This window comes from Rickettsiales endosymbiont of Stachyamoeba lipophora, from assembly GCF_003932735.1.
In the GTDB taxonomy this organism is placed as follows: Bacteria; Pseudomonadota; Alphaproteobacteria; order Rickettsiales; family 33-17; genus RICK01.
The window spans coordinates 1,313,528-1,371,198 of record NZ_CP033611.1 but is presented as its reverse complement, the minus strand read 5'-3'; the positions used below and the strand labels follow the sequence as shown (position 1 = coordinate 1,371,198).

At 32.6% G+C, this 57,671-nt stretch carries 46 protein-coding genes and 2 pseudogenes (2 of these 48 running past the window's edge); 16 read left to right on the top strand and 32 right to left on the bottom strand.

What is annotated here, in order from left to right:
• The 3 genes in view from EF513_RS06285 to rpmF are tightly spaced (at most 18 nt apart) and all read right to left on the bottom strand, a layout consistent with a single transcriptional unit that may run on beyond the window.
• Positions 1-659, bottom strand: partial view of a beta-ketoacyl-ACP synthase III gene (locus EF513_RS06285; RefSeq protein ID WP_125216550.1) — the 5' portion only. Its footprint begins 310 nt before the window's first position; 659 of the gene's 969 nt are visible here — the first part of the coding sequence; its start codon is at positions 657-659; its stop codon lies off the left edge, out of view.
• An 18-nt stretch (positions 660-677) separates the two neighbouring features.
• Positions 678-1,730, bottom strand: coding sequence for a phosphate acyltransferase PlsX (gene plsX, locus EF513_RS06280; RefSeq protein ID WP_125216549.1), 1,053 nt, complete (start codon positions 1,728-1,730; stop codon positions 678-680).
• A gap of 17 nt (positions 1,731-1,747) precedes the next feature.
• Positions 1,748-1,966: a 50S ribosomal protein L32 gene (rpmF, locus tag EF513_RS06275; RefSeq protein WP_125216548.1), complete on the bottom strand. Its 219-nt coding sequence runs from the start codon at positions 1,964-1,966 to the stop codon at positions 1,748-1,750.
• A gap of 158 nt (positions 1,967-2,124) precedes the next feature.
• On the opposite strand from rpmF, the gene bamE reads away from it, so the two are divergent.
• From bamE to fmt, 6 genes are all read left to right on the top strand, one after another.
• A complete protein-coding gene (gene bamE / locus EF513_RS06270; RefSeq protein ID WP_125216547.1) occupies positions 2,125-2,580 on the top strand; it encodes an outer membrane protein assembly factor BamE domain-containing protein in 456 nt (151 codons plus the stop codon).
• A 191-nt stretch (positions 2,581-2,771) separates the two neighbouring features.
• Positions 2,772-3,110, top strand: a complete 339-nt coding sequence (locus EF513_RS06265) for a TrbC/VirB2 family type IV secretion system protein (protein WP_125216546.1) — start codon at positions 2,772-2,774, stop codon at positions 3,108-3,110.
• 65 nt (positions 3,111-3,175) lie between these two features.
• Positions 3,176-5,236 (top strand): VirB4 family type IV secretion/conjugal transfer ATPase, encoded by a 2,061-nt coding sequence (locus EF513_RS06260; RefSeq protein ID WP_125216545.1) that lies wholly within the window; start codon positions 3,176-3,178, stop codon positions 5,234-5,236.
• A 10-nt stretch (positions 5,237-5,246) separates the two neighbouring features.
• Positions 5,247-7,697 (top strand): hypothetical protein, encoded by a 2,451-nt coding sequence (locus tag EF513_RS06255; RefSeq protein ID WP_125216544.1) that lies wholly within the window; start codon positions 5,247-5,249, stop codon positions 7,695-7,697.
• A 90-nt stretch (positions 7,698-7,787) separates the two neighbouring features.
• The gene (gene def, locus EF513_RS06250) at positions 7,788-8,294 is read left to right on the top strand and encodes a peptide deformylase (protein ID WP_125216543.1); all 507 of its coding nucleotides are present in this window, start codon (positions 7,788-7,790) and stop codon (positions 8,292-8,294) included.
• A gap of 8 nt (positions 8,295-8,302) precedes the next feature.
• Positions 8,303-9,241, top strand: coding sequence for a methionyl-tRNA formyltransferase (gene fmt, locus EF513_RS06245; protein WP_125216542.1), 939 nt, complete (start codon positions 8,303-8,305; stop codon positions 9,239-9,241).
• Between the two features lie 80 nt (positions 9,242-9,321).
• Here fmt and EF513_RS06240 read toward each other — a convergent pair whose 3' ends face one another.
• The 5 genes from EF513_RS06240 to EF513_RS06220 all read right to left on the bottom strand — a co-directional run bounded on the left by EF513_RS06240 (position 9,322) and on the right by EF513_RS06220 (position 15,360).
• The gene (locus EF513_RS06240; RefSeq protein WP_125216541.1) at positions 9,322-9,528 is read right to left on the bottom strand and encodes a DUF378 domain-containing protein; all 207 of its coding nucleotides are present in this window, start codon (positions 9,526-9,528) and stop codon (positions 9,322-9,324) included.
• 123 nt (positions 9,529-9,651) lie between these two features.
• Positions 9,652-10,809, bottom strand: coding sequence for a leucine-rich repeat domain-containing protein (locus EF513_RS06235; protein ID WP_125216540.1), 1,158 nt, complete (start codon positions 10,807-10,809; stop codon positions 9,652-9,654).
• A 400-nt stretch (positions 10,810-11,209) separates the two neighbouring features.
• Entirely contained in the window at positions 11,210-12,271 is a 1,062-nt protein-coding gene (locus tag EF513_RS06230; RefSeq protein ID WP_125216539.1) for a type 1 periplasmic-binding domain-containing protein, read from the bottom strand.
• 273 nt (positions 12,272-12,544) lie between these two features.
• On the bottom strand, positions 12,545-13,504 hold the full coding sequence (locus EF513_RS06225) for a ribonucleotide-diphosphate reductase subunit beta (RefSeq protein WP_125216538.1): 960 nt from the start codon (positions 13,502-13,504) through the stop codon (positions 12,545-12,547).
• 41 nt (positions 13,505-13,545) lie between these two features.
• The gene (locus EF513_RS06220; RefSeq protein ID WP_125216537.1) at positions 13,546-15,360 is read right to left on the bottom strand and encodes a ribonucleoside-diphosphate reductase subunit alpha; all 1,815 of its coding nucleotides are present in this window, start codon (positions 15,358-15,360) and stop codon (positions 13,546-13,548) included.
• Between the two features lie 331 nt (positions 15,361-15,691).
• Here EF513_RS06220 and EF513_RS06215 point away from each other — a divergent pair, with 331 nt between their 5' ends.
• Both EF513_RS06215 and EF513_RS06210 read left to right on the top strand, forming a co-directional pair.
• On the top strand, positions 15,692-18,373 hold the full coding sequence (locus EF513_RS06215) for a hypothetical protein (protein WP_125216536.1): 2,682 nt from the start codon (positions 15,692-15,694) through the stop codon (positions 18,371-18,373).
• A 161-nt stretch (positions 18,374-18,534) separates the two neighbouring features.
• A complete protein-coding gene (locus EF513_RS06210) occupies positions 18,535-19,191 on the top strand; it encodes a superoxide dismutase (RefSeq protein ID WP_125216535.1) in 657 nt (218 codons plus the stop codon).
• Positions 19,192-19,585: 394 nt separating this feature from the next.
• Here EF513_RS06210 and EF513_RS06205 read toward each other — a convergent pair whose 3' ends face one another.
• Positions 19,586-20,203: a ribonuclease HII gene (locus tag EF513_RS06205; RefSeq protein WP_125216534.1), complete on the bottom strand. Its 618-nt coding sequence runs from the start codon at positions 20,201-20,203 to the stop codon at positions 19,586-19,588.
• Between the two features lie 71 nt (positions 20,204-20,274).
• On the opposite strand from EF513_RS06205, the gene EF513_RS06200 reads away from it, so the two are divergent.
• From EF513_RS06200 to EF513_RS06190, 3 genes are all read left to right on the top strand, one after another.
• Positions 20,275-21,051: a hypothetical protein gene (locus EF513_RS06200; RefSeq protein ID WP_125216533.1), complete on the top strand. Its 777-nt coding sequence runs from the start codon at positions 20,275-20,277 to the stop codon at positions 21,049-21,051.
• 45 nt (positions 21,052-21,096) lie between these two features.
• Entirely contained in the window at positions 21,097-22,056 is a 960-nt protein-coding gene (locus EF513_RS06195; protein ID WP_125216532.1) for an OmpA family protein, read from the top strand.
• A gap of 527 nt (positions 22,057-22,583) precedes the next feature.
• Positions 22,584-26,297 (top strand): pentapeptide repeat-containing protein, encoded by a 3,714-nt coding sequence (locus EF513_RS06190; RefSeq protein ID WP_125216531.1) that lies wholly within the window; start codon positions 22,584-22,586, stop codon positions 26,295-26,297.
• A gap of 27 nt (positions 26,298-26,324) precedes the next feature.
• On the opposite strand, the gene EF513_RS08080 is transcribed toward EF513_RS06190, so the two are convergent.
• From EF513_RS08080 to EF513_RS06160, 6 genes are all read right to left on the bottom strand, one after another.
• The gene (locus EF513_RS08080) at positions 26,325-26,546 is read right to left on the bottom strand and encodes a hypothetical protein (RefSeq protein ID WP_125216530.1); all 222 of its coding nucleotides are present in this window, start codon (positions 26,544-26,546) and stop codon (positions 26,325-26,327) included.
• Positions 26,510-26,674, bottom strand: coding sequence for an aminoglycoside phosphotransferase family protein (locus EF513_RS08200; protein WP_125216529.1), 165 nt, complete (start codon positions 26,672-26,674; stop codon positions 26,510-26,512). Before EF513_RS08200 ends, EF513_RS08080 begins: the two co-directional genes overlap by 37 nt.
• A complete protein-coding gene (locus tag EF513_RS06175) occupies positions 26,668-27,177 on the bottom strand; it encodes an aminoglycoside phosphotransferase family protein (protein WP_125216528.1) in 510 nt (169 codons plus the stop codon). The genes EF513_RS08200 and EF513_RS06175 overlap by 7 nt, the downstream gene beginning before the upstream one ends.
• Positions 27,178-27,363: 186 nt before the next feature.
• Positions 27,364-28,593: an MFS transporter gene (locus EF513_RS06170; protein ID WP_125216527.1), complete on the bottom strand. Its 1,230-nt coding sequence runs from the start codon at positions 28,591-28,593 to the stop codon at positions 27,364-27,366.
• Positions 28,594-29,157: 564 nt separating this feature from the next.
• Positions 29,158-29,982, bottom strand: a complete 825-nt coding sequence (gene rsmA / locus EF513_RS06165; protein ID WP_125216526.1) for a 16S rRNA (adenine(1518)-N(6)/adenine(1519)-N(6))-dimethyltransferase RsmA — start codon at positions 29,980-29,982, stop codon at positions 29,158-29,160.
• Positions 29,983-30,291: 309 nt separating this feature from the next.
• Positions 30,292-30,669 carry a helix-turn-helix domain-containing protein gene (locus EF513_RS06160; RefSeq protein WP_125216525.1) on the bottom strand — a complete coding sequence of 126 codons (378 nt, stop codon included), beginning with the start codon at positions 30,667-30,669 and terminating at the stop codon, positions 30,292-30,294.
• Positions 30,670-30,924: 255 nt separating this feature from the next.
• On the opposite strand from EF513_RS06160, the gene EF513_RS06155 reads away from it, so the two are divergent.
• Positions 30,925-31,191, top strand: coding sequence for a BolA family protein (locus tag EF513_RS06155; RefSeq protein ID WP_125216524.1), 267 nt, complete (start codon positions 30,925-30,927; stop codon positions 31,189-31,191).
• 11 nt (positions 31,192-31,202) lie between these two features.
• On the opposite strand, the gene EF513_RS06150 is transcribed toward EF513_RS06155, so the two are convergent.
• Positions 31,203-31,523 carry a DMT family transporter gene (locus EF513_RS06150; RefSeq protein WP_125216523.1) on the bottom strand — a complete coding sequence of 107 codons (321 nt, stop codon included), beginning with the start codon at positions 31,521-31,523 and terminating at the stop codon, positions 31,203-31,205.
• Positions 31,524-31,836: 313 nt separating this feature from the next.
• Here EF513_RS06150 and EF513_RS06145 point away from each other — a divergent pair, with 313 nt between their 5' ends.
• On the top strand, positions 31,837-33,663 hold the full coding sequence (locus tag EF513_RS06145) for an ABC transporter ATP-binding protein (protein ID WP_125216522.1): 1,827 nt from the start codon (positions 31,837-31,839) through the stop codon (positions 33,661-33,663).
• Between the two features lie 401 nt (positions 33,664-34,064).
• Here EF513_RS06145 and EF513_RS08075 read toward each other — a convergent pair whose 3' ends face one another.
• The 5 genes and pseudogenes from EF513_RS08075 to EF513_RS06125 all read right to left on the bottom strand — a co-directional run bounded on the left by EF513_RS08075 (position 34,065) and on the right by EF513_RS06125 (position 36,273).
• Positions 34,065-34,301 (bottom strand): hypothetical protein, encoded by a 237-nt coding sequence (locus EF513_RS08075; RefSeq protein ID WP_241208579.1) that lies wholly within the window; start codon positions 34,299-34,301, stop codon positions 34,065-34,067.
• A gap of 9 nt (positions 34,302-34,310) precedes the next feature.
• Positions 34,311-34,532, bottom strand: a pseudogene (locus EF513_RS08195) (hypothetical protein); the annotation flags it as partial.
• A gap of 35 nt (positions 34,533-34,567) precedes the next feature.
• Positions 34,568-34,798, bottom strand: coding sequence for an ankyrin repeat domain-containing protein (locus tag EF513_RS08070; RefSeq protein WP_277592635.1), 231 nt, complete (start codon positions 34,796-34,798; stop codon positions 34,568-34,570).
• A 372-nt stretch (positions 34,799-35,170) separates the two neighbouring features.
• On the bottom strand, positions 35,171-35,845 hold the full coding sequence (queC, locus tag EF513_RS06130; RefSeq protein WP_125216520.1) for a 7-cyano-7-deazaguanine synthase QueC: 675 nt from the start codon (positions 35,843-35,845) through the stop codon (positions 35,171-35,173).
• 125 nt (positions 35,846-35,970) lie between these two features.
• Positions 35,971-36,273, bottom strand: coding sequence for a hypothetical protein (locus EF513_RS06125; RefSeq protein WP_125216497.1), 303 nt, complete (start codon positions 36,271-36,273; stop codon positions 35,971-35,973).
• Positions 36,274-36,515: 242 nt separating this feature from the next.
• On the opposite strand from EF513_RS06125, the gene EF513_RS06120 reads away from it, so the two are divergent.
• A complete protein-coding gene (locus tag EF513_RS06120; RefSeq protein ID WP_125216519.1) occupies positions 36,516-37,157 on the top strand; it encodes a hypothetical protein in 642 nt (213 codons plus the stop codon).
• A 46-nt stretch (positions 37,158-37,203) separates the two neighbouring features.
• Here EF513_RS06120 and EF513_RS06115 read toward each other — a convergent pair whose 3' ends face one another.
• The 3 genes from EF513_RS06115 to EF513_RS06105 form a co-directional block, all read right to left on the bottom strand.
• Entirely contained in the window at positions 37,204-38,184 is a 981-nt protein-coding gene (locus EF513_RS06115; RefSeq protein ID WP_125216518.1) for a response regulator, read from the bottom strand.
• Positions 38,185-38,367: 183 nt separating this feature from the next.
• A complete protein-coding gene (locus EF513_RS06110) occupies positions 38,368-39,354 on the bottom strand; it encodes a sensor histidine kinase (RefSeq protein WP_164503851.1) in 987 nt (328 codons plus the stop codon).
• A 265-nt stretch (positions 39,355-39,619) separates the two neighbouring features.
• Positions 39,620-40,360, bottom strand: coding sequence for an iron-containing redox enzyme family protein (locus tag EF513_RS06105; RefSeq protein ID WP_164503850.1), 741 nt, complete (start codon positions 40,358-40,360; stop codon positions 39,620-39,622).
• 812 nt (positions 40,361-41,172) lie between these two features.
• On the opposite strand from EF513_RS06105, the gene EF513_RS06100 reads away from it, so the two are divergent.
• The gene (locus EF513_RS06100) at positions 41,173-41,958 is read left to right on the top strand and encodes an FAD-dependent oxidoreductase (RefSeq protein WP_125216515.1); all 786 of its coding nucleotides are present in this window, start codon (positions 41,173-41,175) and stop codon (positions 41,956-41,958) included.
• Here the strand turns inward: EF513_RS06100 and EF513_RS06095 are convergent.
• The 8 genes and pseudogenes from EF513_RS06095 to EF513_RS08190 form a co-directional block, all read right to left on the bottom strand.
• Positions 41,907-42,428: a recombinase family protein gene (locus tag EF513_RS06095; protein ID WP_241208597.1), complete on the bottom strand. Its 522-nt coding sequence runs from the start codon at positions 42,426-42,428 to the stop codon at positions 41,907-41,909. The two genes, EF513_RS06100 and EF513_RS06095, sit on opposite strands and share 52 nt — an antisense overlap.
• Positions 42,429-42,503: 75 nt before the next feature.
• Complete coding sequence (locus tag EF513_RS06090; RefSeq protein WP_125216513.1) at positions 42,504-44,264, bottom strand: F-box protein; 1,761 nt, start codon at positions 44,262-44,264, stop codon at positions 42,504-42,506.
• Between the two features lie 171 nt (positions 44,265-44,435).
• Entirely contained in the window at positions 44,436-46,253 is a 1,818-nt protein-coding gene (locus tag EF513_RS06085; RefSeq protein WP_125216512.1) for a leucine-rich repeat domain-containing protein, read from the bottom strand.
• A 176-nt stretch (positions 46,254-46,429) separates the two neighbouring features.
• Positions 46,430-51,163, bottom strand: coding sequence for an ankyrin repeat domain-containing protein (locus tag EF513_RS06080; RefSeq protein ID WP_125216511.1), 4,734 nt, complete (start codon positions 51,161-51,163; stop codon positions 46,430-46,432).
• Positions 51,164-51,793: 630 nt separating this feature from the next.
• Positions 51,794-53,605 carry an F-box protein gene (locus tag EF513_RS06075; protein WP_125216510.1) on the bottom strand — a complete coding sequence of 604 codons (1,812 nt, stop codon included), beginning with the start codon at positions 53,603-53,605 and terminating at the stop codon, positions 51,794-51,796.
• Positions 53,606-53,778: 173 nt separating this feature from the next.
• Entirely contained in the window at positions 53,779-55,248 is a 1,470-nt protein-coding gene (locus EF513_RS06070) for a hypothetical protein (protein WP_125216509.1), read from the bottom strand.
• Positions 55,249-55,724: 476 nt separating this feature from the next.
• Positions 55,725-55,970, bottom strand: coding sequence for a transposase (locus EF513_RS06065; RefSeq protein ID WP_125216508.1), 246 nt, complete (start codon positions 55,968-55,970; stop codon positions 55,725-55,727).
• A 48-nt stretch (positions 55,971-56,018) separates the two neighbouring features.
• Positions 56,019-56,099 (bottom strand): annotated as a pseudogene (locus EF513_RS08190) (IS5-like element IS711 family transposase); the annotation flags it as partial.
• A gap of 448 nt (positions 56,100-56,547) precedes the next feature.
• On the opposite strand from EF513_RS08190, the gene EF513_RS06055 reads away from it, so the two are divergent.
• Positions 56,548-57,671: the 5' portion of a Rossmann-fold NAD(P)-binding domain-containing protein gene (locus EF513_RS06055; RefSeq protein WP_125216507.1), read on the top strand. It continues 52 nt past the right edge of the window; only the first 1,124 of its 1,176 coding nucleotides appear in the window; it begins with the start codon at positions 56,548-56,550; the stop codon falls past the right edge of the window.

The following is a 57,671-nucleotide window of genomic DNA, read 5'->3' as shown; positions in this document are numbered from 1 at the left end:
TGCTTATAAACCTCAACACCTTTCATCGTAAGGTAGCTCGCTTGGTTGGTAGTACCAGGACCATTGTCGGAACAAAGAATATTAAGATAATCACCATTAGAAAATAAATTTACTTTCTTTATTCCCTGCTCTCGGTTATTAGAAGCTTCTAATAAAAAGCACCCAGCTCCATCTCCAAATAATACACAAGTGGTTCTATCATTCCAATTCACCACTCTAGACATAGTTTCAGCACCGATTACTAAAGCATTTTTCACCCGCCCGGTAGCAATATAATTATTTGCCGTCTCTAAAGCATATAAAAATCCTGCGCATACCGCTTGCACATCAAAAGCAAAGGCATTAACTGCTTTTAATTTAGATTGCACAATAACAGCAGTTGAAGGAAAAGTATAATCAGGAGTAGTTGTTGCAACTATAATTAAGTCAATGGCACTTGGATCCAAATTAGCTTTATTTAAAGCTTCTTGGGCCGCCATAGTAGCTAAATCTGACGTCGCTTGATCTTCATTAACAAAATATCTTTGTTTGATTCCAGTACGCGAGCTAATCCATTCATCGCTAGTATTAACTCTTTCTGTTAATTTATTATTACTAACAAGATTTGGCGGTAGGTAGCTACCAGTTGCTTTGACTATAGCAATATATTCAGAGTTCATCGTTTAATATTCCAATTATTAATCGATTAAAATTGAATCAGTAAAATTTTCTTCGATTAAGTTTGATATTTTTGAATTTATATTATTTTGTGCCAGATTATAAGCGGTCTTTATTGCAGTACACATCCCAACATAATCGGATGAACCGTGGCTTTTTACTACAATTCCATCCAAGCCTATAAGCATAGCTCCATTATAGTATCTGTGATCTAAGGAAGCAAAAGTCTTCTTTATACTTTTTTTAGCAAATAAATAACCAAGCTTAGAAATTATAGAACTACTAAAACTTCTTTTCATAAATTCTCGGCATAAATAAGCAGTTCCTTCAGCAGTTTTAAGGGAAATATTCCCTGAAAAACCATCAGTAACTACCACATCTACAATACTTTTAAAAATGTCGTCACCCTCTACAAAACCATAGAAGTTAATAACATCCTCACCTAATTCTTTAAGTAGCTTTGAAGCTTGCTTAACCGCATCACTCCCCTTAATGTCCTCTGATCCTACATTAAGTAATCCCACTTTTGGATTAGGAATATTATATACCACTGAAGCAAAAGCAGAGCCCATAATACCAAATTGCATAAGATTATTGGCAGCGCATTCTATATTTGCTCCCATATCCAACATTACACAAGATTTATTAACGGTAGGAACAATACCGCAAATTGCCGGACGATCAATTCCCACCAAGGTTCTTAACACAATTTTAGACATTGCCATCAATGCCCCGGTGTTTCCCGCTGAAACTATCGCATCAACTTGACCAGATTTAACTGCATCAATTGCCAGTCTCATGCTTGACTTTTTTCCATTTCTTAAAGCAAAAGAGGGAGTTTCATTAGAACCAACCACTTCAGTAGTATGAAAAATTTCACAATTTTTTGCAAGGAATGGGCAAATATTTAATTCTTTACTAATCTTTTCTTGATCACCAAAGAAAATAAATTTGGCATTTGGAGCATGTTCTTTGATAAATTCATTAGCACCTCCTATGATCGCCTTAGGATCATTGTCACCACCCATGGCATCTAATGCAATGGTAATTTGTCTTGAAGTACTAATGTTCATTTATCAAATACTTAAAATTATGCGTTCTCTTCTTGCTCTTCTGTATCTTCCTGAGCTTTAGCTTTGAAAGTAACAGCCTGCTTACCATTATAATAACCGGTTTCAGTTATATGATGAGGAAGATGCATTTCCCCGGTAAGTCTGTTTTCAATAATATTAATTGCAGCAATTTTTGAGTTTTGAGCACGCCTCATATTTCTTTTTGAAGGCGAGGTTTTCTTTTTTGGTACAGCCATTTTTTCAACCTATACGTTTAATCCAGATATAATTTATTAATATAAACTAATTAATCACACGACTAAATTATATATACTAAAAGATTAATTTGTGCAAGTTTTAGCTTGAATATTTATTTTATGCAAATTATTTTTGCTAAATCATTGGGGAATTTATTATGAACAAACTATATTTAATTATATTAACAACCATTTTATCTTCATGTTTAACTAGGGAAGTTAGTAAAGGGCATACTGAAATTCTTGATAATGAGGTGGTTGATATGCTCAAACAACGTTTGAATGACAAAGAATTAAGCAAAGAAGATATAGTGTCAGCTTTAGGCTCACCTGAGGTAGTTACCACCATGCAACAAGAACAATGGTTCTATTTAAGTACTCAAAATAAAGCTAAATCTTTTTTAACTCCTAAAATTGTTGAATCTCATGCCGTTATTATAACTTTTAAAGATAATAAAGCTGTTGATATAGAAAAAATTAGTAACCAAGAAATACATAACATCAGCTACGCTACCGGAAAAACTCCTACCAAAGGAGACGATGATAATGTATTAAAAGAAATATTCGGAAATCTTGGTAGGTTCAATGTTAATAGAAATACAGCTCGAAAGTAAATTGTTTGTTAAAATAACAACGTTTTAACAACAGTCTTGTCTAAATCATTACCTAAAAACCTTCCAGAGTTGTAATTTTAATGTTATTTTAAAAAAATAAATATTTTAACACTAGACAATTTATAACGACAGATTAAACTATACTTATATGGTAATGAAACCAAAAAAGTTATAAAAAAGAGGTATTTAACATGTTATCACGTAACAATTCAGCATTTAAAGCGTTAGCGCTTATCGTTATGATGTTTTGGTCAACGATTGCAGTTCCTAATATTGCATTCTCTGCAGGCGACGCAAAAGAGGGTGGCGAAATAGGAAAGGCTTTATGTAACGTAGTGGATTTGTTGACAGGTAAGGCTGGTAAGGCAATTGCCACCATTGCAATTATCTTCTTAGCTTTCGGATTATTTGTAGGTAAAGTATCATGGGGCGTGGCGGTAGCTACCGGTATTGGTATTTCTGCAATATTTGGGGCAGAAACTATTATCACTATGATTACCGGTGTTGATGGCGTTGGCTGTAAGAGTTAATTTTTACCAATAATTTTAGGGCAGTAATCATTAAGCAAGCTGCCTTAAAATTTTAAAAGCAAATTATGAGTAATTTTGTAAACCGTTTTTTTAATAAAATATCTGCTAAAAAAACTGAATTTTTTCAACTTGCTCAACCATCATCAGACTTAATTCCCTTTGTTACTCATATTGATGACCATAATGTTTTATTAAAAAATGGTCATGTGATTCAATCCTTAAAAATTGTTGGCTTTTCAAATGATATTGTAGATAACTCAGCGCATGATATTAGAAATTTTATCCGCCAAGCATTCAACAAGCACATAACTGATCCACGTATAGCCATTTGGATAAACACGATTAGAACTAGAAGAAATTTAGATCCAGGCGGTAGATACAACAATCCATTTTGCCAAGATCTACATCAAGAATGGAATAAAAAAAACTATTGGCATGATAAATATATTAACGAAGTTTATATAACCTTAGTCTACAGTGGAACTGATTTTAAGATAAAAAATCTAAGTGACTTACTAAGCAGCTCAAGTTTTTATTTTCTATCTAAAAAGCATTTTAGAGAAATAGCAAATATCAAACAAAAACTAAACCAAATTGCCAACCATTTATGTGAAGAGTTAAAAGTATTTGGGGTTACCAAGCTTGGTATATATCAAAACAACGAAGGGGTACTATCAGAAACATTAGAATTTCTAACTAAAATAATTAATTTAGAAGATAAAAAACGTTTACTACCAATAGTAGATTTATGCGAATATCTCAATGATTATAAAATTGCTTTTGGTAATAATACTTTTGAAATTATCTCTGATAAAAACAAGCATTTTGGCGCCATTATTACCTTCAAAGAATATCATGAAATTAAGTCTGATATTATTAGCAAATTCATGACTTTACCAATTGAAATGGTAATTACTCAAACTATCAGCTTTATCGATAAAAATATTGCTGAAAAAGATTTTAAATATCAAAATTACATTTTAGGAGTGAGCTTAGATCTAGACCTCAAAGAACGGCTTGGCATTGATGGTTTGTTGAGCAATAATTTCACCTTAACTGATTTTGGTCATTCTCAAACTAGCATTATGGTTTCGGGCGATACCCCTAATCAATTAAATCAACATGTAAATAGAATTCTTAAAATTATAGATGACATTGGTTTCGTGGCTTTTAGAGAAGATCTTAATATGGAAGATATATTTTGGTCACAATTACCCGGAAATTTTGAATTTATTAGACGTAAAACCCCTATAAGCTCTAAACAATTTAGCGGCTTTGCTGTGCTGAATAACACCACTTCGGGGAATAAAGAAAATATTTGGGGTAAGGCAGTTACCCTATTCAGAACCGCAGTTGCCACCCCGTATTTCTTTAACTTTCATCATGAGACAAAGGGCAATACGGTAATTATAGGTAGCAATGATGTTAATAAAACATTGCTATTTAACTTTCTTTTAAGCATCAGTAATAAATATCTCCCGCAGACTTTAATTATAAGTTCTAACAATCGAAGTTTAATGGCTGCTAGCTGCCTAGGAGCAAAAGTTTATCCCTTCTCTCAAGAATTAGAACAACTTTTATTTACCACCCCATACAATTTAATTGATATTAGTAACGATTTAAATGTTGCCAACTTACATGAAGTATTAATGGGTATTTTATATAATTTTGCTAAATCTAATACTAAGAAAAAACCTCTTATTATTGCTTTTGACGACTTTAGCAATATCCCGTTCCATCAAGAATTCATAGATTATATAGAGCAATTATCAAATGCTATTTATAAATCTAACGGCATCTTTCTTATTGCGACTAATGCCGCTTCACAAAGCAATTTAAAAGTTTTTAAAGAGTTTACAACTAAACTAGTTACTAACCAAAAACTATCAAAAGAGCAAGCACTACAGTTAGGAATTAAAAATAGTGATATTAAATATATCCAAAAATTATCCCAACTACTTAAAGAATTTATGATTATAAAACCTAATGAATCGGTTATAGCAGAATTAAACCTAGCAGGATTAGATTCTATTATTAAAATCTTGGAAAGTGATGAAAAAGCATATAAACTATATAGTAATCATAAAGATCAAAAAGATTGGTTAGCCCTCATTTATAATAGTTAGTTAGATCAAAATGAAAAGATTTTTAAATTATATAATTTTATTATTTTTATTAAACTCAACTGCAAATGCACTACCTACGCCCTGTAATATTGCAGGAGAAGTACTGGAAGCCGCTAGAAGTGCAACCGATGATGCATTCGGCTGGCTTACTAAAGTAGAGATTAACACTCAAGCTTCTAGTAATTCTACCTTTTTTGATCCACGCATCGCTCTCAGATTTAAATATAGCGGGCTTGCCAATGATATGATTAACTTTTTTGCTAGGCTATTCGGTTTAAAACAGCTTGACGAAGAAGTAATAATTGACTTTAAAGGAACTGGAGAATGTCAATTTCGTGGGTTATCTAGATATTGCGCTCGTATTACCCCTCCTATTAAAGATAAGTATGGTGATCATTTTGCTACAACAATTGGCGGCAAAACTCTTCAACTACCGAAAATATGTATTTTTGAAGATCCGCTTGATTTAGCTGATTTTGATCCCAAATTCCAACCTTTCCACGAATGGACTGATCTTGAAGAATTTAGCAAGGTAGCAAATGCAGGAGCCACCTTGGCAACCGCCGGGGTAATTACCGTTAATCCAGGATTAGTTATAAGCGGTGCTGTTATTGCTGCCGCAGGAACTCTAGGAAGATATACCAATGTGTGTGTGTTAAGAACAGTTGGCTGTACATCTATACCTCTATCCCCCTCACCACCTTCCTATACTAAAACATTTAGCAAACCTATCCTATCTACTCCTTTATTATATCCGGTATGTGAAGCTAGCCAGCTTCCTACCGCAGAAAATTTTTGTGTACAAACCTCTATTAACTCTACTTATACTAAACCACTTGCGTTTGTAATTACTGATGATGTATCTTTCACTTATGATAAATGCTCTCGTAATGATGATACTAAGCCTTGTGTCATATTTAGAAACTTTCAGGATGCTTCTGGCGAACCAGAGGGAGTAACAGCTAATCCTAAAAATTATATTCCTATTTGCTCCAGCTCTTCCACATCACCTTGCTTTGAACCAAAAAATGATGCACGAATTAGTACTAATCAAGATGGAAACTTTGTTTTTTATAACAAAATAAACCGTGGGGACAAAACTTTTATGGTCCCTTATGCTATTAATGCGTCTTCTCCATCTTTAATCGTGGATCATACGTACCTACACTATCCTATTCAAGAAAGAGATACAAATTTCAAACCAGAAAAGTTTGATAGAATGCTTGCTTGCGGTACTGGCGAAACTCCAGATAAGCACGGTTGTGTTCTTTTTAACCTTAAAGGCCAATATGTTAAACAAGCAAAAGACTGTAAACATTTAGGCTCAAAAGCTAGCAGCGAACCATGCCTTACTTTACCATATTTCATAGAAAGTTCCTACCCTACACCCTCATTTGAAATAGAATATGTCAAATCAAATACCACCAATAGCTATACACCCTTTAGTGTTACTGATCTTAAGTATGATGTGCAGCTTGGTACCCCTTACTTTACTAGATACACAAGCTTCTCAGGTGGAGCAACCAATAACAGCTTGAGCCTTACCTTGCCGAACGGGAAAAGCACTGTTAATTACAATTTACGTTTTAACTCTACTATATCTCCGGCTGATAACAACATGTGCATTAGCTGGAATGCCGAAGGCATTGATAATGCTCCATTAGGTTGTGTACCACGCCCACCTATGCCTCAACTTACCGCAGAATTATGTAATGGCAAAAATGGTTGTGGTATTGCTACTAATAACGTACCTTTAATAAAAGCTAAGTTATGCCTAAATAATAACTGTCATGAAATCTCTGGCATGGTACCGGAAGGAATTGATATTTATAATAATTCCTTTATCCCTTCCAATTTTGATAAACAATATATACTTTTTGGTACGAAACTCAAGGCTACAGTATATAGTTCGTATGACAATAGAGAGGTTAATGATGCTGGTGATCTACAAGCTAATCTACAGTTACAAAATTCATCACGGCAAGTTGAACTTTATAAAATAAATGATCCTTTTAACTTTAATAATATCTCAGGTCAATATACAGATAGAGATTTTAAACATCATAAAACTTTACAACTAAAAATTGGCTTAGAATATAAGCGATTTGCTTACCAATCTGGTGCAGATTTAGTATGCGTAGAACCGGCGGATGGTGAATTTGATTTTTTAAAATCTAATTTCTTAGTTACAAACTATATTATCTATATTCATGGCTATCCAACACCCAAACCAGGCATCAGGCCACAGGATATAATATACAAAGCAGAAGATGATATTAGCGCTACTAATATAGATATTATCAATCATCCAGCTGCTAAAGCTTGTACATTTAATGAAAATCCTAAAATATTAGACCCTAGAAAATGCTCAATAGTAAAACCTCATCCGTTGCAATTACCTATTGATCAAAAAGATAGCTTATGTTTTACCATACCCAATAGAGATCAACCTGGCAATTAAGCAGATTGAAAATAAAATATTTGCGTTCTGGTAACATTAAATTATAAGTTTATATCCAATTTAATGAATAATACTTAGGAATCTTTAATTATGGCAATTTTACCTATTGTTACAATACCCGATCCAAGACTTAAGCAAAAAGCTGAAATTATTACTGAAATTACAGATGAAATTAAACAACTTGCCCAAGACATGATTGAAACTATGTATCATGGACGTGGGATGGGCCTTGCTGGAAACCAGGTTGGAGTACTTAAAAGAATTATTATAGTTGATATAAGCGAAGAGGAAGGCAAACCCAACCCGATTGTTATGATTAATCCAGCAATTATAAAATTTTCAGAAGATAAAGTAGATGCAAATGAAGGATGCCTATCCATTCCAGGGCATTATCCCTCTATTATCAGACATCAAAGTGTTACTACCACTTATTTAGATTTAGACGGAAACAAACAAACTATAGAAACTACTGAATATATAGCCAGGTGTATCCAGCATGAAATTGATCATTTAAATGGTATTGTCTCCGTAGATTACATTTCTCCTTTAAAACGAAATATGATTATTGAAAAAGTACGCAAAAAAAATTTAAAATAATAATAATTATGAAAATTATATTTATGGGCTCTCCGCTTTTTGCCCTGCCTTCCTTAAAAGCATTAATCGAATCAAATGATCATGAAATAATTGCAGTATATACTCAGCCGCCTAAGCCTCAAAAAAGAGGAATGATTGTTACTAAAACTCCAGTCCACGAATTGGCTGAAAAGTATAATATACCAGTCTTTACCCCTAAAAATTTTAAGTCTATTGCTGATATTGAAACTTTTTATAATTTGAAAGCCGACATTGCAGTGGTAGCAGCTTATGGTCTGATTCTTCCAAAAGCTATTTTAGAAGCTTTTAAGTTTGGGTGTATTAATATTCACGCCTCATTGCTACCTAGATGGCGTGGCGCCTCACCTATTCAGTATAGCATTCTTAAAGGAGATAGCGAATCCGGCATTACTATTATGCAAATGGCAGAAGGGTTAGATACTGGAGATATGTTACTAAAAGGTAGCGTACAAGTGACAGATACTACTTCCTTTGAAACACTACATAATGAATTATCTACCATCGCCCCCCCTTTACTACTTAAGGCCTTATCTGGTTTAAAAGATCAAACCATAGTACCGATTAAACAAGATGATGCCCTAACAATTTATGCGCCTAAAATTAAGCCTGAAGATTATATATTAGATTGTAATCAACCTACAAAACTGGTTTTAAGACAAATCAATGCCTTAAGCTATCATGGCTGTTTATATAATATAGGCGATTTAACTATAAAGATTTTTGCAGCAGAGGTCAGTTATACCCAGACCGCTAGTAATTATAACCCTGGAGAAGTAATAGATTTAAACTTTAATATTGCCTGCCAGGAAGGCTTTATTCAACCTCAAATGCTACAACTACCAGGTAAAAATAAAATTGATATAAAGCAATTTTTAAATGGTTATCAAAATAAAATTAAAGATTTATTACAACACCAATGGGAATAGCCACTAAATGTATACAAACTCATATTTAATAATATAATTACCTTCATACAATCTAATGATACACCAAATGATATGTAAAATTATTTTTTTTCAGCAGCATATTTAGCTAATGTTACCGCTCCATTATACACTCCTGATAATCCTACCACGCTATAAACAAGCTTAGAAGTAGCACTTCCTACACCAAATATGTAAGAGACTAGATTGAAATCCATGGTACCAATCAATCCCCAGTTTATAGCTCCAATAATCACTAGCCAAAAAGCTATCAAATTAATACATTTCATTTACTTTCTCCTTTATATTAAACTATTAAGCTACTGTTATATATAATAAACTTAAAGTAGGGAAATCACAGAAAAATTACTAAGTGAAATTTATATAAATATCCTTCATTAAAAATGAATAGCTTATTTACTTAAAGGAGAAACAGATTGTTCTTTATATTTATTACTCACACTGCTAGCGTGCGGACCTTCAGGAGGTAAGTATAATTGCTTTTTTAACTTTATTACTTCATCAATATCTTGCCTGGCATGCTGTTTAGCTTTCTCAAATGCTGTTAATAATTCTGGATTAACTTCCTCTGATACTCCAAAATATACATTAACATCTGTAGCTTCTACTTTACCACAAGCAGCACCGAGTATGGCGGCTTCTGTAACCCCTAGTTTATTACCATATAATATTAAAGAAACTAATTTCGGTAGTTTGGGCAAACTATAAACTATCGCTTCCACCCCTTGTTTACCTAAATTAATATTTTTAAAAAAAAGTGTTTGTAAATGAGGACATTTCTCTGGTAATTCAGCCATTATACTTATAACCCCGCTATCACCAATAGGATTTGCTGATAAATCTAATTCTTCAAGGCTTGCTGATAAACACTTAATTATCCTTTGAGCAGTCTCAGCATTCAGCTGGGTATTTTCTAAAATTAATTGATTAAGCTGAAAACAGCTTAACAAAAATGATCCTAAATTTTCTATAGTCTCTTCTTCTATAAGGTTGCCTGATAAATCTAATAAAAATAAGCTTTTAGGTAATTTGTCAGTAAGAGCTCTAATTCCTACTCCCCCTATATTATTATTTCGTAATATTAAATAGGCTATATCTGTTCCAGCTAAACTGTTAGCTATATCGATTGCTACATCGGAATCAATGCCATTCCCTGATAAATCAAGATATCTAATAGATTTTGGTAAAGCTTTTGCTATTAAAACCATACCTTCTGAGCTAATGTCTTTAGCAGTAAGAATTAACCATTTTAATTCGCTCATCTTATCTAATATTGCTGCTAAAACTTTAGCATGCTCTGTTAATAGAAAATAATCATGATTAATTTTCCCAAAGTTAAGGGATACTATTTTAGCTAATATTTCTTGATTTTGTTCCTTAGCTAATTCATCTAACAGTAAAGCTGCATCATTGCTTCCATTATCGCCACTAACTTGGACTTTAATTATATGAGTAGGATGGTTTATTTTATATTGCTCTTGCTTAGCCATATAATCATGCAATTGAACAATATTGCTAAGTGTAAAGACTTTAAGTGTAGAAGGCTCCATAATTTATTCACCTAATTTAAAATTACTTAGCAACATTTAAGCAAAATAATATTATTAAATATAAAATTTATCTTTAACGTTACAATGTGAAAATGATAATAATATTCCATCATTCAAAATATCTTTATTAGCTAAGATTTTTGACACCAGAAGAATATCAATAGAGAATCTAAGTTATTTCTGAATATTATGAAGGTTTCTGAAATGAACCACTTATGAAAACTCAGCAATGACTGAGGTTAGAAGAAACTAGAGCAAGTATCGCAAAATACTGATATCTATTTGAAGAGCAAAAATTAGGTGAAATTGCTACCCATTATGATACTTGCTTAAGTCTTTTGTATTGTTTGTTCAAGTGATGGCATATAATCTCACTGATAATAAATATCAACGCAAAAGATTATTCAAATTGATTGATCAGTTTTTCAAACTCTATCCGACGTCTAAGGATATTGTCATGAGCGCTATCAATAATAAATTTAGATCCTTCTTGAGTTAAACCTAAAATTTCAAGTAACAAATCATAAGCTATAATACTAATATTTTCTGGCATAATATTATATTTATCATAATATTTCACCTTTAAATCATCCATATCTTTTAATACAGGTACATAAATATCTGCTAAAAATGGATTGGCGCGATCTAGCTTTTCACCATCCACCATAAATGGAATGAAAATATCAAACTTAGTAAAATCTACTTGATGCTCTCTTAAATTTTCAATAATCTCTTCAACTTTTAACTCTTGCGGCTCAAGAACTATCAAAGTAGAGTTATTTTCTCCTAAAGCTTTTAGTGAATCTGCCATAGCAATAGTTGCATAATTTCTGCCTTCAATAGTATTATTATGCAGTTCAAGCTTAACCAGCACCAGTTCTGGATATTTTGCTTTTACTTTATTAAAATAATTAATTAGATCTAAATTTACTTGGGTACGAGCCCCTACAATAAAGAATTTGCTTTTTCCTTTAATAGCTTCTTCTTCCATTACTTTCTCTAGCAAATAAAATGGACTGATACCGGTTACATAAATATTATTATTTTTGGCAAGTGTAGCATCATTAGAAAAGCTATATATCTTGAAGTTCTTATTAATTTTATCGCTTAAAAATGCAGTTTGATGAGAAAAAATTGGCCCTAAAATAGCTAAAGGCTTAATAGCTTCAATTTTATTTGCTAGATTAGGATCATTATAATCTAAAAATTTAAATCCTATATTTTTCTCTTTTAGCTGTTCTTTATGATTTTCATACACTAACTCTACTGCTGCCATAATATTTTTAGAAATAGCAGATTTTTTATCACTTAACGGTAGAATAATTAGAATTTTTTGTTCATGACTCAATGGAACTTCAGAGACTTCCGGCACGCGCCCCAGATTTCTACCAGTAGTACAACTAGTTAATAATATAAGATTGATGACACTTAAAATTATCCAAAATTTTTTAATATAACGCATATTAGGCTTCTTATATAATAATTAATTTTTTTACTTATGACTTAGTAATAACAAATTATATTCTTTTTGCGGCTTGGCAATTAATAAAATTATCTTTAAACCAATTTATATCTTAACATACAATATAAAAATATAAATCTCCAATTTTCAAGCCTACCAGCAAATAATACTAACTCTTTGATATTCTAGAAATAAAAAATGGAAGCTTGTTGCACCTCAAGCTTCCATTGTTACAATTGTTAAATAGTTGTTAATTAATAAGCCAACAGCTTATTAATTAAAAGCATCTTCCCAACTGCCAGTAGTGGCAGATTTGGTGTACTCAGTAACCCTACTTTCAAAGAAGTTAGCAAACTCAACCCCGTTTAAAATTTCATCAAGCCATGGCAATGGATTCTTCTCAACCATATATATTTCTCGTAAGCCTAGTTGAGAAAGCCTTCTATCTGCAATAAATCTAATATACTGCTTAACTTCTTTAGCAGTAAGGCCAGTAATATCACCTACTTCAAACGCAAGATCAATGAAGGCATCCTCAAAATGAACAATAGTAGCACAAGCTTCATACAAATTACTTCTTAATTCCTCTGTCCACACTTCAGGATATTCACGAATAAAAGTTCTAAATAACCTAATGATCGAATTAGTATGCAGTGTTTCATCTCTAACTGACCAAGTAATAATCTGTCCCATGCCTTTCATTTTATTAAATCTTTGGAAATTTAATAAAATTGCAAACGATGCAAAAAGCTGTAAACCTTCAGTAAAAGCACCAAATACCGCAAGAGTTGTAGCAATATCTTTTTTAGATTCCACCCCAAAACGTTGCATATAGTCATACTTGTCTTTCATTTCCTTATATTTCATAAAGGCCTGATATTCCACCTCTGGCATGCCAATAGTATCAAGCAAATGAGAATAGGCCGCTATATGAATAGTTTCCATATTAGAAAAAGCAGCAAGCATCATTTGTACTTCAGTCGGTTGAAACACCCGGGAATAATTTTTCATGTAACAATTATTCACTTCAATATCCGCTTGAGTAAAAAAACGGAAAATCTGGGTAAGCAAATATTTTTCACCTGGTGTTAAATTATATTGCCAATCTTTAACGTCATCTGCAAGTGGCACTTCTTCTGGCAACCAATGAATCTTTTGTTGAGTATGCCATGCTTCATATGCCCATGGATATTCAAATGGTTTATAAATTGGCTTTGCTTCAAGTAATGGCATAATTTATCCCTCGCTATTTATCATTTTTATTAGCTTCCCTATTATTGGCAAGCTAAGCACTCTTCATAATTATTTGAGTTAGCCTCAGTATTTGCCTGTTCACTTGACTCTAGCTGCTGCTTGATATCAATCACATCAACTTTATGTGATACTTTATCAGCACGCTGGATTGAAGTAGAACGCAGATAATACATACTTTTTACTTTCTTTTTCCAAGCCGCAAAATGAACCTGATGCAAATCTTTTTTAGCCACATCACCCTTAAAGAATAAGTTTAACGATTGAGCCTGACAGACATAAGGAGTACGATCAGCCGCATGCTCTATAACCCAACGTTGATCTAGTTCAAAAGCAGTTTTAAACACATCTTTTTCATCTTGAGTTAAGAAGTCTAGATGTTGTACTGAACCTTCATGAGTAGAAATTGAAGACCAGCTATCTTCGTTATTTTCATCTTTTTCTTCTAAGAGTTTCGCAAGATGTTTATTACGTACAGTAAATGTACCACTAAGGGTTTTTTGGCTAAAGCTATTAGCTGCATATGGCTCAATACCAGGTGATGCATTCCCAGCTATAATTGAGATTGAAGCTGTTGGAGCAATTGCCATTTTATTAGTAAACCGCTCCATTATTCCACATTCAGCTGCATCTGGGCAAGGTCCACGCTCTAAAGCTAGGTCCTTTGATACTTGATCAACTTGCTCTTTAATAAGTTTAAACATTTTAGTATTCCACACCTTGGCTATTACCGATTCAAATGGAATCAGCTTAGACTGTAAGAATGAATGGAAGCCCATTACTCCAAGACCCACTGAGCGTTCACGCATTGCTGAATATTTAGCACGAGCCATAGACTCAGGTGCATTTTGAATAAAATCCTCAAGCACGTTATCTAAAAAGCGCATGATATCAGGAATAAAATCTTTATTGTCACACCATTCCTCATAATACTCAAGATTAAGAGAAGATAGGCAACATACTGCTGTACGGTCATTTCCAAGATGATCAACACCGGTTGGCAGAGTAATTTCACTACAAAGATTGGACGTTTTTACATTAAGCCCTAGCTTTTTATGATGTTCTGGTACTGCATCATTTACAGTATCGATAAATAACACATACGGCTCACCAGTTTCAATTCTGGTTGTTAGGATATCCGCCCATAAATCACGAGCCTTAACCGTAGAAACTACTTGGTTATTATGAGGACTAATTAAATCCCACATACCGTCATTTTCAACTTGAGCCATAAAATCATCAGTAATCACTACCCCATGATGAATATTTAAGGCTTTACGATTTGGATCACCTCCGGTTGGTCTACGCAGATTAATAAATTCTTTAATTTCAGGATGATTGATTGGTAAATATACAGCTGAACTTCCTCTTCTTAAGCTACCTTGTGAAATAGCAAGAGTCATAGAATCCTGTACTTTTAAGAATGGTACTACTCCAGAAGTTTGGCCATTACCAGAGACTTTCTCACCTATTGAGCGAATGTTACCCCAATAACTTCCTATCCCCCCCCCACGGGCTGCAAGCCATACATTTTCAGTCCATAAATCTACAATACCTTTTAGAGAATCTTGAGCTTCATTGAGATAACAAGAAATTGGCAATCCACGCTTGGTACCACCATTGCTAAGCACAGGAGTTGCAGGCATAAACCAGAGCTTGCCCATGTAACCGTATAGTCTTGTAGCATGCTCTTGATTATCAGCAAAATGAATCGCAACTCTAGCAAACAAATCTTGATAAGTTTCGTCTTTTATTAAATACCGATCGGTTAAAACTGCCTTACCAAAATCCGTCAATCTAGCGTCATTTAAATTATCAATTTGAATATTATAACTCATAAACCATCCCAAAAAAGCTATTTTATTAACAATTGTGAACCAAATCACTGATAAACATATCAATTGCGTATTTATTAATTATGATAAAACGAAAATAGTTTATGTCCATATAAAAAAGTATATATTGTATGCAATTTTTTTCTTGCCACTATATATAGTATATATTCGCTAATTATTCAGTTTCTAAATTATTTTTTTTTATTTTAAATTAACCATAAGATGGTGAAAAATCACCCTATACGTATTAAAAGCAACAATTATATTTACTTTTTATTAACATTGAGGCAAAATCATCAAAATTAAGATCATTTTTACAAGCAAGAGTAATTATATGTCAAGCGCTGGTTCTTCAAATCAACATCTAGAAATTCAACTTAGTAATATTTTAAAAGATATAGATGAAGCTATTAAAAAATCTAGATTAATGCCTAATCAGATAGATGCCCAATTTAAAACCACCTTAGCTAACGTAATAACCATCAAAAATATAGAAAATTTATTTAAATTAGATGACCCTGAATACAATACTCAAACTTATACAAAGATTAAAGATAACATATATCAAGCTTATACTAATAAAATTGAACAAGAATTACAAAAAAATCGCAGAAAAGACGAAATTATTAAGAAGCTACAATCAGCCCAAAATGGAATTAACAATAACGATATAGCAAGTAATATTAATAAAATACTTCAAATTATACGTAACAAACAGGCAATTCTAGGTCAACTTAGCCAACAAAATAACGTTGTAATTAATATAGCTAAAGGAGCAACTGTAGGTGCTAAACCCGCCCCTCAACCTGAAGAAGAAGTTGATGTTATTACCTCATTAAAAAAAGAAGCCCAGCATGCAATTAAACAATATAATAAAAAAGTACTACTGACCAAAATAGATCCTCAACATTTTAAAGCACAACTTAAGCAAAAAATTAAAAACAGCGATGACATCAATTTCTATTTTAATGTTGATATTATAAACAGAGCTACTGTAATTGACGGAATAAATGCAGAAAATTTATTGGATGAATTTGCAAATAGAGTAACAAATTTTTATTACGAAATGCCCCAGAGCAATACTTACTGGCATACTTTATTATTACAGCACCCTACCCTACAAGGAACCGGAGAAGATACAGAAGAAACTATTGCGCAAGTTGTAAGTATTTTAAATAAACTACGTGATGAAATCAGCCTACCTACTAGATTCTCAACGGACTTATATGATAAGCAAGGTAATACCAATTTATACAGGCTAGAACAAGAATTCATTCATTTTGCTCCTGAGTTTTGGATTATGCATCGTCAAGGAATTATCTTTTTTATTTCTGCCAATCTTGAGCCTAAGTTACAAACACACGCATACGAAGGAGATTTTTTAACATTAATAGCTTTCCACCATGAACAAGGTAAAGTAGCTCATAATGATTTCTTATTAGATACTTTAGAGTCCGAGTGTGACAAAGCAAAAGAAGCGATCAAAAATAACCTTAAAAAGCAAAATAAACTAACAGAACAAGCATCCCAAATGGTTGATAACTTGCTTAACTTTGAAAATATTAAGCATCAACTTGAAAGATTTATATCATTATTACCATTCCTACATAAATCAAAAGTTGAAAAAATTCTAGGAAAACAAATTAGCGACCAGACGTATGAAAAACTTAAGTATGATGGCTTTGATAATTTAGAACGCCTTAGAATCAATGCTTTTACAGAAGCACAGGACATTGCTAATATATTTAAAATAGTAGCACCAAAGGAAATTTTTAATGCAACAATTTATACTACTCAAGCCTTACGCGAATTGAGTTATAGTGCATTATCTCCAGAAGAAGTATTGCACAATTTTCAACAAAAATTTGTTCTTTGGTCACAACAACATAACGCTATTGTTGAACAAGAAAGAGCCTCACAAGCTGGCGTCCCACAACCTGGTGACGGTAATGCAAACCGACCACAACAAGAAGCACAACAAAGAAAAGCTGAACAGAAGAGAAATGAAACTGTAACGGAAGTGAAAAATAATAGACCGGCGCCAATATTAGAGGCACTAAGACCCTTGCAAGAAGAAAAATTTAGAGCTCATAAAGCAGCACAACAAAGAGAAGCTGCTGAACAGAAGAGAAATGAACCTGTAGTGGAAGTGGAAAATAATAGACCGGCGCCAATATTAGAGGCACTAAGACCCTTGCAAGAAGAAAAGTTTAGAGCTCATCAAGAAGCACAACAAAGAGAAGCTGAACAGAAGAGAAATAAACCTGTAGTGGAAGTGGAAAATAATAGACCGGCGCCAATATTAGAGGCACTAAGACCCTTGCAAGAAAAAAAATTTAGAGCTCATCAAGAAACACAACAAAGAAAAGCTGAACAGAAGAGAAATGAAACTGTAACGGAAGTGAAAAATAATAGACCGGCGCCAATATTAGAGGCAATAAGACCCTTGCAAGAAGAAAAATTTAGAGCTCATAAAGCAGCACAACAAAGAGAAGCTGCTGAACAGGCAAGGCCCAGAGCTCAACAGCAAGAAGCACAACCAACAGAAGCTGAACAGAAGAGAAATGAACTTGTAGTGGCAGTAGCAATCCCAGCTCAAATCCAGCAAGATGCAATTAAAATAGGTCCAGATAAGATTGAAGCGCAAGCAAATCTTAAACAAATACAAGCAGATAAAGAGCTAGCAAGAGACCTACAACAGCAAGAAGCACAACAAAGAGAAGCTGCAAGAAAGCGCGAAATACGGAGAAAGGTTATAAATACTACCGTTAAAATCTTAGGTGTAATTTTAATAGTAACCATGGGTTTATTTACAGCCGGGCACTTACCAACGCTTAGAAATATCAGAGTATTAAAAGCAACCTCCGATTCAATTGGCAAAGCAGTATCTTACATTATACCAACCTCTGGCTTAGCAGCGCTTAATAAAGGCTTAAATCAAGCAACTCAAACCGGCAAAGGCTTTACAAGCCTAGTGAACAGCAAGTTATTTAAAAGCAACTCAAGAAACTTGTAATATCCAATATTACCTTAATGTTCACCAAAAAATCCTTTAACTAGGAGGCCCTGGTGGACATAAACAATGTAAGCTAGTATCTTACTAAACTTTATCATTGACTTTTTAGCGTAAAAGCCTCACAAATTTAATCAAATTATAGCAATTTATGTGAGGTCTTAATGCTAAACGCTAAACTAAGCAATGATAAAGCAAATCAATCATCTTATCCTTTTAATTTACCTAATCTTCCTTATGACGCTACTGCACTTGAACCGCATTTAAGCAGTAATACTTTTAGCTTTCATCATGGCAAACATCATCAAGCTTATGTAACTAATTTAAATAATTTACTTAAAGAACATGAATTTGCTAAACTTGACCTTGAAAAGGTAATTGCAAGTTCAGCTGGTAAAAACGAGTATGTAGGTATTTTTAATAATGCTGCCCAAGTATGGAACCATAGTTTTTACTGGCACTCTATGAAACAAAATGGCGGCGGCCAACCTAGTGGTACCTTGCTTGGTAGAATTAACACAGATTTTGGCAGCTTTGATAATTTTGCTCAAGAGTTTAAACAAGCTGGAGCCACCCAATTTGGCAGTGGCTGGGCTTGGCTGGTATTAGATCTAAATGACAATAAACTAAAAGTAACTAAAACTGCTAATGCAGATTTACCTATAACTAAAAATCAAGTAGCTATCATCACTGCTGACGTATGGGAACATGCTTATTATCTAGATTATCAAAACCGTAGACCGGACTATTTAGCAGTATTTTTAGAAAAACTAGTTAACTGGGACTTTGCTCAAGCTAATTTCGATAAAGCAATTAGCTAAACATCAAAGCTTCCACTTAAGCTATTTAATGTATTAAAACCTACCTTTCATTTTAAGGTAGGTTTTGCTTTGTTATAATATATGCAATAATAATACTTACTAATAGGAGACTTATAGATACAGCAAACTATAAAGCTTGGGTTTTCTAATAGTGTTAGTTATTACCATAATGCTTATACCATATCTCATTTGCTTACACCTCAATTCCTCTTCTATAGATAATAATTTGATATAAATCTTTAGATATGACAACAGAAGACCAATCATTTTAATAAAGTTGCCCAAAGCTTTTTGCAAAATATTATTCATATAGAATATCGCTCATCTTACCATTGCTTAAGTTTACAGGGAGTCTTCTTAACCATATGCTTAGGTTAAGGCTGGTTTATAATACCTATGTCAGCTCTAATACTTGCTGGGTTATAATAAGCATTGACTTAACTGGTTCAAAACTTTTGCGATGATGGGGTGTAATGCCATAAATGTTAATTGCCTCAATATGCGCTTTAGTGCCATAACCCATATTATTACTCCAACCATAATGCGGATAAACCTCGCTTAATGTTTGCATAATTCTATCACGAGTTACTTTTGCAACAATGGAAGCTGCAGCAATCTCATAATAGGTCCCATCCCCTTTAATGATAGATTGAGCGTATTTAAGTTCGTTCGGTACAAAATTTCCATCGATTATAATTTGATAATCAGCATGTTTTACTTGCTCTAGCAGTTTATTAGCTGCTAAGTAAAAAGCCTTTTTAGTCGCATTATAAATATTGATCTGATCAATTTCTGCAGCTTCTACTATTCCTAGGCCGATTATCGCCTGTTCACTAATAATCGAAAATAATTGTTCTCGCTTCTTAGCAGTTAGTTTTTTAGAATCATTGATTAAATCCATATTCTCAAAAGATTTAAACTTCACAGCAGCTGCTACAACCGGCCCTGCTAACGGCCCTCTCCCTGCTTCATCTATACCTATAGTCATTAAAGAAAGATTAAATAGCTTCATTAGTTAATTTTTTAATATTTATTTAATGTTGTTTTGTGTTATACTTAATAATAAAATTTTAGGAATATATAATGCAAAAACTATTTAGCAGAATTGGTATTATTATTTTGTGCATTTTAGTTGGATTTGGTTGTACTCAAAATTTACAAAAAGTCCAAACATTTGAAAAGTTTGATGATGATTTTCATGGCATTCTGGCAAAACAATATGCCGAAATGGCTAACATTCGCGCCGAAGGATATAATTGGAAATATGCGGAAAAATTTGCCCAAAAAGCAGTAGATGCTCAACATAAACTATTAGTGCTACCTGAAGATCCCAAAGATTGGAAAGCAAACAATATCAATTTAACCGAAGCTAACATATTAAGACAAGCAATCATCAGTCAAATTACTCATGAAAATATTAAAAATCAAGCGCAAGCTTTAGCTGAATTAATTTATACTTATGATTATTATTTGTTCCATAATTATAATAGCACTGACATTGATAGTATGATTACCAGTAAAAATAATTTATACAGCAAAATACGTGCTTTCCAGCTTATAAGAATAGCTTCCTATAAAATAGGTAAAACTATTGAGATTCGATTTGATAAGAAAGCTAAGCTAGCTCATAAACAAATTGCCTTGGTTAGCCATAAATATGACATAGCTAAAAAAAAATTTCGTAATGTAATACTAAGAAGTTATAGCAAAGTAGAAAGCCCACATCCAGATAAGCAAATAAAACACTTAAAAAATCAATTGAATAAGCTAGGAATCAACAGTAAAAACATTATAGTAATTAACTTTTTTGATCATAACTATAAAAAACATGCAGTAAAAGTTGACTTCGTCATAAATTGACTTTAAGGTTACCTTAACAAATAACTTAATTTATTAATATCAATCGTGTTCAAAAATTTATCAATAAATAGTTATATAAGCAAATTAGCGGTACTTCTATTCACTTTATGTAGTTGTACTTCTCTTGAAACATTGAAATCTTCTACTCCTCAAGGCGATAATTTTCAAAAAAAACTATTTGAATATTATAAAGACTTTGCCGACAATGAAGCTAAAAATTGTGATTGGCTTGATTCACAGCATTTTATTGATAAAGCTATGCTAATAGTTTATGGGCATAACGTACTTCCTGAACATCCAGATGATTGGAAGATACCTCAAGAAAACAAACTTGAAACTTTAGCTTACTATAATGAACTCAAACCATTGATTGATAATAAATACTTACGTAGCACTTTTCCAGAAAATTTAGCTAAGGCTCAATTTAACTATGATTGCTGGTTAGAAGAATTAGAAGAGAACTGGCAATATGAAGCAATAAAACACTGTAAAACCAACTTTGAGAATGAACTAATGTTACTCAAAGATAAATTAACAGCACATAATAACCAAATCAAACAATCAACACCAAAAAAAACAGAAGAACTGAAAGAGCAAAAACAAGTAGAACCAAAAGCTAAAGAGCCATTTAATGCCCAAGAAAAAATGGCTAAAAATGCTCAGGAATTCTTTCAATTTCGAATCTTTTTTGAGTTTAATAGCAGCAAATTAACCGCAGGAGCAAAACAAGTTTTAAATAAAATTGCTGATAAAATTAATAAAATGCCTCAACAACCAGAAGAAATCACTCTTAATGGTTATACTGACCACTCAGGAAAAGAGGAATACAATCTTAATCTGTCTAAAAAAAGAGCGACTGCTGTAAAAAATTATTTAACTACCAAGGGCCTTGATCCTAAAAAGATTGTTATATATGCTTTCGGTGAAGCTGATATCGCCTTTAATACAGCAGATAATACCAGGGAACCTGGTAGCAGAAGAGTTGAAATAGCGATAATTGATTAGCTTTATGCGCTATCATATTAACTAAAGTCTATTGAGAGATAAGTATTTTTATACAAATGCTGAGAAGCCAAGATTTTACTTGGTCTAGATCCGTAGTAAGCTTAAACCCACTTTCAACAACTATTTCCTCCATTTGCAGCTAGATTAGTTAAATATTTTTTATCAATAAATAAACTTCTTTCATAACTGAAAGAAGTTTATTGTTGGCTGCAATCTAGTTTTTTATAACCAACTGATATAGCAAGCTTTATTATCCTTACCTAATTGTTTAAAATTAATTAAACTTTACTTAAATAACATTCTATCCTTGTATAGCGATTGCCTATTTATTTACAAAATTCTTCTTTAAAAAAAACATAAAGAATTTAATATAGATTTATTATTCTTATAAAAGTTGTATTCTGTAACTTGATTAACAAATGGCTATATTTTATCAGGAATGTTATTGAATCCCATCATTTAAGGTTAGTTCGAGCGACTGACCTATACTCTTATCAACTAATAAAAAAACATTTTAAATTAAACATATGCAACCACAGATTACCCCCCCTATTATTCCTATAACTAATACATCCAAGCCCTCAATTAACCATATTATTGATCTATATTTTCAATCCACCGCCAATGGTAAAGTTAACCAAGCTACAACCAACCTGAAGAGCTTCATTGAAGAGCAATTAAATTTAACTCAACAAGTTTCTTTTTATGAGGAAAGTGCTCCTGATAATGCAATAGTAGCAAAGCTAACCACTAAAACTTTAAGCAACATCAACAACAAGATAGCGAAGTCTCTACATATCCAGCAGCAATCATTATTACAGCTTAAAAAGCAAATTCAAACTGCTTATAAATCAATAACTGAATTGTCGTTTATTACTGAACAACAAACTACCGAAGAGCTCATTGATTATTTACCTAAAATGCTCAATAAAGAGGCGAATAATATCACCGACCACGAGCAAAAATTATTAAGCCTTTTAGAACGTGAGCAATCACTCATAACTCGAATCAAACATAATAATAACACTTTTAAAGAAGTTACCGGCTTTAAAGCACACGCTATCAATTATGGTAAAAATGATATTGAAATTACTAATTATGATTTTAGCAAACATAATTTAAACAAACATAATTTATCTGGGTTAACTTTAATTGGATGTACATTTGGACCAATAGATAATACCAATTTTCAAGAAAGTGTTTTTAACGGATGTAATTTCAATGGAAGCTTTGATCAATGCGATTTAAAAGGCTCTAAGTTTATCAACTCGTTATCTAAAATTCAGCTAAATGATTGCAAATTTGCTCTAGCTGCTCCTCATATATATACGCCGCCTGAACAGTGGATTGCTGCTGAAGAACGCATTCCAATATTCGAACTTATAAAATTATTAATTAAAGATCCTACGGCAATGAATACTTCAGCAGAATATAATGATATTCTGCGTAGTTATTTTGTCATTATTTGCGAGAAACTTCTATTCAGCTTGACCGGTAGTATATCACCAGAAGTAAAAAAGTATTTTAAGATTCAATTTCCAGCTTTAAATAAAACCAATTTTTTAGATGAGTGGAAAAAATATTTAGATCCAATTTATGAATTAAATGTTAATGAAGATTTACAAGTTTTCGATTTACCCACAGCTTATTCACTCGAATTAAGAGAGATATATTACCAAATAAGAGCCAAATATTTCTATGAATATCTTGAATATGTAGCCCAACAAGTACAAGCTAACGGATTATATAAATTAAAGGAAAATTATAATACATTACTCACCCAAAAAGTAAAAAACATTGAACAACTAACTCAAGCATACAAAACTAAACTTAAAGAACACCAAGAATTTGAACAAAATTTACAAATACATTTAAGCGCCAAACCAGAAACCAAAAGCGAGGCTTACAAAAACAGCCTTCAAGAGAACCTGAGACTTGCCAAACAATCTATAAAAGTATTAGGCCAAGAATTAATGTACACCAAGCGTAGCTTGACCACTTTAACTAATAACTTCAAAGCAGAGATAGAAGAAAAGCGTCCTCAAAGCTTTAAAAGCTTTGTGCTAAAGCAAATGTTTAATGGGGTACAGGTAGCTAAATTATTACAAGAAAAAGGGATTAATCTAGACAATATGATGATAGACCTTGCCGGTATGGCTACAATCTCACCTCATAATTTAGAAAACCCACATTATAAGTTAGATTTTGGAGATTTTTCAGATTGCGATTTTAGAAACTTTTTAGGAGAAGAAGAAGAAGATTTGCTTGGTATTAAGTTCCACCGTTCGATACTTAGCCATGCTAATTTTAGTAGTGTCGGAAATTATTTTACCGCCATAAAACGCAAATTAAATTGGGGCTTTACACCCACGCACTTCAGTTTATGTGATATTAAACACTCTAATCTAAATCATGCTCAGTTTTTTGGTTCTAAGATATTCGGTAACGAAATACAGAACTCAAGCCTTTTAGATGCTGATTTTTCAGAATGCCAATTTATTGCAACTAACATTGAAGCATGCAATCTAGAACATACTAATTTTGCTAAATCAAAACATTTTGCTACAATTTTTGAAAAAAGTAAGCTACTTGCCACAAATTTTAAAAAAGCCCAATTTATTGAAACGCTCTTTAATCGCTCACAACTAACTGCAGTAAATTTTACCGAAGCAACTAGCATCTTATCTCAATTTAGCAATTTAAGGTTAACGGAGTGTGATTTTGAACATTATCAAAGTTTTAAAGATAGTTATGACAAATGCAAATCAATACACTCAAACTTTCAAAACTGTAACTTTAATTATTCTTCATTATCTAGCTTTATTTCAAAAAATGATGATTTTACTAAAGCTGAACTGAATCTTGAAAAGATAGTTTTTACTCAATTTATGGATATAAAGTGTAATGAGGCAAAACTTGCAGCCCAAAAACTACAAAAAACGATAATAAGAAATGGGCGTATCAAAGGCTTAAAGTTAGATTTTAAAGAAATAATCGATTATTTTGTATTTATTCCAGCAATAGAAGAAATTGAGAATGAAAATATAAGAAGTATTGAAGTCAGTACCCAAACTAAGCTCGGACACTTTATCTGTTCTAACATCGTATTCAAAAGCCTTAAAATTTCTCAAGCCGAACATCAGCATAAAATGCTTGCTAAATTAAACCGCCAAATATACGACCAAGTTTCTTCTAATCATCGTAAAATTATTAAACTTAAATATCCGGAAATGTATTTTGTATATGTAATACTTAAAAGGTTTACTGGCTTTTTAGATAATATCGAGCATCGCTTGCATCGCAGCTTTGTATTATCTTGGTTGTTCGCTTCGAGAGTTCATATTTTAGTATTGAATACTCCTGAACAACGGCAGTTTATTAATTTAGGAAGATTTAGCCTCTTGAGGGAAGTTAAAAATACGCCTCCAGCTACTTGTTCTATATTAGGAATAAAATTAAACACCTCTCTTAAAGATCTACCTGAGCATATTTGCGAAAAGTTAACTAACTTATTATATCATTTTGAGTTAACCAACTTTCTGATAATGGTTGTTACTTTATTTGCCACTTGCACTATTGCTGATTATTTTATTTTAAAGCTACCAGTTTTGATATTCTCTAAGGCCAGCTCTTTCTTTACCATTACAAATTTTGCTACTACTTATCTTAGTGCCATCACCACACCTTTTATTTTCATAGCAAAAAATGTATTAGGGTTACCTTTAATTTTAGAAACTGCTAAATTAACCTTAGTGTGTTCTATAACTGTTGTACTGAGCGCCATTATTTTACATAAACTAAGCCATTATAAAATCATTACGCCCAAAACTCTACCTAAACAAAAAAACCACCAACAAATTAAGCTACTAGAACAAGCAAACGAAAAACTACAAAGAGATAAAGAAGCAATAAGCGATCAAAAGATTGAAATAGAGTCAAGAAAAGCTATTTTAATAGCTGAATACCAAAATATAAAAAGCGATCAAACCCAAAGCATGCAATTTGTAGGATTAGAAAATGCTGAACTAGACAATACATACCAACTTCCCAAGTCTATTTTAGCTATAATTAATAGGTATAATAATAAAAAAGATTATTTAACAGAACCGGGAGACGCTCCAGAGCACATTTCAGAAGGAAACAATCCTCTCTATGCTAACCTTTTAAAAAAGGCCACGCAAGAATCATCATCCTTAAGAAATTTAATATCTAGAGCACAAGAAATTTCAATACCACGCTAATAATAAGCTTAAGATTGTTATTAATTCTTAAGCCATTATCTCCACTAACTTAAGATATGGCTTAGGGTCTTGCTCATCCTCAATCATCCAGCAAACTGCAAGTAATGCCTGTACATAGCTCCAGTCTTTAATGCGGCTTGCTTCTAAGTTTAGATTTCTAGCAAAAAGGTTGGTTCTGGTTTCAATGATATTTTTGGCATCTTTATGCCTGATTAACTCCTGGAGAGGGTTGCGAATAAAAGCTCCCATTTCATATTCCAACTCTCCAATTCTCCTTTTAGATCAATTGCTAAATATTTACCTTTTTTGCCTTTTAAGATATTATGATGATGCAGATCCCCATGGTGTAAAAATTGGCTGCGGGGATTACTTAACAATTGTTGGCTTTTAGCATCTGTGCTTTAGTAAGATATTCGGTTGGAATATTATATTCGTGATCTAACACCTTTAGCCATGTTGCCACAGTAGGATATTTAGATAAATTTAATTGAGAATAATGGCGAGGATAGTTATTTATTTGCTTAATAATTGAGGAAGCATGTCCCACGGCTTGCGTATCTCGATCTGGAAATAATTCTGACAATGTTGTTCCAGGAATTACGCGTTCTATAAGCAACGCGCCCATCTCTAAATTCTTACTAATAAGGCGTACAAAAATATTGCCCTGATACAATTCCAACATTTCTGCTTCTAAACTTAAAGCTTGCTTATCACCACTTAATTTTAAAATAATGGGCAGGCTATTTTGATATCCACTTAATATATAATTATAAGTTAAATCGGATAAGACATTTAAATTACTTAAATTCCATGATTCAACTAATTGTTGAACAATGAGCGGTATATTATCTAGCCACTTCCTCTCCTGCTCTTTCCACATACATTAATATTAAGTTTAAAATTACTTTAAAAATCTTACATCTAAACCATTTCTAGCGATAATTTTATTGTTAACGGTTTGCATTTCTCAAATAGCTTTCAAGTAGCATCTTGGTACCCACCTTCATTTTTCCTAAAAATTCCTTTCCCTTCTGAGTTATGCAAGTAACTTATAATATAACCATCATTAAACTGACTTAAATTTCTTTTTGAAAAGCAATCCAATCATCAAACATGATAGAAAGCTGATTAACATTACATAAAAGCTAGGCGAGATGTGATTTTGAGTTGTTTCAATTAGCCAAGTGGCAATAATGGGCGATGTGCTACCAAAAATACTAATACCAAGGGCAAAACTTAATGAAACAGCTCTACTTCTAACCGCCGAATTAGTTAGCTTGCAGGCAACCTGGTGAATTCCTCCTCCAAAAGCTGCTGCCAAAACAGTAATCAGTATTTGAAATAAAAATAAATGATGCTGGGTTAGCAAAGTAAAAAGTGGCACAGCACTTAAACAAGCTAAACCACTTGCTCCAAACATCATCAACAATATAGCTCTAATATTATTACTAAAATAGCGATTAAATAATAGCCCTAAGGAAGTTAACGCTATGATATAGCTAAATACTGCAACCAAAGTCACTTTAATTGAATAAGTACTACCAAGATGTAAATATTTATTACTATAAAAATTGGTAAACGTAATAGGCATCCATACTAGTATCCCTATTAATCCGGCAAAAATTGTTATACTTAAAAAACTTATTTTATCCCTAAAAACTTCTTTAAATTTTTCCTCTTGCTTTGTCTGTGTAAATGATATGCTTTCCCTTAGAATTTTTCGTAAGTAATAACTGACAATTCCAAGAATAAAACCTATTACAAAAGCTATTCTCCATAACCATTCAATTTCTTGATAAGCAATAATAATATAGCAAATTCCTAATGCCAGGATACTGCCTATCTGGCAAGAAGCACATAACAGACAACTTAGCAAAAAACGATGCCTAGGATAATTTTCTATTAGCAATATACCTGCATTACTATACTCACCTCCCATGGCGATACCTTGAATACATCTAACGATTATCAGAATTATAGGGGCAATTATGCCAATTTGATGATAGGTAGGTAAAAGTGCTATAATTAAGGTAGGTAATGAAATAATTAATATGGACTTCGTGATTGCTATCTTCCTGCCTAGCTTGTCACCTATTATACCAAAAATAATAGCTCCCACTGGTCTTGCAAAATATCCTAATGCAAACATCCCTAAACCCATTAAATGGGAAATAAATTCATTCTCTGCAGGAAAAAATTTTGGTCCAAGCACTGAAGATAAATGGGCAAACAGCATGAAATCATAAAATTCAAGAATGTTTCCTAGCAAAATAGCAAAAATTGGGGACAGAGACATATTAAACAACCATTAAGAAGTTACAAATTAAAACCATAATCTTAGCATTTTAGCATGTCAATTTAAAAGCACTTAATATAATAACTAATTATAGGAATAAATAGTAATATTATAGCTATCTATTTTGGTTTATAGTGCACAATTTTTATAAACAGGAACGGGTTCTATTTTTACTAAACGAAACTAGTTCAACAATTTTAGCATAGCTCTCTAATGACCAACTAAAAAAATTTTACTAGATTGGATCTTTAGCCTAAAGATATCTTCAAAACTTTTAAGCAACAAAATTGACTTATGTAATAGAGGGCTTTATTTCAAAGAACCCATTAACCTTTATAATTCAAAAGATCTAAAAAACTTCCCCAGTAAAGCACACAACCTTATTCTAAAAACAAAAAACAACAAAAATCATTATAATAAATTTACTTTAGCGCAAACACTTCAAAATGCTAATAGCCAATAATTAATACTTAAAAGTATACGCTTTAAGTATTTTTATAATGCATTCTAGCTAGCTCATTTAGATTTTTAGTGTATTATTCGCTATCTAATCAAACAAAGTACTTATTTCTTCACAAAGCTCATCAATGTTACAATTTGCTCCAGGCTTAACTCTTCAGCTCTTGCTTGCCCGGTAATACCAATTGATTGATAATCATGCTCATTAATTCCAATGTTTTCAAAAAACTTACGAAGCTGTTTTCTGCGATTATTAAAAAGTTGTTGGACAAAACTTTCGAAAAGTTTTAGCTCACCATCAAATAAAGGAGCCTTAGGTACTAACTTAACTACAGCCGAATCAACATTTGGTGGTGGATAAAAAGCTTTAGGCGGCAACTCAAATAATTTAGTAGCAGTAAAATAATTTTGTATAACTACTGAAATTCTAGAATAATCTTTAGTTTTAGGAGTAGCTGTTATTCTATCCACCACTTCTTTTTGTAACATAATGGTAATTTGTGAAAGGAACGGCAAAAATTTCAACCATTCAAACAATAGTACAGTGCCAATATTATAAGGTAAATTAGCAATTATTTGAAATTTTTGTGCTCCCAATTGGCTATAATCGATTTTCAGCGCATCAGCTTCAATAATTTTTAATTGATTCTCTTTCGAGACACTCACTAACTGTTGTAGCACTTCTTTAAATCTTCGATCTTTTTCGATAATGATTAACTGATGCGGATCTGCCTTTAAAATAGAGCGGGTAAGGCCGCCAGGACCAGGTCCTACTTCAATTACTACATCACTGGAATTAACTCCGGCAAGTCTTACAATTTTATCAGTAATATTTTGATCAAATAGAAAATTTTGTCCAAATCTTTTATCTGCAAACAACGCATTGGTTTTTACAATTTCGGCAATAGTGGGCAGATCATTAAGCTTCATGTAAAAAACCTTATAAATTTTTAGATGCTATGAGTAGCATCTAATCCATGAGTTTTGAAGGATAATTTTTTGAGTTTCAAGTAGATTATTGAAGAGATTGATATATTTATAACAAATGTGGATATAAAACAGCAATATAACTCTCATGCTTCTTAAAATTTTTGTTCGCTATAATACCTAAGAGCTATTAAAGGTTGAACCATATTATATAATTCTTATAAACCTTCATTGCAAACCTACCCGCTCGCTATAATATAAAAATGCCAGCAAACAGTATTTGCCAGCATTTCGGAGGGGGAAACTTAAAATTTAACTTGATGCTAGAGTTTTTACTAATGAATTAATCATACTTTGAAATTCTTGATTATTAATTTTCATAAAATTTCTAGCTACTTCAATACACATTCTCTGACCTTCATTAGGAAGCTCTGCCTGATTTGCCGCCGATTCTTCTTCCACGTTATCAAAGAAGAAGCTCATAGCTACATTAATTGCTTCCGCAATAGCGTATAATCTTCCTGCAGAAATTCGATTACTACCATTTTCATATTTTTGTACTTGCTGATGAGTTACACCAATTTTTTCAGCTAATTCTTGTCTGGAAAAACCAAGAAATATTCTTCTAGCTTTAATTCTTTTCCCAATAATTTGGTCAATTTTCATTAACCTACCAACTTTTCTAGCCATAAAACCCTCTCTTTAACAAAATATAGTTAATTATTTATATTCACTTAACTATATATACATTGTTATTACACGAAAATCAATAACTATTTGTTAATTTTGATTGTATAGTTTAAATTTTATTAGTAATTATAGTTGATATTATAGCAAAACCTCTTAACCAATTTGTAATGCCTATTAATTTTCAAAATTTTTCTGTTAAATATATATTTACTAAGCTATTAATGAAAACTATTCACTATAAAAGATCTGAAATATATGACTGAAATAGCAAGCTTAAAAGCCGCCCTTCACCAAAATATCCAAGATATAGAATCAATTGATATACAAGATAACTCTTACCTACACGCAGGCCATGCAGGTTATAAGGAAGGATATATTACCCATATCAAAATAACTATATCCTCTCCCAGCCTTGTGCATTTAAGCAAGGTAAAACAACATCAAATAATTTATAAAGCTTTAGCTGCTTTTATGAACAATCCACTTCATGCAATTGAAATAAAAGTATGTAATGGAAATTAAAAAAGCACCTATTAGTGTGAAGAAACTATTTTTAAGCCTAACACTCCAATAAGAATTAAACCTACAAATATCATACGTAGTAATAATACAGGCTCATTAAATAATATGATACCCGCTATAACAGCACCTATTGCACCAATACCTGTCCATATAGCATAAGCAGTACCTAACGGAATTGTTCTAACTGAAACACCAAGCAATATAACACTTATAATCATAGCTATAATAGTAAACACTGAGGGCCACAATTTAGTAAAACTTTCACTATATTTCAGCCCTATAGCCCACATAATTTCAAATAATCCAGCTAATAATAACATGACCCAAGCCATACCCAACCTCATTAACAAATAATTTATGGCAACCAACGTAGCGCACTTTATAGCAAAAGCAATAGCTACTCAAAAGCCGGATAAATAAAAGTTATTTTCACGTCCAAAATCCTAATATTTAAGGCTAATCTTTATTTAAAAGATACTTACTTTAGAAAGATTAAGGAAAAATAAAGATTTTTAGTAGCAATTATATATTAGAAACAGAGTTTATTTAACATAAATGTTACCAAAGACTGATTGGAACATTAAAACCATCTTTAATCCCTAACTTTTAAATAATCATAATAATCGTAAACAATATTAAAAAGCAATGCAAGAAAAACAGAATTTAAGCAAAATTGTTAATTTTATATTTCAAACGCTCGCGCCTTTTAAGCTATTAATCATTGGACAATTTGTGATCTCAATGATGTGGGCTATTGATTTATCTTTAAGACCTTATTTACTTAAAAAGATAATCGATTTACTGCCTATAATTGATCCTCAATCATCTTATTCAGCGCTAGTTATTCCTGCTCTATGTTATATTGCCATGTCAGCACTTATTACTATAATTAGCCGTCTTTACGATTTTTTATCGCTTAAACTTTATCCCCCATTAAAACAACATACTGGTTTAATTTTACTTGAACGAATGTCCAATCACTCCTACAGCTTTTATCAAAATCATTTTGCAGGAAGTTTAACTAATAAGATTAATGATGTAATGAATGGCATACCAGAACTTATTACCAAGTTTATTGATCCATTTTTTAGCAACGCTCTTGCCTTAATCTTTGCAATTAGTGCACTTTGGTCGGTTAATATTCATTTTGCGGCAGCTCTGTTTTTATGGGTAATATGTTTTATCCTATTTGCCATTAAATTTTCCACTTCAATTCGCATTATCAGCACTGATATAGCAGAAAAAAGATCAAGCCTTATCGGCATCATAGTCGATATTTTAAGCAATATGATCAGCGTACGCCTTTTTACCGGTAAAAAGACCGAGCAAAAAACCTTAAAAAATATTTTTAACATTTTCACCCAAGCAGAACAAAGGCGTGTTTACTTTTTTATAAAAATATTTACCCTTCAAGGGCTATCGTTTATCTTTTATCAAAGCTTGTGTTTATTTTGGCTGATCAGCGGTTATAAAAATGGCCAGGTAAGTGCCGGAGATTTTGTATTAGTGTTAACTATTAATATTTCAACTATTGACCATTTATGGTCATTAGCACGCGATATTGGTAAATATGTAGAACTTATAGGTAATATTTCTCAAGGTCTTAATTTAATCTTATCCCCTGTAGAGATTGAAGATAAGCCAACTGCTAAACCGCTTAAAATCACCGCAGGCAAAATTATTTTTAAAAAAGTTAAATTTCATTATAAAGGCTCCTCCCCTTTATTTGAGAATTTAAGCGTTACTATTAAAGCCGGCCAAAAAATAGGTATGGTTGGCTATTCAGGAAGTGGGAAAACATCTTTTGTTAATTTAATTTTACGCCAATTTGAGATCTCTCAAGGTAGTATCTTAATAGATGAGCAGGATATTAGAAAAGTTACCCAAGAGTCTTTATATCGTGCTATAGGTGTCATTCCTCAAGAGCCCGCCTTATTTCATCGCACCCTGATGGATAACATTCGTTATGGCAGAATTAATTCTACTGATGACGAAGTAATAGAAGCAGCTAAAAAAGCCTATGCTCACGAATTTATCATTCAACTTCCTGAAGGGTATAACTCCCTAGTAGGGGAAAGAGGGGTTAAACTTTCAGGCGGGCAAAGGCAAAGAATTGCGATAGCTAGGGCAATCCTTAAAAACGCCCCTATTCTAATTCTTGATGAAGCCACCAGCCAGCTTGACTCGTTAACAGAAAATCAAATTCAAGACTCCTTATGGAAATTAATGCAAGGTAAAACTACTCTAGTCATAGCACATAGATTATCTACCTTACTGAACATGGATCGGTTACTGATATTCGATCAAGGCAAGATTATAGAAGACGGCACCCATAAACAACTGATAGCACAAGGCGGCCTTTATAAAACCCTATGGGAAGCACAGGTTGGAGGCTTTTTACCTGAACATAATGAAGATCAGCAACCTCTTTTATCACCAACTACTGAGATTGTATATCCTCCCAACTTATAGCAGATTAAGGATGCATGCCATACCAGGACCAAGCTTAGATACGCTTTTAATCAGGCTAGCTGGCTGCATATTCTTTATATCTTTATTTTACAAACTGAAAATTCAGTTTATTAAGATCTAAAAAGATTAAAAAAGCTATAAGAAAAGCAATATAATTATGTTGTCCATTCTTCAATGAAAAAATTTCAACTACACCTATGAATCTCATAGCCAATATATTAAACAGCCGTTTTATGGGGAATCAGCAATGTATCTAGCTCCCAACCGATTATATTCAATATAATTTGAAACTATAATCAAGTAATATCATCATCTTCTAAAGCAATTGTTGTTTTTTACTTAGGTTCTTCTGTTTAATATTATTTGTAGTATGTAGGCCATGTATTTTGGGACGGCTACTATCAGTTATAATAGTAGTAAGGATCATTTTTTTGCTTAATGTTGTCATAAGCTTGTTCTTGCTCACGTAATGCTATGCCCTTATTGATCTTTTGATCAAATAATTTTAATTCTTCTCCAGAAGGCCTATTAAAAGTTCTGTATATATCTTTAAGTGAGCAATTAAAAGCTATGTTGATAGCCTTTTCATCTACCCCTAGTTTAATCAGCAAAGGAATTAGCTCTAACCTACTAAACATTGCGGCAAGCAGCAGGGCAGTAAATTTTTCACCCTCTTCTCTATGTTCATCATTATCATCAACATACTCTACAAAATGTTCAACTTCTTGATTTAAAAAGTCTTTTATGTTTACGTTGGCTTTTTTAAGAGCTTTTAATAATAATATAATTATTTTCTTATTAGCTTTAGTATTAGGAACAGTAATAGCGATATGAAAAGGAGTTTTAAAATTACAATTGGCAATTGTCGGATCAGCCTTATAGGATAAAAGTAATTCAACACCTTCTAAAAAATTATTCCATGCTGCTCTGCTGTACCTAAGGCTGTTCCCTTATGCATATTCTGCGTGTTAACCTCTATTTCTTCTGAATTTAAAAGTATTCGTATTATATCTAAGTTTCTGTTTTTTGCTGCGTGATGTAAGGCAGTATTGCCTAGAGTATCAGCAGCATTAACATCTACTTTTTCATTAACCAAAGATCGTACTGTCTCATTCTCACCAAATTTTGTAGCAATAATAATTCTTCTATTATTTCTATCTTTTAATTTTTCTGATGAATTTAGTATAATTCCCTCGTGGCATGTATTAATATTTTTTATATTAACGAGTAGTATTTAATACTTCAACAATCAAAAGGGAGAAATTGCAGAGATAAAAAAAGGCTAATAAATCAAAGGGTTAGTACAACCAAAAGATTAAATCAGCCATAAAAATAGATATTATAAGATTATATTATTACCTAGATGAATTTAGTAAAATTTATTAGGAATGGTAAGAGCTAAGTTCTTACTAATAATAAAACAAGGCAAAAGATAAGGAGAATTAAACTTAACAACATTATTCACTTTGACCAATTTTATACACTTTAATTTACCCAAGCCTTAAATTTACTGATATTCGATTGGATCTACTATGCCTGCTTCTTTGAATCCTCTAAGTCTTAACAAGCAAGCATCACACTCTCCGCAAGACACCCCTGCACTATTTGGACTATAACAACTATGGGTAATGGAGTAATCTACACCCAGCCCTATTCCTGTAGTAATAATTTCAGCTTTAGTCATTTTCATTAATGGTGCATGAATCTTAAAGTTTCCTTCATTAGCTCCTTGCTTAGTTGCAAGGTTTGCTAATTTTTCAAATGCCTCTAAATATTCCGCTCTGCAATCTGGGTAATTACTATAATCTATTGCATTTACTCCTATAAATATATCTGAAGCCCCTACTCTTTCAGCATATCCTAAAGCAATGCTTAAAAATATAGTATTACGTGCCGGCACATAAGTTACAGGAATTTCCTCCCCTAATGCATTTTTTGGTACTTCGATATCACTATCTGTAAGTGCAGAACCACCAATCTCATTAAGATTAAGCCTTATCAGTTTATGCTCTTTTAAAGCAAAATTTTTAGCTACGGCCGCTACCGCTTGCAGCTCAGCTTTATGCCTTTGCCCATAATCAAAGCTAATGCCATAAGTTTCATAACCTTGTGCTTTAACTATTGCTAAAACTGTTGAAGAATCTAAACCTCCGCTAATTAATATCACTCCCCTTTTAGTCATCTTGTTACCTGCATTAAAGTTTCAGCCTTTATAGCATCTTATCATTAACAATCGGTTAATAACTATAATGAATTTATATTAATTATTATTGAGAAGAACCTTTATCCTTATAAATCAGTAGCTTACTAATATAACTTTTCGCTATTTAGTATAGATCTCACTTCTGTAAGTTTTTTATTCAGTTCCGGGAACTTTTCTGATAATGACTGAGTAACAATTTCCAGCCCTGATACTAAATCTAAACACGCATTAGCTGTTATTTTGCACTCATTTATTCCTTCCTTTAGTGAAGTATCTAATTGCTCTTGGATTTGGTTATATTGGTCCATCAGATCTAATTTTTGCTCATCACTAAGGCTTGTTATTTCTCTTAATGCCCTTAATATTTGTGCTTTTTTCTCTATGTTATCTATTACTTTATGCGGCATAATTGTTTATCCCATATCATATTTGGAGTTTTAAACTTTATTAATATGCAATTAATACTCTTTTAACAAAAGGTTTATTTATTGTTGCATAAGCATAAATATCATATTTAACACACTGTCAACTTAAATATCATATATGCAATATTTGTATTACTTGAAATATATAAATTTATAAATTTTAATGCTAAAATGTTATAATTAAGTTATCTAAGTAAAGTAAAATCACAGAAATACAAAAATTTATGGAATATAATCTTACTTCTATTACAGGTCGTCTAAACTACCTTAGAACTCTTACCAGGCTTAGCAGGAATGAAATATTTAAAAAATATAATATTCCTGAAATAACACTTCGTCTGTGGGAAAATGGCAAGATTCCAATTACCGCAAAGGGTATAAAAAGATGCTTAGCATTATATGCTCAAGAAGGACTTATAGTTACCGAAGAATGGCTAAAGTATGGTAAAGGCAGCAAGCCCTTATTTGATGCAAATTTATGGCAAGCACCATTATTATCACAAAATGATTTTAATAGCGATACCTCTAGAAATATAAACGACCTTTCACAAGATGCCGCTTTTTTAAAAGAACTTCACCCCAGTTTAATGATATTTAATATCATAGATGAAAATATGAGTCCTATTTATAATGTAGGAGATTTTGTTGCCGGCTTTATTACAGAAACTAAATTACAGGAATTGAATAACACCGATTGCTTAGTATGGCTTGGAAACGGAAATTTAGTATTTCGTAGAGTCATTATAACATCTGATAAAACATCCAACTTAACTATCATTAACCCTTTTGTAAAAATTAATGAGCCAATAATTTATAACGCGGATATTAAACAGATTATCCCTATTAAATTTCATCGGAAGAAATAACTTATAAGCTACATTATAAAGTTATTATATGCAGCTTATTCCTCATCTATTGCGCTTGGTTTTTAAATTCGCTAAACGAGACTACCTTATTGAGGTTAGTAGCTTGAATATCTTCAATGAATGAATAGTAATATGTTTGATCCAAATCTAATTTATAAGCCTTATAAACATTATTAAGCAAATTTTCTGTCCATGAAGTTAAACCATGTATATAGCAGACTATGTGATAATCATCCTTATTAGTAGCTGTATTTGAGGATATATTGTTTTCTGCTAATATATCCTGCATACATTTCATTTGCTCTTCATTATATACACATAGAGCTCCGATCTTTTTATCAGAATCTACTAAAATTAAGCTCCCAGTATTATCACATAGGTAATATTCTACTATCTCCTTCTCTTTTCTAATAGAGTTGACTAATTCAATAAATTTTTCATGTTTAAATATGCTAGGTACAAACAGATTACCAAAAGTTTGCCTTATATGCTCTGATTTTTTATCAAAAAACCTTACGTTATTATTTACAATCAAACTTCTCAATTCTTCTACCACTGTAAAGCTATGCTTTTTAACATATTGATCTATTAAGCCTTTGTTAAAGGCATCTATAGCTATCTTTTCATCTGCCACTCCAGTTAACAGAATCTTATATATATTTTGATCTTTTACTTTACTTAAGATATCTAAGCCAGTGTGCCCATACATCTCATAATCAACTATAATTGCAGATATATTGTTAAACCGCTTTGGATTATATAGATTACAATAAATTGATTGCGCTTCCAGGCCAACAATAACATCTTCTTCATCATTACGATCAATTTTTAAAGGATTATTAGTAGTTTCTTCTTTATAACTTGCTAGATAAGCACTTGCTTGATGGGGATTGCTAAAGAGTTTATACACATTTTCTTCATCTGGCATCACAGCAACCAAAGCATCTAAATAATCTTGATTATCATCTATTAAAACTACAGTTGTGGGATGGTTAAATAAACTTAAGTTTGATATTGAACCTTTCATAAATATATTCCTTAATATAGCATTAAAACTAATTAATAAATTTACATTGACCAATTGATACCATAAAAAGGTTAACAAATAATTAACTATGTAGGTTATTTATATGCTTTTTAGGTCTTTTGTATTTTTCTTGTTATTGCAGTAGCATAAAATTTAGCTTGCCTGGATATCAATATAAAAGAACTATATTTTAGGAAATTTGATTGAAAATTCAGTGAATATACCCTCTTGAGAATCACATTTGATGCTACCTCCTATTGATTCCATCACCATTTTACAAAAAGCCAGCCCTAAACCTGTACCATATTTTGAACGAGTAAAGAATTTCTCAAAGATATTAGGCAGTATATTTTTAGGTATACCTTTTGCTGTATCACGGAAATATAAAATATTGTCCTTCTCCCCAAGTTCTATACGTATGGTAATGCTTCCTTTACCCATTTCATGTATATAAAATAACGCATTTTTGAGCAAATTAAATAATACATGCATTATCATGTATTCATTTCCTAAAAACTCAAAATTGTGAATATTATCAAGATTTATCAGGACCTTTTCCTGTTCTTTTAGCGGATACTCTTCTAGCACCTTATTAATAATATTTTGCATAGAACATGTTACTAGCTGCCCAGCTTGGGTGTTATCATTGATCTTGGCAAGGAGCATATCAATGGTTAATAAAGCACTTTTATTTATTTTTCCTATATGTTCCGGTGCTGCTTTAATATTCTCAAGCTCTCGTTCTCTTATCTCAGGAACTTTAATTCCGCCCTCTTTTGCTAATTTATAGCTATTAATTAACTCAGGAACTTTAGTTTTGAGATTGAAAATTGTTGCAGATATAGCTCCAAGCGGTGTACGCATTTCATGCGCGATTGTTCCGCCTAATGCTCTTAAAGAGTCTAATTTTTGTTGATGCACCTGTTCTTTTTTATAAGAAAATATAATTCCTATAACTATAACTGCAAAGAAGGTAGCAATAATATCTTTTAAGGTTATGGCACCTAAATTGATAAAATCATAATAGCTTTTAAACAACATAACTCCTAAGCCGCTTCCTACTAATAAAGCTATAATAAAACTTAAGATATCTAAAATTAATAACATAAAAAACATGGCAGCAACTGAGTTCATTAACCATACAGCAGAAATCTTATTAACTAATGTCATAAAGGTAAAAAAGAATGGCAAGCAATAAATTACTACCACATGCCAATAAACGTTAAACAACCTACTATACCGCACTGGCCAATAATTCACTAAAATAAGTGGGACGCATAAACTACTAGCTACCATCCTAAGAACAAGGCTGAGGTTAGAGTGAGATACTTTATAATCGAATATAAAATAATATAGGAGGTAATTAATAAACATAATTACCCCAAAAGCAAAAATTTGTTTTTTATGGTGACTATAATAATCAGTGAAATGTTGGTTAATCGCTTGTAAGATCGGCATTATTTTTATTTAAATTAAAGACTTCATTAGATAAATTATGCCACATTTTTATTTGGTGTTCACTGATAAAATTAAAACCCTGGATTACTTTTTCAGGTGTATGATTCCAAATGTCTTGTAATTCTTTCTCGGTTGTTTCGAAATGCTTTACTAAAGCATGTACTTTAAAAAATATTTGTCCTTTTTTATTAACACCCATGCTATCCACTAGCTTAAGAAGATTAATATAGTCTATATTATCTAAACGCTCATAAGCAGAAAACGCACTTAGCCTAGCATTATGATCATTGGTATGTAACCAACGTAAATGTTCTTTATTGAACTCCTTAATGCAAGGTAAATAGCTTTCTTCTTCAATAAGCTCTTTATCTAATTTTACTCCTAAAGTCTCTGCAAAATCTAAATATAATTGTTCATGTGAGCGTGCAGAACCATTAAATTCTTCAGCCATATTATGTAAGACCATGTCTTTCGTACTTTTATCTTCTGCATGATTACCTAAATACCATAAAAATTCATGAAAATGCCCTCGAGCATGATAAAATATCTTACAGAAATAAGCTTTTTGTTCCCAAGCCCACTTACTAGTTAATTGAGGTTTGAATAGGTCTATTGCTCGAACTTTATTTTGGTAATTTGCATCCCAATTATTAAGAAAAGAAAGTAATGTGCTAGCCTCATCATTCTCTCTATTATAAACTAAATCAATATTTTTCATCTTAAATCTCATATAATAAAATTATCTTAATAGTCGCTCATTTGCTTACTTAGCTAAATGTATATTTATTATTAAATAATTGCTTTAATTAATATTTTATAAATAATATGCCAAGTTAGACGTTACTATTTTCTTGTCAATAATAATTAAATAACTGTTTTTATTTGAATAAATGGTCACTAGGAGATAAATATAAACTTTAAAATCCTTTTGCACTTTTAAAAGCCATAAATCTTTTATAATCAACAACAAGCATAAAAAAGCAGCTAACAATCTCGTATTTAAATCATGATAAACGCTATTAGTAAAATACTACCAAACAAAATAAAAAACTGGATAATTAATAATTCCAAAAATACCAAATAATTTAGGTACAGAAGAATAATATTGAATATTATTTTTTAAGACAAACAACCTAGCTTATAAATAATTAAAATATTTGATCATCAATAAATCTTAACAAAATATTAGATATATACTATTGAAACATTAAGGTTAATGTATGCTTTTATAACATTATTAACTTAATGCAAAAATTTACATCAGCATGTTACATTAATATTAACTGTAATAACAAACAAGCATTAAGAAGTAAGTTTTTTTATAACTAATGGATTTTCAAGATGATTTATGATATAATTTTAATAAGTAATGGAATATTAAGCCTCTAGTTAGCATATGAATTACATAATAGAGATAGTTCTCTAAAAATCAATATTATAGGCCCACAAGACCATATAGGAAGCGCCAGTTTATCTGCTGGGGCAATGGAATTGTTTTGCCGAAGTCACCTCCTCAACCTTCGTCTCTGAATGTGGACTAATTGGATTAAACAGTTAAATAATAAACTGCTACAAGAAATGAAGTTAAGAATCAATAATGGCACTTATGTTATTTTAAATGCTAAATCAGGTAGACTAGATACTAGCAACTATTACTCCATATTAGAGGCCCTTAATTCTTATAAAGAACCTTATGAGGTAAGCAATCCTGATAAAATTCCAGGTATGGATCCTGTTGAAGATTGCCGTCCTTTACACTCTATATTCATACCAAGAGAAGGATCCATAGATTCTTTATCAGTTATAAATGCTTTAAAATACAATTTAAGCTTGCATCCTAATGTTACGTTTACTAATGATTTTGTTTCCAATCTCAACATTCAAGATTATAAAATCCAAAGCATATTGCTTGCATCCTGTAACTCCATTAGCGCTAAAGAAGTTATAATAACCAATGGGTCATTATTGAAGCAAGTACCAGAAGTTAATCGTAATACACCTTTAATGCTTGCAGGGGTAGGATATGCAATTATAGCAGAACAACATTCAATGGCACCTATTAAGCATGTAATACGTACACCTAATAGAGCTGGCGCCTGCGGATTACATGTTTTACCAAGAAATAATTATACTATTTATATCGGCGCTACTAATAACGTATATTTAGAACCACAAAACTCTGTTTCTATAGGGTTAATGCACTTTTTGTTAGAATGTGCTATGGCACAAGTAAATCAAAACATTTATCAACAAAGACTTGTTACTTATAAGGTAGGAAATCGTCCCGCCAGCATTGATACCTTTCCTTTAAATTGATACCTTTCCTTTAATTGGAAAAACTTCAATAAACGGTCTATGGTTAATGACAGGCACGTACCGAGATGGCTTCCCCACCAATCGCCATTAATAGCAGCTTTGCTTATCCCTGATTTCAAATCATCCAAGACAGCTTCCATTTTCTCTTCATTAATAGCTCTAGGTCTGCCCCCTCTTTTCCCCCGCCTTTTTGCTGCTTTAACTCCTGCCATCACTCTTTCGCGAGTTAAAGCTCTCTCATATTGAGCAAGTGATACAAAAAAGTTAAATAAAAGCTCGTCATGTGGAGTTGCAGTGTCCATTTGTTCGGTTAATGATCGAAAAGCTATTCCTCTTTGTTGTAAGCTTGTAATAATTTCTAATAAATGAGTCAATGAACGTCCTAGGCGACCTAGCTTCCAAGCAACAAGGCAGTCTCTATTTTGTAAAAAATCTAATGCTTTCTGTAAGCCGTTTCGTTTAGCAGGGATAATTTTAAAGACCCAAGAAAAATAAAGGCCGGCAATAAACCGACCTTAATTATAGCAAAGGATTAATAAGTGTGTTTAAAAAATTCCACGTTTTATCTCTTGCCTTGCTACCATATCTGCAAAACTCTCGGCTTGTTGAAATTTTGGGGATTTTAATTTTTCTTGTGCCTCTAGCTTTTCTAATCTTACCAGCTCTTCTTTTTTTGCTTCCTCGAAAATTATTATCAAATCATCATTAAGGACAATTGTAATCTCTCGCTTTTGGGTCTTTTTTATATAAGCGCTGGCTTTGCCTAAGGCGCTAGCTCCCTCTGCTCCTATTTTATTTCCTTGCAAGTGAAGAGATCTAAGAGCTTTATTAGTTTTTAAAGCTTCAGCTAAATCCTTAGCTCCAGCGTCTCCTATTCGATTACTACTTAATTTGAGAGAAGTAAGAGATTTGTTAATGTTTAAAGCATTAGCTAATTCTTGAGCTCCCGCAGCCCCTATGCTATTATAGCTTAAGTTAAAAGAAGTAAGAGTAGTGTTAGCTTGCAAAGCATCAGCTATTGCTGTAGCTCCCGCAGCTCCTATGCTATTATATCTTAAATTTAGAGAGCTAAGAGATTTGTTAATTTTTAAAGCATCAGCTATTGCTGTAGCTCCCGCAGCTCCTATACCATTATTTCTTAAATTAAGAGAAGTTAGAGTGGTATTAGCTTGCAAAGCATCAGCTATTGCTTGAGCTCCCTCTACTTCTATTTTATTACCTTCCAAGTTAAGAGAAGTAAGGGTTTTATTTGTTTTTAAAGCTTCAGCTAAATCCTTGGCTCCTGCAGCTCCTATGCTATTACATTCTAAGTTAAGAAAAGCAAGAGTATCTACGTCAAGAAAAGCAAGAGTAGTAGTATTAGCTTTTAAAGCAACAGCTGTTGCTATAGCTCCCGCAGCTTCTATGCTATTATTTCTTAAGTTAAGAGAAGTTAGAGTGGTATTAGTGTTTAAAGCATCTGCTATTGCTGTAGCTCCCTCTGCTCCTATGTAATCATTAGCTAATTCTAGAGAATTAAGAGTAGTGTTAGTTTTTAAAGCATCAGCTATTGTTTTAGCCCCCTCTGCTGCTATACCGCAGCTTGTTAATTCAAGAACAGTCATATGGTTAGTAATAACTTTAGCTTGATCATAAGTTACTTGGATAACTTCATTATTATAGCTTATGTTAATAGGTTCTGGTGGATTTTGGTCATTGCTAAGTTTAATAATATCTAATAGGAGGTTAATGAAATCATTATTGCGTGGGCTTTCATTTTGATTAAAATCAATCTTTAATAAGTAGTGCTTATTTTGTAGCTGATCATATGCTTTAATGTAATTAACTAAACCTTCTAAAGAATTTATAGTATATTCTATCTCAACTTTCTGCTTGCTATTGATTTTCTGCTGCTTTTGCTCTAAATCGTGTAATGCTTTTATAAGAGTTTCTACTGTAACTGCCTCTTGAGCGATTGGTGTAATTGCAGCTGCATTACCCTCAAAGTATCTATCAAGCTGAATATCATTGCCACTTTGCAGGTCTTTATATCTATATTCAATAAAAGTTTTTGCTAATTCTAGCGGAACTTGAAGCTTAGATAAGAAAGCAGTATCAATATATTTAGGATCAAACATCCCTTTAGCATAGTAGGCTAAAGCTTTTTTAACATATTTCTGCCATTTATTAGATACTAACCTGTGCCTAGCTAAATCTTTATTAGGAAGAAAACCAAAAAGATTGTAGATTACATCCAAAGGAAGCAAGCTATCATCAGGCTCATTATTTAAAGCAGATACTTGAGTATCTAAAGTTTCGTTAGTCATAATTAATACCTATATTATTATAATCCGCCAGATATTAATATTTAGCTAATAAAAAGTAAAGCCGTTAACTAAAACTAAGCTTCTATTTAGCAAAATGGCTTAGCTTCAAAACTATAAAAAAAGGCCGGCAATAAACCGACCTTAATTATAGCAAAGGATTAATGAATGTGTTTAAAAAATTCTACATTGTTTCTCTTGCCCTGCTACCATATCTACAAAATGAGATTTTGGGGATTTTAATTTTTCTTGCGCCTCTAGTTTTTCTAATCTTGCTAGCTCTTCTTCTCTGGCTGCATTAAAAGATTGCCCCAAATTATCATTAAGGACAATTGTAATATCTCTATTTTGAGTCATTTTTACATAAGCGCTGACTTTGCCTAAGGCGCTAGCTCCTGCAGCTCCTATGTTATTTTCTTCCAAGCTAAGAGAAGTAAGGGTTTTATTAGTTTGTAAAGCATATGCTATTGCTATAGCTCCCGCAGCTTCTATGTAATTAAGGGTTAAATCAAGATGAGCAAGAGCTTTGTTAGTTTTCAAAGCATCAGCTAAATCCTTGGCTCCCGCAGATTTTATGTAATTCATTCTCAAGTTAAGAAATCTAAGAGCTTTATTAATTTCTAAAGCATTAGCTAAATCCTTAGCTCCCGCAGCTCCTATTTCATTACGGGTTAAATCAAGATGAGTAAGAGCTGTATTAGTTTTTAAAGCTTTTGCTAAATCCTTAGCTCCTGCATCTCCTATGTTATTAATATCTAATTTAAGAGAAGTAAGAGCTTTATTGGCTGTTAAAGCATTAGCTAAATCTTTAGCACCCCCAACTTTTATATTATTATATGCCAAGTTAAGAGAAGTGAGAGCGGTATTAGTTTCCAAAGCATCAGCTAAATCCTTGGCTCCCGCATCTCTTACGCTATTCAATTCTAAGTTAAGAGAAGCAAGGGATTTGTTAACTTTTAAAGCACTAGCTAAATCCTTGGCTCCCGCATCTTTTATGCCATTCAGTTCTAAATCAAGAGAAGCAAGAGTAGTGTTAGTTTTTAAAGTATCAGCTAAATCCTTGGCTCCCGCAGCTCCTATGTCATTATATTTTAAGTCAAGAGAAGCAAGAGTTTTATTAGTGTTTAAAGTATCAGCTATTGCTATAGCTCCCGCAGTTCCTATGTCATTATATCCTAAGTTAAGAGAAGTTAGAGTGGTATTAGTTTTTAAATAGCCAGCTATTGTTTTAGCCCCCTCTGCTTTTATACCGCAGCTTGCTAATTCAAGAACAGTAATATGGTTAGCAATATGTTTGGCTTGATCGTAAGTGATTTGAATAACTTCATTATTATAGCTTATGTTAATAGATTGCTGGAGATTTTGGTCATTGCTAAGTTTAATAATATCTAATAAGGGGTTAATTAAATCTTGATTGATTGAGCTTTCATTTTGATTAATGTCAATCTTTAATAAGTAGTGCTTATCTTTGAGCTGATCATATGCTTTAATATAATTAACTAAATCTTCTAAAGAATTTATAGTATATTCTATCTCTACTTTCTGCTTGCTATTGATTTGCTGCTGCTTTTTCTCTAAATCTTCTAATATTGTTATAAGAGTTTCTACTGTAACTGTCTCTTGAGCGATTGGTGTAATTGCAGCTGCATTACCCTCAAAGTATCTATCAAGCTGGATATCATTTTTATCCTCTTGCAGGCCTTTATATCTATAATCTATAAAGGTTCTGGCGTGTTCTAGAGGAACTTGAAGCTTAGATAAGAAAGCTGTATCAATATATTTAGGATCAAACCTCCCTTTAGCATAGTAGACTAAAGCTTTTTTAGCATATTCCTGCCATTCCTTTAGTACTAGCTTGCCATTAGCAATATCTTTATTAGATGAGAAAAAGCTTAGAGTTTTGGTAGCCAACTCTTCTGGAAGAGAACTAAAGTTAGTAATAGGGCTGTTATCCGATGTAGTTACTTGAGCATTTAATGTTTCGTTAACCATAACTCATACCTATATTAATTATTATCCACCAAATATTAACACTCAATGAATAAAAAAAAACTTTAAATCAAAATAAATCTTCTATTTAGCAAAATGGCCTACATTCAAAACTATAAAAAAAGGCCGACAATAAACCGACCTTAATCATAGCCAGATACTATTAAAAATTAGGGATATTATTTATAACCTATATAAGATGTAGCCTGAGCAAAAAGCCTAGATACAAATGTTCTTTTTGCTTCCGGCACTCTATTAATCTTATTAAGCCTATTTTTTATTAACTCCACTATACTTGTATAACCTTTTTGATTCGCTATATTCATCGCAGTTTGGCCATTATTATTTTTAGCATTAACATTAATATCTTTTGCTTGTAATAGCTTTGTGATTATCTCTGTGTGACCTTCGGAGGCAGCCAATGTTAAAGCAGTATCGCCACCATATTTATCCTTAGCATTAACATTAATACCTTTTGCTTGTAGCAGCTTTGTTGCTATCTCTGTGTGACCCTTTTCAGCAGCCAATATTAAAGCATTATCACCATTTTTATTCTTAGCATTAACCTCAATATCTTTTGCTTGTAGCAGCTTTGTTGCTATCTCTGTGTGACCCTTTTCAGCAGCCAATATTAAAGCATTATCACCATTTTTATTCTTAGCATTAACCTGAATATTTTCTCTTTCTAGCAGCTTTGTTGCTATCTCTATATGCCCATTGTCAGTAGCTAATATTAAAGCGGTCTCGCTATCATTATTTTTTTTAGCATTAACATCAATATCTTCTTTTTCTAGCAGTGCGGTTGCTATCTCTATATGCCCATTGTCAGTAGCTAATATTAAAGCATTATTACCATATTTATTCTTAGCATTAACCTTAATACCCTTTGTTTGTAGCAATACCTTTACTACCTCAATATGACCTTTGGAAGCAGCCAATATTAAAGCAGTATTGTTATTATAATCCTTAGCATTAACATTAACACCTTTTGCTTGTAGCAGCTTTGTTACTATCTCTGTGTGACCTTTGGAAGCAGCCAATATTAAAGCAGCATTGTTATAATGATCCTTAATATCTTCTTTTTCTAGCAGTGCGGTTGCTATCTCTATGTGGCCTTTGCAAACAGCCAATATTAAAGCATCATTTTTAGCATTAAAATCAATACCTTTTGCTTGTAGCAGCTTTGTTGCTATCTCTGTGTGACCCTTTTCAGTAGCCAATATTAAAGCATTATCACCATTTTTATTCTTAGCATTAACCTCAATATCTTCTTTTTCTAGCAGCTTTGTTGCTATCTCTGTGTGACCCTTTTCAGTAGCCAATATTAAAGCATTATCACCATTTTTATTCTTAGTATTAACCTCAATATCTTCTTTTTCTAGCAGCTTTGTTGCGATCTCTGTGTGACCCTTTTCAGTAGCCAATATTAAAGCATTATCACCATTTTTATTCTTAGTATTAACCTCAATATCTTCTTTTTCTAGCAGCTTTGTTGCGATCTCTGTGTGACCCTTTTCAGTAGCCAATATTAAAACATTATCACCATTTTTATTCTTAGTATTAACCTCAATATCTTCTTTTTCTAGCAGCTTTATTGCGATCTCTGTGTGACCCTTTTCAGTAGCCAATATTAAAACATTATCACCATTTTTATTCTTAGCATTAACCTCAATATTTTCTCTTTCTAGCAGCTTTGTTGCTATCTCTATATGCCCATTGCCAGTAGCTAATATTAAAGCATTATTACCATATTTATTCTTAGCATTAACATCAATATCTTCTTTTTCTAGCAGCTTTATTGCTATCTCAGTGTGACCATTGTAAGCAGCCCATATTAAAGCAGTATTGCCAATATTATCCTGAGCATTAACCTTAATACCCTTTGTCTGTAGCAGTGCGGTTGCTATCTCTATGTGACCACAACCAGCAGCCAATATTAAAGCGGTCTCGCCATCATTAGCTACAGCATTTACCTCAACACCTTCTGTTTCTAGCAGCTTTATTGCTATCTCAGCGTGACCATTGTAAGCAGCCCATATTAAAGCAGTATTGCCATCATTATCCTGAGCATTAACCTTAATACCCTTTGTCTGTAGCAGTGCGGTTGCTATCGCAATGTGACCCTTTTGAGCACTAAACCTTAAAGCGGTCTCGCCATATTTATTCTTAGTATTAACATCAATACCTTCTATTTCTAGCAACTTTATTGCTATCTCAGTGTGACCATTGTCAGTAGCCGCTATTAAAGCGGTCTCACCATACTTATCCTGAGCATTAACATCAATACCTTTTACTTGTAGCAACTTTGTTGCTATTTCAGTGTAACCATTGGAAGCAGCGCATATTAAAGCATTCTCGTCATCTTTGTCCTGAACATTAACATCAATACCTTCTATTTCTAGCAGCTTTATTGCGACCTCAGCGTGACCATTGTAAGCAGCCAATATTAAAGCGGTATAGCCATCATTATCCTGAGCATTAACATCAGCGCCCTGGCTAATTAGCTGGTTGCACTGATTGATAAAGGCCTGCTCATTACTGATATTATCAAGGTTACTCAGCCAGTTGCTATTAAGCTCTTCTAGTTTTTTCTTGTTTATTGTTAAGGCTTGCTGTCTTTGTTGTTTTTCCTCCGGGCTAAGATCAAAATGATTTTGATAACAATCCGGCTCTATGAGCTCACTAAGCTTCTGCTTAGGAGAAATATAACGCACTAATTTATATAATGTTTGTAACATTATTAAGTTTTGTTTGCTCAGCTGGTCCATATCTAGAGTTGCCACTAAAGCATTAGCTATTTGTTCTACCTGAGCATCAACATCAATACCCTTTGTCTGCAGCAGCTTTATTGCTATATCAATGTGCCCTTTGGAAACAGCCACCATTAAGGCAGTATAACCGTTATTATCTTTAGCTTCAAAGTCAGCACCCTGGCTAATTAGCTGGTTGCATTGATTGATAAAGGCCTGTGCATTACTCATATCATCAAAATTACTCAGCCAGTTGCTATTAATTTTTTCTAACTTACTCTTGTTTACTGTTTTATTCTTAGTATTAATATCTTCTTTTTCTAGCAGTGCGGTTGCTATCTCTATGTGCCCATTGTCAGTAGCTAATATTAAAGCATTATTACCATATTTATTCTTAGCATTAACCTTAATACCCTTTGTTTGTAGCAATACCTTTACTACCTCAATATGACCTTTGGAAGCAGCCAATATTAAAGCAGTATTGCCATCATTATCCTTAGCATTAACATCAATACCCTTGGTCTGTAGCAGTGCGGTTGCTATTGCAATATGACCATTGTAAGCAGTGCATATTAAAGCGGTCTCGCCATCACTATCCTTAGCATTAACGTCAATACCTTCTTTTTCTAGCAGCTTTATTGCGATCTCAACGTGACCATTGTAAGCAGCCAATATTAAAGCGGTATTACCATCATTATCCTGAGCATTAACGTCGATACCTTCTTTTTCTAGCAGCTTTATTGCGATTTCAGTGTGACCTCTGGAAACAGCCAATATTAAAGCGGTATAGTCATCATTATCCTGAGCATTAACGTCGGCGCCCTGGCTAATGAGCTGGTTGCACTGATTGATAAAGGCCTGCTCATTACTGATATTATCAAAGTTACTCAGCCACTTACTATTAACCTCTTCTAATTTATTCTTGTTTATTGTTAAGCTTTGCTGTCTTCGTTGCTTTTCCTTCAAATTAAGTCGAGGTTGAACTTGATAATAATCTGGCTCTATCAGCTCGCTAAGCTTCTGCTTAGGAGGGTTATAATATACTAAGCTATATAATGTTTGTAATATCACCAAGTCTTGGCTACTTAACTGGTCCATATCTAAAGTGACTACTAGTGCATTAATTATTTGTTTCAGTTGATGGGTAGTTAATGAGGTAAGATGTTCCTTTTGGGCTTGTTCATGCTTTTGGCATAAAGGTAATAATATCAATTTACCATCTACTAGTGTAGGTATTTCCTCCAGCGCACTGATAATATATCCTTCAATGGTAGAAACCACATCGGCTTCTGCCTTGAAGCTTAGCCCAAGACCAACCTTAGGATTAAGCAATAATGCTTGTAAGATATGAAAGCCTGTTAATAACCGTTCCGGGTTATCCTTATTGCGCCCAATATTCACTATAGCAGCAGTGACAGCATTGTTAGAGTTAAGTATTCTTGTTACTGTTCCATCTGCTTGCAATAATTCTGTTTCGGTTGGAGCTAAGTTAAGATCGTGTTCTGTATTGAGCAAGAATCCTGCTATACTACTAAACCCATGGCTGATCGCAAAAGGTAATAAGGTTTCAATTGTTACTTCATCGCGATCATTATGCTCGCTAAGCGTTTTAATCAATTTATCTGTATCATTCGGTTGGATAGTATTAAATAATGCTTTTAGCTGTTCTAGCTTAATTGCGCCATTTATCAAATCAGCTTGAGCTATAATTTTAGGGTTGGTAAGCATCAACCAGATTATAGCAGGCTCATTTAGATTCATCGCTTTTAATATGCTAGTTTCACCATTTTCTTTAATAAACTCTTGGCTAGCAGTTTGTTCTATATACTCGTCTGTATCATCTATCGTATCTTCTAACTCATCTAAAAGCTGTTCTGGATTAATTACTTCAGCTAAGTGATTAATGACTTTAATTGCACTCTGGGCATGCGGGTTAGCAAGTATTCCCCTAATTAAGGCTAATCTATTAGCTTTTGCATTGTCACTAAGTCCAAAATCAGGCCTTAACAGATATTGTAACAAGCTGTTTTGATCATTAGTGTTAACCCAACAGTTAGGTGTAATCAATTCTTCTTTGTTTAAACTCTTAATGGCTTTTAAGGCCTGCTCTAAGCTTACTGTAGAGTGCCCATTGATAAATGACTGAATTATCTTAATGCTCATAATAACACCTTCCTTGCCACTCACATGGGGATATGTACGCAGATATTAATAAATTAATATTACCATATTCTTAAAAAAAAGTAAGTATTAAATATATTGATGCAAAAATTTTACACTATTGAGATTTTCTCAATCTTGTCTATAAGATTTAAGTAAAAGCTATTGGTAGGTAGGTCAGTAATAAATATTTAAACAATACATAATATTAACTCTCTAAAAATCTTATTATTAAAGCACAAACTTCTTACCGCTAAATACAGATAAATAATAGACTTTTTTCGAAATTATAATTTTAATTAAATTTGAAGTATAAGTATTTGATCGGAGGAACTATCAAATACAAATAGATCAACGTTTTAAAAGGCGATAAGTTTCGTCGATTAATAGGTGTTTTATGAACAGTAGGATGATGTATTAAATATAAGTACTTAAAATCAAAAGCTTTATAGATATTTAAATTCTATTTTTATTACTAAGGTGCAGAACCGATTTATGTATAAAGGTTACTCTTAAATATTAGTATCCACAAAACGGCCGTTTTGTTTAGCAGGGATAATTTTAAAGACCCAAGAAAAATAAAAGGCCAGCAATAAACAGACCTTTCTTGTAACAAAGGATTAATAAATGTGTTTAAGAAATTCCACGTCCTTTCTCTTGCCTTACTGCCATATCTGCAAAACTCTCGGCTTGTTGAAATTCTGGGGATTTTAATTTTTCTTGTGCCTCTAGCTTTTCTAACCTTGCTAGCTCTTCTTTTTTTGCTTCCTCGAAAATTATTATCAAATCATCATCAAGGACAATTGTAATATCTCTATTTTGAGTCTGTTTTACATAAGCGCTGGCTTTTCCTAAGGCGCCAGCTCCCTCTGCTCCTATGTAATTATCTCTTAAGTTAAGAGAAGTAAGCGATTTGTTAATGTTTAAAGCATCAGCTATTGCTTGAGCTCCAGCATCTCCTATTTTATTATGCCGTAAGTTAAGAGATCTAAGAGCTTTGTTAGTTTTTAAAGCATTAGCTAACTCCTTAGCTCCCGCATCTTCTATGCTATTATATTCTAAGTTAAGGGATCTAAGAGCAGTGTTAATTGTTAAAGCGTCAGCTAACTCCTGAGCTCCCGCATCTCCTATGCTATTCCGATTTAAGTTAAGAGAAGCAAGAGTAGTGTTGGTTTTTAAAGCATCAGCTAACTCCTTAGCTCCTGTATAGCTTATACTATTCTTATCTAAGTTAAGAGAAGTAAGAGTGGTATTAGCTTTTAAAGCATCTGCTATTGCTAGAGCTCCCGCAGCTCCTATACTATTCTCATCTAAGTTAAGAGAAGTAAGAGTAGTGTTAATTTTTAAAGCATCAGCTAAATCCTTAGCTTCCACATCTGTTATGCTATTTTCTTCTAAGGTAATAGAATTAAGAGCTTTGTTAGTTGTTAAAGCATCTGCTATTGCTAGAGCTCCCGCAGCTCCTATGTCATTCCAATTTAAGTTAAGAGAAGTAAGAGTGGTATTAGCTTTTAAAGCATCTGCTATTGCTAGAGCGCCTGCAGCTCCTATGCTATTCCAATCTAAGTTAAGAGAAGCAAGAGTAGTGTTGGTTTTCAAAGCATCTGCTATTGCTAGAGCTTCCTCTGTTCCTATGCTATTACTTTTCAACTGAAGAAAAGTAATAGTGGTGTTAGCTTTTAAAGCATCAGCTATTGTTTTAGCCCCCTCTGCTTTTATATGGCGGTATGCTAATTCAAAAACAGTAATATGGTTAGCAATATGTTTGGCTTGATCGCAAGTTACTTGGATAACTTCATTATTATAGCTTATGTTAATACGTTGTTGTAGATTTTGATTATTACTAAGCTTAATAATATTTAATAATAGGAGGAGGCATGATGAGTTCTCCATCTTATTAAAATTAATATTTAATAAGTAGTGCTTATCTTTGAGCTGATCATATGCTTTAATGTAATTAACTAAACCTTCTAAAGAATTTATAGTATATTCTATTTCTACTTTCTGCTTGCTATTGATTTTCTGCTGCTTTTGCTCTAAATCGTGTAATACTTTTATAAGAGTTTCTACTGTAACTGCCTCTTGAGCGCCTGGTGTAATTGCAGCTGCATTACCCTCAAAGTATCTATCAAGCTGGATATCATTTTTATCCTCTTGCAGGCCTTTATATCTATAATCTATAAAGGTTCTGGCGTGTTCTAGAGGAACTTGAAGCTTAGATAAGAAAGCAGTATCAATATATTTAGGATCAAACATCCCTTTAGCATAGTAGGCTAAAGCTTTTTTAACATATTTCTGCCATTTATTAGATACTAACCTGTGCCTAGCTAAATCTTTATTAGGAAGAAAACCAAAAAGATTGTAGATTACATCCAAAGGAAGCAAGCTATCATCAGGCTCATTATTTAAAGCAGTTACTTGAGTATCTAAAGTTTCGTTAGTCATTACGCGAACCTATATTAATAATAAAACTGCGGATATGTTAACGTAAAATTAGTAAAAATAAAGTCGTTAACTAAAACAAAGCTTCTATTTAGCAAAATGGCTTAGCTTCAAAACTATAAAAAAAGGCCGGCAATGAACCGACCTATTTTATAGCAAAGGATTAATGAATGTGTTTAAAAAATTCTACATTGTTTCTCTTGCCTTGCTACCATATCTACAAAACGAGATTTTGGGGATTTTAATTTTTCTTGCGCCTCTGGTTGTTCTAATCTTGCTAGCTCTTCGTTTTTTGCTTCCTCGAAAATTATTACCAAATCCTTTCTAAGGACAATTGTAATATCTCTATTTTGAGTCTTTTTAATATAAGCGCTGGCTTTGCCTAAGGCGCTAGCTCCTGCATCTTCTATGCTATTCCAATTTAAGTCAAGAGAAGCAAGAGCAGTGTTAGTTTTTAAAGCATCTGCTAAATCCTTAGCTCCCGCAGCTCCTATGTTATTCCAATTTAAGCTAAGAGAAGCAAGAGCTAAAGCATCAGCTAAATCCTTAGCTTCCGCATCTCCTATGTTATTAGCACTTAAGTCAAGAGAAGCAAGAGTAGTGTTAGCTTTTAAAGCATCAGCTAAATCCTTAGCTCCCGCAGCTCCTATGCTATTATATCTTAAATTTAGAGAGCTAAGAGATTTGTTAATTTTTAAAGCATCAGCTAAATCCTTAGCTCCCGCATCTCCTATGCTATTATGCCTTAAGTTAAGATATCTAAGAGCTTTGTTAGTGTTTAAGGCATCTGCTATTGCTTGAACTCCTTCTGCTCCTATGTTATTCCAACTTAAGTTAAGAGAAGCAAGAGTGGTATTAGTTTTTAAATACCCAGCTATTGTTTTAGCTCCCATATCTCCTATGGCGCAGTGTGCTAATTCAAGAACAGTAATATGATTAGCAATATGTTTAGCTTGATCATAAGTTACTTGGGTAACTTCATTATTATCGCTTATGTTAATAAATTCTGGTGGATTTTGGTTATTACTAAGTTTAATAATATTTAATAGGGGGTTAATGAAATCATTATTGCTTGGGCTTTCATTTTGATTAAAATCAATCTTTAATAAGTAGGGCTTATTTTGTAGCTGATCATATGCTTTAATGTAATTAACTAAACCTTCTAAAGAATTTATAGTATATTCTATCTCAACTTTCTGCTTGCTATTAATTTGCTGCTGCTTTTTCTCTAAATCTTTTAATATTGTTATAAGAGTTGCTACTGTAACTGTCTTTTGAGCGATTAGTGTAATTGCAGCTGCATTACCCTCAAAGTATCTATCAAGCTGGATATCATTTTTATCCTCTTGCAGGTCTTTATATCTATAATCTATAAAGGTTCTGGCGTGTTTTAAAGGAACTTGCAGCTTAGATAAGAAAGCAGTATCAATATATTTAAGATCAAACTTTCCTTTAGCATAGTAGGCTAAAGCTTTTTTAGCATATTCCTGCCATTCCTTTAGTACTAGCTTGCCATTAGCAATATCTTTATTAGATGAGAGAAAGCTTAGAATGTTGATGGCCAAATCTTCTGGAAGAGAGTGAAGATTAGCAGTAGGGCCATTATCCAATGTAGTTACTTGAGTATTTAATGTTTCGTTAGTCATAATTAATACCTATATTATTACAATCCGCCAGATATTAACATTTAGTTAATAAAAAGTAAAGCTGTTAACCAAGGCAAAGCTTCTATTTAGCAAAATGGCTTAGCTTCAAAACTATAAAAAAAGGCCGGCAATAAACCGACCTTAATTATAGCAAAGGGTTAATAAAGGTGTTTAAAAAATTCCACGTTCTTTACCTTTACTCGCTACCATATCTACAAAACTCTCGGCTTGTTGAAATTCTGGGGATTTTAATTTTTCTTGTGCCTCTAGTTGTTCTAATCTTGCTAACTCTTCGTTTTTTGCTTCCTCGAAAATTATTCCCCAATCCTCCTCTCTAAGAATAATTGTAATATCTCTATTTTGAGTCTTTTTAATATAAGCGCTGGCTTTGCCTAAGGCGCTAGCTCCCGCAGCTTTTATGTAATTATGACATAAATCAAGAGAAGTGAGAGTAGTATTAATTGTTAAAGCAGCAGCTAAATCATTTTATCAGCAATTATCGTAGTATTAACTATATCTTTAGTGAGATTTTCAGCTTGAGTTATATCATTTTTCTGCCCTGGAGTAAGAATGAATTTTAGCGGATTTCCCAAAGCATCAACTAACGCATGAATTTTGGTAGTAAAGCCACCTTTACTCCGCCCTAAGGCTTCTTGGTCTTGGCTGCTCTCATAATATCCAGCACTACAGGCATGTGCCCTTACGATAGTTGAATCTATCATGGTGGCCTCTAAATCCGGATCTGCCTGTAAAGATTGAAATAATTCTTGCTATACTCCCTTCATTGACCATCTCCGGAATCGCGCATGGATCGCCCGCCATGAACCATAGTTACTTGGTAATAATCGCCACTGGTATCCACTCTAACTACATACCAGATCGCTTCGATAAAAACCCTAGATTTTTTCTCATCCTTGCATCTAATATCTTTGCGAGGCTTTAATATATTATAAAATTTGTTCCCATTCTCTTTTCCTATGTAATATTTCATCTCGGTAATTTGTTTCTGTTTCGCAACTACAAATTACCAACCATTACCTATTATTCAACTACTTGCTACCATTAAATTATAGAAATCTTCACAGAACCTAGTTTAAGTAGTAGTTTTATCCTCTGATAGCATCATTTTTGCATATTTTATATTTTAAAAATATTATTATATGAATTTAACTATTAACAATTAATTAAAAATAAGTTGAAATTAATATAGAAACTTTACATTTTTATAATGAATGCTAAATAAGTATATATTCAGTTTGTTTTTCAAAAGGTTATGGGCAAAAGTTGTACAGGGAAAGTATGAGAGATTATACTCAATATGAAGAACTTCCTTTAGTAAGAGATATGGCTCAATTCTTAGCCAAAAATGCATTTGAAAATACTTATGTTTTAGCGTGCCAGCATATTTTACCGTCAGTGCATTTAATGTTACGCTCAATGATAAAATTAGGTTTAAAGTCTGAAAATACAGCTCTGATAGGTAAATGCTATTCTACTAGTAACCTAGCTATGCAAAATATGATGAAAGAAGGTATTTATGTATGTCCTTCGAGTAGTAAATTTGATAGTTATAGATCATTTGATGAGCAGTTTATCGAAAATATAAATTTGTTTGTAGAAAGCCAGTTAAGAAGAATGCAAATTCCAACTGATGCAAAGTTAATAATTATAGATGATGGTGGTGAATTAATCACAGTAGTCAATCATAAACTTGAAGGTTATAGGCATATTTTTGGAGTAGAACAAACTACTGCAGGAAGTAATAAGCTTAAAAAGGAGAACCTTAATTTTCCAGTGGTAAACATAGCCAGATCTTTTGTTAAACTTCGAGTGGAGTCACCAATGATCGCCCAATCTATCACTAAGGAGCTTCTCAGGAATATCGATCAACTAAATATACCAGTTAATAAATGTTTAATTATAGGTAATGGATCAATAGGAAGTAAGCTGAAGAAAACATTGCAAAATAAATTTGACGTTACCATGTATGACATAAAAGATTATAAAAGTAATATATCTTTTCATAATTTAGTTTTAGCTACTTATGATTTAATCATTGGCACTACGGGAACAACTTCAATTAATTATCATCAACATAGTTTACTTAAAAAAGGGGCGATCTTAGCCAGCGCATCATCATCCGATAGAGAGTTTGATGTGGTTTACTTACGACAATTGGTAGATACGACTACGAATTGCCATGAGATAATTAAAGCGAAAGACTTATACTTATTAAACTCTGGATTTCCATTAAACTTTAAGGGAAGTGATTATGATAGTGTTGAGATGGAGAAAATACAACTAGTTATAGCATTAATGTTTATGGGTGTTTACCAATTATTAATTTCAAAAGTAACAAAAAAAGGGTTGGTAAGACTGAAGCCAAGCTACCAACAAGCTATCCTTGATAAATTCTTAGAAAT

Bases quoted from the DNA above. Each gene is read 5' to 3' on its own strand.
- EF513_RS06120 (WP_125216519.1), top strand. From the start codon at position 36,516: ATGGAATATAATCTTACTTCTATTACAGGTCGTCTAAACTACCTTAGA.
- EF513_RS06240 (WP_125216541.1), bottom strand. From the start codon at position 9,528: ATGAAATGTATTAATTTGATAGCTTTTTGGCTAGTGATTATTGGAGCT.
- rpmF (WP_125216548.1), bottom strand. From the start codon at position 1,966: ATGGCTGTACCAAAAAAGAAAACCTCGCCTTCAAAAAGAAATATGAGG.
- EF513_RS08075 (WP_241208579.1), bottom strand. From the start codon at position 34,301: ATGTTTAGTAGGTTAGAGCTAATTCCTTTGCTGATTAAACTAGGGGTA.
- EF513_RS06090 (WP_125216513.1), bottom strand. From the start codon at position 44,264: ATGACTAACGAAACTTTAGATACTCAAGTATCTGCTTTAAATAATGAG.
- def (WP_125216543.1), top strand. From the start codon at position 7,788: ATGGCAATTTTACCTATTGTTACAATACCCGATCCAAGACTTAAGCAA.
- EF513_RS06065 (WP_125216508.1), bottom strand. From the start codon at position 55,970: ATGATAGATTCAACTATCGTAAGGGCACATGCCTGTAGTGCTGGATAT.
- EF513_RS06145 (WP_125216522.1), top strand. From the start codon at position 31,837: ATGCAAGAAAAACAGAATTTAAGCAAAATTGTTAATTTTATATTTCAA.
- EF513_RS06175 (WP_125216528.1), bottom strand. From the start codon at position 27,177: ATGTGGAAAGAGCAGGAGAGGAAGTGGCTAGATAATATACCGCTCATT.
- EF513_RS06210 (WP_125216535.1), top strand. From the start codon at position 18,535: ATGCTAAACGCTAAACTAAGCAATGATAAAGCAAATCAATCATCTTAT.
- EF513_RS06170 (WP_125216527.1), bottom strand. From the start codon at position 28,593: ATGTCTCTGTCCCCAATTTTTGCTATTTTGCTAGGAAACATTCTTGAA.
- EF513_RS06105 (WP_164503850.1), bottom strand. From the start codon at position 40,360: ATGAAAAATATTGATTTAGTTTATAATAGAGAGAATGATGAGGCTAGC.
- EF513_RS06255 (WP_125216544.1), top strand. From the start codon at position 5,247: ATGAAAAGATTTTTAAATTATATAATTTTATTATTTTTATTAAACTCA.
- EF513_RS06225 (WP_125216538.1), bottom strand. From the start codon at position 13,504: ATGCCATTACTTGAAGCAAAGCCAATTTATAAACCATTTGAATATCCA.
- EF513_RS06150 (WP_125216523.1), bottom strand. From the start codon at position 31,523: ATGGCTTGGGTCATGTTATTATTAGCTGGATTATTTGAAATTATGTGG.
- EF513_RS06085 (WP_125216512.1), bottom strand. From the start codon at position 46,253: ATGGTTAACGAAACATTAAATGCTCAAGTAACTACATCGGATAACAGC.
- EF513_RS06110 (WP_164503851.1), bottom strand. From the start codon at position 39,354: ATGACATTAGTTAATAAGATTTCTGCTGTATGGTTAATGAACTCAGTT.
- fmt (WP_125216542.1), top strand. From the start codon at position 8,303: ATGAAAATTATATTTATGGGCTCTCCGCTTTTTGCCCTGCCTTCCTTA.
- EF513_RS06265 (WP_125216546.1), top strand. From the start codon at position 2,772: ATGTTATCACGTAACAATTCAGCATTTAAAGCGTTAGCGCTTATCGTT.
- EF513_RS06215 (WP_125216536.1), top strand. From the start codon at position 15,692: ATGTCAAGCGCTGGTTCTTCAAATCAACATCTAGAAATTCAACTTAGT.
- EF513_RS06075 (WP_125216510.1), bottom strand. From the start codon at position 53,605: ATGACTAACGAAACTTTAGATACTCAAGTAACTGCTTTAAATAATGAG.
- EF513_RS06190 (WP_125216531.1), top strand. From the start codon at position 22,584: ATGCAACCACAGATTACCCCCCCTATTATTCCTATAACTAATACATCC.
- plsX (WP_125216549.1), bottom strand. From the start codon at position 1,730: ATGAACATTAGTACTTCAAGACAAATTACCATTGCATTAGATGCCATG.
- EF513_RS06160 (WP_125216525.1), bottom strand. From the start codon at position 30,669: ATGGCTAGAAAAGTTGGTAGGTTAATGAAAATTGACCAAATTATTGGG.
- rsmA (WP_125216526.1), bottom strand. From the start codon at position 29,982: ATGAAGCTTAATGATCTGCCCACTATTGCCGAAATTGTAAAAACCAAT.
- EF513_RS08080 (WP_125216530.1), bottom strand. From the start codon at position 26,546: ATGGGAGCTTTTATTCGCAACCCTCTCCAGGAGTTAATCAGGCATAAA.
- EF513_RS06080 (WP_125216511.1), bottom strand. From the start codon at position 51,163: ATGAGCATTAAGATAATTCAGTCATTTATCAATGGGCACTCTACAGTA.
- EF513_RS06200 (WP_125216533.1), top strand. From the start codon at position 20,275: ATGCAAAAACTATTTAGCAGAATTGGTATTATTATTTTGTGCATTTTA.
- EF513_RS06230 (WP_125216539.1), bottom strand. From the start codon at position 12,271: ATGCGTTATATTAAAAAATTTTGGATAATTTTAAGTGTCATCAATCTT.
- EF513_RS06070 (WP_125216509.1), bottom strand. From the start codon at position 55,248: ATGACTAACGAAACATTAAATACTCAAGTAACTACATTGGATAATGGC.
- EF513_RS06235 (WP_125216540.1), bottom strand. From the start codon at position 10,809: ATGGAGCCTTCTACACTTAAAGTCTTTACACTTAGCAATATTGTTCAA.
- bamE (WP_125216547.1), top strand. From the start codon at position 2,125: ATGAACAAACTATATTTAATTATATTAACAACCATTTTATCTTCATGT.
- EF513_RS06260 (WP_125216545.1), top strand. From the start codon at position 3,176: ATGAGTAATTTTGTAAACCGTTTTTTTAATAAAATATCTGCTAAAAAA.
- EF513_RS06125 (WP_125216497.1), bottom strand. From the start codon at position 36,273: ATGCCGCATAAAGTAATAGATAACATAGAGAAAAAAGCACAAATATTA.
- EF513_RS06155 (WP_125216524.1), top strand. From the start codon at position 30,925: ATGACTGAAATAGCAAGCTTAAAAGCCGCCCTTCACCAAAATATCCAA.
- EF513_RS06100 (WP_125216515.1), top strand. From the start codon at position 41,173: ATGTGGACTAATTGGATTAAACAGTTAAATAATAAACTGCTACAAGAA.
- queC (WP_125216520.1), bottom strand. From the start codon at position 35,845: ATGACTAAAAGGGGAGTGATATTAATTAGCGGAGGTTTAGATTCTTCA.
- EF513_RS06205 (WP_125216534.1), bottom strand. From the start codon at position 20,203: ATGAAGCTATTTAATCTTTCTTTAATGACTATAGGTATAGATGAAGCA.
- EF513_RS06220 (WP_125216537.1), bottom strand. From the start codon at position 15,360: ATGAGTTATAATATTCAAATTGATAATTTAAATGACGCTAGATTGACG.
- EF513_RS06115 (WP_125216518.1), bottom strand. From the start codon at position 38,184: ATGAAAGGTTCAATATCAAACTTAAGTTTATTTAACCATCCCACAACT.